The sequence below is a fragment of the Aeromonas sp. MaB10011B genome (assembly GCF_017939325.1).
Lineage (GTDB): Bacteria > Pseudomonadota > Gammaproteobacteria > Enterobacterales > Aeromonadaceae > Aeromonas > Aeromonas caviae.
This window is the reverse complement of sequence record NZ_JAGKRK010000078.1, coordinates 86,982-141,992: the sequence shown is the minus strand read 5'-3', so window position 1 is coordinate 141,992 and position 55,011 is coordinate 86,982. Positions and strand designations below refer to the sequence as shown.

58 protein-coding genes, 2 tRNA genes, 1 pseudogene and 1 riboswitch (1 of these 62 cut by a window edge) are annotated in these 55,011 nt (G+C 58.7%); of the genes and pseudogenes, 38 read left to right on the top strand and 23 right to left on the bottom strand.

Features of this window, described 5'->3' with window-relative positions; genetic code table 11:
* Both J9893_RS18290 and mepA read right to left on the bottom strand, forming a co-directional pair.
* A protein-coding gene (locus J9893_RS18290; protein WP_210600111.1) for a LemA family protein crosses the window boundary here: on the bottom strand, positions 1 to 16 show its 5' end (the start). 590 nt of this gene lie to the left of the window's left edge; the window shows 16 of its 606 coding nt (coding positions 1–16); it begins with the start codon at positions 14 to 16; the stop codon falls past the left edge of the window.
* 42 nt (positions 17 to 58) lie between these two features.
* Positions 59 to 802 (bottom strand): penicillin-insensitive murein endopeptidase, encoded by a 744-nt coding sequence (mepA, locus tag J9893_RS18285; RefSeq protein WP_039038706.1) that lies wholly within the window; start codon positions 800 to 802, stop codon positions 59 to 61.
* Between the two features lie 174 nt (positions 803 to 976).
* Between mepA and J9893_RS18280 the strand changes: the two genes are divergently transcribed.
* Together J9893_RS18280 and J9893_RS18275 are read left to right on the top strand one after the other, a co-directional pair.
* Positions 977 to 1,519 (top strand): hypothetical protein, encoded by a 543-nt coding sequence (locus tag J9893_RS18280; RefSeq protein WP_210600112.1) that lies wholly within the window; start codon positions 977 to 979, stop codon positions 1,517 to 1,519.
* A gap of 212 nt (positions 1,520 to 1,731) precedes the next feature.
* Positions 1,732 to 2,010: an RNA-binding protein gene (locus J9893_RS18275; protein ID WP_029314670.1), complete on the top strand. Its 279-nt coding sequence runs from the start codon at positions 1,732 to 1,734 to the stop codon at positions 2,008 to 2,010.
* 69 nt (positions 2,011 to 2,079) lie between these two features.
* Here the strand turns inward: J9893_RS18275 and J9893_RS18270 are convergent, their stop codons facing one another.
* Positions 2,080 to 2,979, bottom strand: coding sequence for an aldo/keto reductase family oxidoreductase (locus tag J9893_RS18270; RefSeq protein ID WP_210600113.1), 900 nt, complete (start codon positions 2,977 to 2,979; stop codon positions 2,080 to 2,082).
* A 166-nt stretch (positions 2,980 to 3,145) separates the two neighbouring features.
* On the opposite strand from J9893_RS18270, the gene J9893_RS18265 reads away from it, so the two are divergent.
* The 3 genes from J9893_RS18265 to ltaE all read left to right on the top strand — a co-directional run bounded on the left by J9893_RS18265 (position 3,146) and on the right by ltaE (position 5,439).
* On the top strand, positions 3,146 to 3,553 hold the full coding sequence (locus J9893_RS18265; RefSeq protein WP_039038703.1) for a transcriptional regulator: 408 nt from the start codon (positions 3,146 to 3,148) through the stop codon (positions 3,551 to 3,553).
* 75 nt (positions 3,554 to 3,628) lie between these two features.
* Positions 3,629 to 4,336 carry a short-chain dehydrogenase gene (locus tag J9893_RS18260; RefSeq protein WP_210600114.1) on the top strand — a complete coding sequence of 236 codons (708 nt, stop codon included), beginning with the start codon at positions 3,629 to 3,631 and terminating at the stop codon, positions 4,334 to 4,336.
* 86 nt (positions 4,337 to 4,422) lie between these two features.
* Positions 4,423 to 5,439 (top strand): low-specificity L-threonine aldolase, encoded by a 1,017-nt coding sequence (ltaE, locus tag J9893_RS18255; RefSeq protein WP_210600115.1) that lies wholly within the window; start codon positions 4,423 to 4,425, stop codon positions 5,437 to 5,439.
* A gap of 63 nt (positions 5,440 to 5,502) precedes the next feature.
* Here the strand turns inward: ltaE and J9893_RS18250 are convergent, their stop codons facing one another.
* The 4 genes from J9893_RS18250 to J9893_RS18235 form a co-directional block, all read right to left on the bottom strand.
* Positions 5,503 to 5,934, bottom strand: coding sequence for a PAS domain-containing protein (locus J9893_RS18250; RefSeq protein ID WP_039038700.1), 432 nt, complete (start codon positions 5,932 to 5,934; stop codon positions 5,503 to 5,505).
* Positions 5,935 to 5,966: 32 nt separating this feature from the next.
* Complete coding sequence (locus J9893_RS18245; protein WP_041211557.1) at positions 5,967 to 6,989, bottom strand: response regulator; 1,023 nt, start codon at positions 6,987 to 6,989, stop codon at positions 5,967 to 5,969.
* Between the two features lie 46 nt (positions 6,990 to 7,035).
* A complete protein-coding gene (locus J9893_RS18240; RefSeq protein WP_210600116.1) occupies positions 7,036 to 7,980 on the bottom strand; it encodes a LysR family transcriptional regulator in 945 nt (314 codons plus the stop codon).
* Between the two features lie 82 nt (positions 7,981 to 8,062).
* A complete protein-coding gene (locus J9893_RS18235; RefSeq protein WP_234888573.1) occupies positions 8,063 to 8,611 on the bottom strand; it encodes a DUF2982 domain-containing protein in 549 nt (182 codons plus the stop codon).
* Between the two features lie 322 nt (positions 8,612 to 8,933).
* Between J9893_RS18235 and J9893_RS18230 the strand changes: the two genes are divergently transcribed.
* The 5 genes from J9893_RS18230 (at position 8,934) to J9893_RS18210 (ending at position 14,850) form a co-directional block, all read left to right on the top strand.
* Positions 8,934 to 10,874 carry an EAL domain-containing protein gene (locus tag J9893_RS18230; RefSeq protein WP_210600126.1) on the top strand — a complete coding sequence of 647 codons (1,941 nt, stop codon included), beginning with the start codon at positions 8,934 to 8,936 and terminating at the stop codon, positions 10,872 to 10,874.
* A gap of 154 nt (positions 10,875 to 11,028) precedes the next feature.
* Positions 11,029 to 12,591 (top strand): AbgT family transporter, encoded by a 1,563-nt coding sequence (locus J9893_RS18225; RefSeq protein ID WP_210600117.1) that lies wholly within the window; start codon positions 11,029 to 11,031, stop codon positions 12,589 to 12,591.
* Between the two features lie 67 nt (positions 12,592 to 12,658).
* Entirely contained in the window at positions 12,659 to 13,384 is a 726-nt protein-coding gene (nfsA, locus tag J9893_RS18220; protein WP_210600118.1) for an oxygen-insensitive NADPH nitroreductase, read from the top strand.
* Positions 13,385 to 13,537: 153 nt separating this feature from the next.
* Positions 13,538 to 14,302: a hypothetical protein gene (locus tag J9893_RS18215; RefSeq protein ID WP_010675007.1), complete on the top strand. Its 765-nt coding sequence runs from the start codon at positions 13,538 to 13,540 to the stop codon at positions 14,300 to 14,302.
* Complete coding sequence (locus J9893_RS18210) at positions 14,296 to 14,850, top strand: VOC family protein (protein ID WP_039038695.1); 555 nt, start codon at positions 14,296 to 14,298, stop codon at positions 14,848 to 14,850. Before J9893_RS18215 ends, J9893_RS18210 begins: the two co-directional genes overlap by 7 nt.
* Here the strand turns inward: J9893_RS18210 and J9893_RS18205 are convergent.
* Positions 14,835 to 16,088, bottom strand: coding sequence for an MFS transporter (locus J9893_RS18205; protein WP_210600119.1), 1,254 nt, complete (start codon positions 16,086 to 16,088; stop codon positions 14,835 to 14,837). The genes J9893_RS18210 and J9893_RS18205 overlap by 16 nt on opposite strands.
* Before the next feature lie 93 nt (positions 16,089 to 16,181).
* On the opposite strand from J9893_RS18205, the gene J9893_RS18200 reads away from it, so the two are divergent.
* Positions 16,182 to 17,084 (top strand): LysR family transcriptional regulator, encoded by a 903-nt coding sequence (locus J9893_RS18200; protein WP_103260270.1) that lies wholly within the window; start codon positions 16,182 to 16,184, stop codon positions 17,082 to 17,084.
* 66 nt (positions 17,085 to 17,150) lie between these two features.
* Here the strand turns inward: J9893_RS18200 and ribA are convergent, their stop codons facing one another.
* Positions 17,151 to 17,744, bottom strand: coding sequence for a GTP cyclohydrolase II (ribA, locus tag J9893_RS18195; RefSeq protein WP_210600120.1), 594 nt, complete (start codon positions 17,742 to 17,744; stop codon positions 17,151 to 17,153).
* A gap of 263 nt (positions 17,745 to 18,007) precedes the next feature.
* On the opposite strand from ribA, the gene cmk reads away from it, so the two are divergent.
* The 6 genes from cmk (at position 18,008) to pyrF (ending at position 23,278) form a co-directional block, all read left to right on the top strand.
* Entirely contained in the window at positions 18,008 to 18,700 is a 693-nt protein-coding gene (gene cmk, locus J9893_RS18190; protein ID WP_041211550.1) for a (d)CMP kinase, read from the top strand.
* Between the two features lie 93 nt (positions 18,701 to 18,793).
* Positions 18,794 to 20,464, top strand: coding sequence for a 30S ribosomal protein S1 (gene rpsA, locus J9893_RS18185; protein ID WP_010675001.1), 1,671 nt, complete (start codon positions 18,794 to 18,796; stop codon positions 20,462 to 20,464).
* 92 nt (positions 20,465 to 20,556) lie between these two features.
* Entirely contained in the window at positions 20,557 to 20,841 is a 285-nt protein-coding gene (ihfB, locus tag J9893_RS18180; RefSeq protein WP_005299934.1) for an integration host factor subunit beta, read from the top strand.
* A 156-nt stretch (positions 20,842 to 20,997) separates the two neighbouring features.
* Entirely contained in the window at positions 20,998 to 21,282 is a 285-nt protein-coding gene (locus tag J9893_RS18175; RefSeq protein ID WP_042016623.1) for a lipopolysaccharide assembly protein LapA domain-containing protein, read from the top strand.
* A 9-nt stretch (positions 21,283 to 21,291) separates the two neighbouring features.
* Positions 21,292 to 22,458 carry a lipopolysaccharide assembly protein LapB gene (gene lapB, locus J9893_RS18170; protein ID WP_010674999.1) on the top strand — a complete coding sequence of 389 codons (1,167 nt, stop codon included), beginning with the start codon at positions 21,292 to 21,294 and terminating at the stop codon, positions 22,456 to 22,458.
* 121 nt (positions 22,459 to 22,579) lie between these two features.
* Positions 22,580 to 23,278: an orotidine-5'-phosphate decarboxylase gene (pyrF, locus tag J9893_RS18165; protein ID WP_111896599.1), complete on the top strand. Its 699-nt coding sequence runs from the start codon at positions 22,580 to 22,582 to the stop codon at positions 23,276 to 23,278.
* A gap of 86 nt (positions 23,279 to 23,364) precedes the next feature.
* Here pyrF and rrtA read toward each other — a convergent pair whose 3' ends face one another.
* A complete protein-coding gene (rrtA, locus tag J9893_RS18160; protein ID WP_223931729.1) occupies positions 23,365 to 23,943 on the bottom strand; it encodes a rhombosortase in 579 nt (192 codons plus the stop codon).
* On the opposite strand from rrtA, the gene J9893_RS18155 reads away from it, so the two are divergent.
* The 5 genes and pseudogenes from J9893_RS18155 to J9893_RS18135 all read left to right on the top strand — a co-directional run bounded on the left by J9893_RS18155 (position 23,909) and on the right by J9893_RS18135 (position 26,816).
* Complete coding sequence (locus tag J9893_RS18155; protein ID WP_174213882.1) at positions 23,909 to 24,562, top strand: tRNA-uridine aminocarboxypropyltransferase; 654 nt, start codon at positions 23,909 to 23,911, stop codon at positions 24,560 to 24,562. The genes rrtA and J9893_RS18155 overlap by 35 nt on opposite strands.
* 12 nt (positions 24,563 to 24,574) lie before the next feature.
* A pseudogene (gene queC / locus J9893_RS18150) lies at positions 24,575 to 25,291 on the top strand (7-cyano-7-deazaguanine synthase QueC); the annotation flags it as partial.
* Between the two features lie 61 nt (positions 25,292 to 25,352).
* A complete protein-coding gene (gene queE / locus J9893_RS18145) occupies positions 25,353 to 26,024 on the top strand; it encodes a 7-carboxy-7-deazaguanine synthase QueE (protein WP_010674994.1) in 672 nt (223 codons plus the stop codon).
* Position 26,025: 1 nt separating this feature from the next.
* Positions 26,026 to 26,256, top strand: a complete 231-nt coding sequence (locus J9893_RS18140) for a DUF3820 family protein (protein ID WP_039038687.1) — start codon at positions 26,026 to 26,028, stop codon at positions 26,254 to 26,256.
* A complete protein-coding gene (locus J9893_RS18135) occupies positions 26,253 to 26,816 on the top strand; it encodes a cob(I)yrinic acid a,c-diamide adenosyltransferase (RefSeq protein ID WP_010674992.1) in 564 nt (187 codons plus the stop codon). The genes J9893_RS18140 and J9893_RS18135 overlap by 4 nt, the downstream gene beginning before the upstream one ends.
* A 79-nt stretch (positions 26,817 to 26,895) precedes the next feature.
* On the opposite strand, the gene J9893_RS18130 is transcribed toward J9893_RS18135, so the two are convergent.
* A complete protein-coding gene (locus J9893_RS18130; RefSeq protein WP_010674991.1) occupies positions 26,896 to 27,294 on the bottom strand; it encodes an H-NS family nucleoid-associated regulatory protein in 399 nt (132 codons plus the stop codon).
* A 317-nt stretch (positions 27,295 to 27,611) separates the two neighbouring features.
* A riboswitch (Lysine riboswitch) is annotated at positions 27,612 to 27,783 on the top strand.
* Between the two features lie 87 nt (positions 27,784 to 27,870).
* On the opposite strand from J9893_RS18130, the gene J9893_RS18125 reads away from it, so the two are divergent.
* Positions 27,871 to 29,451 (top strand): Na+/H+ antiporter NhaC family protein, encoded by a 1,581-nt coding sequence (locus tag J9893_RS18125; protein ID WP_210600122.1) that lies wholly within the window; start codon positions 27,871 to 27,873, stop codon positions 29,449 to 29,451.
* An 85-nt stretch (positions 29,452 to 29,536) separates the two neighbouring features.
* Positions 29,537 to 30,118, top strand: coding sequence for a thymidine kinase (locus J9893_RS18120; RefSeq protein WP_010674989.1), 582 nt, complete (start codon positions 29,537 to 29,539; stop codon positions 30,116 to 30,118).
* 70 nt (positions 30,119 to 30,188) lie between these two features.
* Here the strand turns inward: J9893_RS18120 and J9893_RS18115 are convergent, their stop codons facing one another.
* Entirely contained in the window at positions 30,189 to 31,526 is a 1,338-nt protein-coding gene (locus tag J9893_RS18115) for a flavohemoglobin expression-modulating QEGLA motif protein (RefSeq protein WP_210600123.1), read from the bottom strand.
* Positions 31,527 to 31,681: 155 nt separating this feature from the next.
* Between J9893_RS18115 and J9893_RS18110 the strand changes: the two genes are divergently transcribed.
* Together J9893_RS18110 and J9893_RS18105 are read left to right on the top strand one after the other, a co-directional pair.
* A complete protein-coding gene (locus J9893_RS18110) occupies positions 31,682 to 32,137 on the top strand; it encodes a YbjN domain-containing protein (protein ID WP_160839247.1) in 456 nt (151 codons plus the stop codon).
* A gap of 247 nt (positions 32,138 to 32,384) precedes the next feature.
* Positions 32,385 to 32,472: transfer RNA gene (locus J9893_RS18105), tRNA-Ser, on the top strand.
* 217 nt (positions 32,473 to 32,689) lie between these two features.
* Here J9893_RS18105 and J9893_RS18100 read toward each other — a convergent pair.
* The 3 genes from J9893_RS18100 to J9893_RS18090 all read right to left on the bottom strand — a co-directional run bounded on the left by J9893_RS18100 (position 32,690) and on the right by J9893_RS18090 (position 34,327).
* Complete coding sequence (locus J9893_RS18100) at positions 32,690 to 33,205, bottom strand: phosphoribosyltransferase family protein (RefSeq protein WP_167826042.1); 516 nt, start codon at positions 33,203 to 33,205, stop codon at positions 32,690 to 32,692.
* A complete protein-coding gene (locus J9893_RS18095) occupies positions 33,202 to 33,528 on the bottom strand; it encodes a hypothetical protein (protein WP_201926040.1) in 327 nt (108 codons plus the stop codon). Before J9893_RS18095 ends, J9893_RS18100 begins: the two co-directional genes overlap by 4 nt.
* A gap of 217 nt (positions 33,529 to 33,745) precedes the next feature.
* The gene (locus J9893_RS18090; protein ID WP_210621933.1) at positions 33,746 to 34,327 is read right to left on the bottom strand and encodes a hypothetical protein; all 582 of its coding nucleotides are present in this window, start codon (positions 34,325 to 34,327) and stop codon (positions 33,746 to 33,748) included.
* A 230-nt stretch (positions 34,328 to 34,557) separates the two neighbouring features.
* Here J9893_RS18090 and J9893_RS18085 point away from each other — a divergent pair, with 230 nt between their 5' ends.
* On the top strand, positions 34,558 to 35,322 hold the full coding sequence (locus J9893_RS18085; protein WP_128343605.1) for a DeoR/GlpR family DNA-binding transcription regulator: 765 nt from the start codon (positions 34,558 to 34,560) through the stop codon (positions 35,320 to 35,322).
* A gap of 114 nt (positions 35,323 to 35,436) precedes the next feature.
* Here J9893_RS18085 and katG read toward each other — a convergent pair whose 3' ends face one another.
* The 4 genes from katG to J9893_RS18065 form a co-directional block, all read right to left on the bottom strand.
* Positions 35,437 to 37,611 (bottom strand): catalase/peroxidase HPI, encoded by a 2,175-nt coding sequence (gene katG, locus J9893_RS18080; protein WP_210600125.1) that lies wholly within the window; start codon positions 37,609 to 37,611, stop codon positions 35,437 to 35,439.
* 520 nt (positions 37,612 to 38,131) lie between these two features.
* A tRNA-His gene (locus J9893_RS18075) sits at positions 38,132 to 38,207 on the bottom strand.
* Between the two features lie 360 nt (positions 38,208 to 38,567).
* Positions 38,568 to 39,878 (bottom strand): type II toxin-antitoxin system HipA family toxin, encoded by a 1,311-nt coding sequence (locus J9893_RS18070; protein ID WP_005329232.1) that lies wholly within the window; start codon positions 39,876 to 39,878, stop codon positions 38,568 to 38,570.
* The gene (locus J9893_RS18065) at positions 39,878 to 40,132 is read right to left on the bottom strand and encodes a helix-turn-helix domain-containing protein (RefSeq protein WP_005329233.1); all 255 of its coding nucleotides are present in this window, start codon (positions 40,130 to 40,132) and stop codon (positions 39,878 to 39,880) included. Before J9893_RS18065 ends, J9893_RS18070 begins: the two co-directional genes overlap by 1 nt.
* 501 nt (positions 40,133 to 40,633) lie before the next feature.
* On the opposite strand from J9893_RS18065, the gene J9893_RS18060 reads away from it, so the two are divergent.
* Complete coding sequence (locus J9893_RS18060; RefSeq protein WP_010674978.1) at positions 40,634 to 40,882, top strand: hypothetical protein; 249 nt, start codon at positions 40,634 to 40,636, stop codon at positions 40,880 to 40,882.
* A gap of 420 nt (positions 40,883 to 41,302) precedes the next feature.
* On the opposite strand, the gene J9893_RS18055 is transcribed toward J9893_RS18060, so the two are convergent.
* On the bottom strand, positions 41,303 to 41,554 hold the full coding sequence (locus tag J9893_RS18055) for a plasmid stabilization protein (RefSeq protein WP_010674977.1): 252 nt from the start codon (positions 41,552 to 41,554) through the stop codon (positions 41,303 to 41,305).
* 78 nt (positions 41,555 to 41,632) lie between these two features.
* A complete protein-coding gene (locus tag J9893_RS18050) occupies positions 41,633 to 42,940 on the bottom strand; it encodes a Fic family protein (protein ID WP_021140687.1) in 1,308 nt (435 codons plus the stop codon).
* Between the two features lie 254 nt (positions 42,941 to 43,194).
* On the opposite strand from J9893_RS18050, the gene J9893_RS18045 reads away from it, so the two are divergent.
* The 7 genes from J9893_RS18045 to J9893_RS21805 all read left to right on the top strand — a co-directional run bounded on the left by J9893_RS18045 (position 43,195) and on the right by J9893_RS21805 (position 50,957).
* Positions 43,195 to 43,647 carry an antitoxin Xre/MbcA/ParS toxin-binding domain-containing protein gene (locus J9893_RS18045; RefSeq protein ID WP_021140686.1) on the top strand — a complete coding sequence of 151 codons (453 nt, stop codon included), beginning with the start codon at positions 43,195 to 43,197 and terminating at the stop codon, positions 43,645 to 43,647.
* 331 nt (positions 43,648 to 43,978) lie between these two features.
* Positions 43,979 to 44,557: a hypothetical protein gene (locus J9893_RS18040; protein WP_021140685.1), complete on the top strand. Its 579-nt coding sequence runs from the start codon at positions 43,979 to 43,981 to the stop codon at positions 44,555 to 44,557.
* Complete coding sequence (locus J9893_RS18035) at positions 44,550 to 45,395, top strand: hypothetical protein (RefSeq protein WP_246875642.1); 846 nt, start codon at positions 44,550 to 44,552, stop codon at positions 45,393 to 45,395. Before J9893_RS18040 ends, J9893_RS18035 begins: the two co-directional genes overlap by 8 nt.
* A gap of 18 nt (positions 45,396 to 45,413) precedes the next feature.
* Positions 45,414 to 46,582 (top strand): IS3-like element ISAeme20 family transposase gene (locus tag J9893_RS18030; RefSeq protein ID WP_085943968.1). Its coding sequence is split into 2 segments (ribosomal slippage): positions 45,414 to 45,669 and positions 45,669 to 46,582, totalling 1,170 coding nucleotides; the frame shifts between segments, so codons are not numbered across the junction.
* Positions 46,583 to 46,709: 127 nt separating this feature from the next.
* Positions 46,710 to 47,663 carry a hypothetical protein gene (locus J9893_RS18025; protein WP_246875640.1) on the top strand — a complete coding sequence of 318 codons (954 nt, stop codon included), beginning with the start codon at positions 46,710 to 46,712 and terminating at the stop codon, positions 47,661 to 47,663.
* Positions 47,648 to 49,300, top strand: coding sequence for a hypothetical protein (locus J9893_RS21810; RefSeq protein ID WP_246875639.1), 1,653 nt, complete (start codon positions 47,648 to 47,650; stop codon positions 49,298 to 49,300). Before J9893_RS18025 ends, J9893_RS21810 begins: the two co-directional genes overlap by 16 nt.
* 112 nt (positions 49,301 to 49,412) lie before the next feature.
* The gene (locus J9893_RS21805) at positions 49,413 to 50,957 is read left to right on the top strand and encodes a site-specific integrase (RefSeq protein WP_246875638.1); all 1,545 of its coding nucleotides are present in this window, start codon (positions 49,413 to 49,415) and stop codon (positions 50,955 to 50,957) included.
* Positions 50,958 to 51,473: 516 nt separating this feature from the next.
* Here the strand turns inward: J9893_RS21805 and J9893_RS18015 are convergent.
* Positions 51,474 to 51,701, bottom strand: coding sequence for a helix-turn-helix transcriptional regulator (locus tag J9893_RS18015; RefSeq protein ID WP_059169915.1), 228 nt, complete (start codon positions 51,699 to 51,701; stop codon positions 51,474 to 51,476).
* Positions 51,702 to 51,825: 124 nt separating this feature from the next.
* Between J9893_RS18015 and J9893_RS18010 the strand changes: the two genes are divergently transcribed.
* The 3 genes from J9893_RS18010 to J9893_RS18000 are packed head-to-tail and all read left to right on the top strand — an operon-like array spanning position 51,826 to position 54,169.
* The gene (locus J9893_RS18010; protein WP_021140683.1) at positions 51,826 to 52,035 is read left to right on the top strand and encodes a hypothetical protein; all 210 of its coding nucleotides are present in this window, start codon (positions 51,826 to 51,828) and stop codon (positions 52,033 to 52,035) included.
* A gap of 15 nt (positions 52,036 to 52,050) precedes the next feature.
* Complete coding sequence (locus J9893_RS18005) at positions 52,051 to 53,295, top strand: tyrosine-type recombinase/integrase (protein ID WP_010674969.1); 1,245 nt, start codon at positions 52,051 to 52,053, stop codon at positions 53,293 to 53,295.
* Positions 53,279 to 54,169: an HDOD domain-containing protein gene (locus J9893_RS18000; protein ID WP_223916935.1), complete on the top strand. Its 891-nt coding sequence runs from the start codon at positions 53,279 to 53,281 to the stop codon at positions 54,167 to 54,169. Before J9893_RS18005 ends, J9893_RS18000 begins: the two co-directional genes overlap by 17 nt.
* A gap of 559 nt (positions 54,170 to 54,728) precedes the next feature.
* Here J9893_RS18000 and J9893_RS17995 read toward each other — a convergent pair.
* Positions 54,729 to 55,011: IS30 family transposase (locus J9893_RS17995; protein WP_210600855.1), on the bottom strand; the 283-nt coding region annotated here is incomplete at its 5' end.

Genomic DNA, 55,011 nt, shown 5'->3' with positions numbered 1-55,011 from the left:
TCTTGTTGTTCTCCATTGATATTTCTCTCGGAAATAGGTTCACCATAACAGCTTGTGGTCAGCCCTCACAACGCCTGGGTAACAGGGGGGCGCGGTAGCTCATCGATACCTTGGGCAGCTGGGGTTTGTCCTTGAGCCAGGAGGTCAGCTCCTCCCCACAGCCATTGCCGGGGGGAATGGGAGCCTGGGGCTGGCAGTCCGGACTGTTTGCCGGGCAGCGCAGGCGCACGTGAAAGTGGCTGAAGTGGCCGACCCAGGGGCGCAGCTTGCCGACCCAGGCTTCACCGGGTGCCTGTTTGCACACCTCGGCCTTGATGACGGGGTTGACGAAGATGCGCGCCACCTCGGGGCGATCAGCCGCAAGGCGCAGCAGATTGAGTTGCCTGGGGCCGAATCGGCCGGGCAGCATCCGGTAGCTGGGTTCGTCGATCAGCGCCCACTCCCTGGGGGCATCCTGCTCCCAGCGGCTGATGGGTCTGTCAGCCATCCTGAACCAGATGTCGGCATCCAGGCCGGTCTGGTGGCTGCGATGACCTGAGGTAAAAGGCCCCCCGTGCATCATGGCGAGGTCGGCGATATAGAGATCCGGCATGCCGGCCAGTCTGGTCTGGTTGGCCAGATGCTGTAGGTAATGGATGAGGTCGGGGTGACCGTAATAGCGCAGCCGTTTGGTGCGGATCACCTGATAACCAGGGCCTTCGAGGGGCAGGGCCACGGCATTTTTCAGGCAGCCGGCGGAGTAGCCGCCGATGGCCTCGGCATAGAGTGTGCTCGCGGACAAGAGCAGGGCGGTGGCGAACATGGGACTCCCGGGATGGCGCCCAGTGCGGGCTCAGACAGCCCCAAGCATACCAAGAGTGGCGGCTGGCCGTCATCCGTGTCGCGGTGGCGGTTGCATCGCGGCGCGTCGCTCGCGCACAATGCGCGGCAACGCAGCGACGGCAGGGCCGTTCGCATCACAGAAGGAGAAGAGAAGATGAGAGTCAGTGAGCTGGCAGCGCAAGAGAACGTGAGCTGGCTGATGCCCCCGGCCCGGCGGTTTTACGGGGTCATGATCTGCCTGTTGCTGGCGAGTCTCGCCACTGTGGTGGCCGCCCTCTGGCTGGGATATCCCGACATGGGCCTGCTGCCCTGGGTCGGGGTGGTCTTTGGCGGTATCGTGCTGGTGATGATGGTGTTGCCGCGCAGCTGGCAGCGCTGGCGTCTGGCGGAGCTTGCCTGGGATGAACGCCATCTCTATCTGCTCAATGGCGGCGAAGACCGGGCGTTGGCGCTGCCCAGAGCCGTGCTGGTGGGCATGGAGCGGGATCGCAAGGTGGGACACGATGGTCAGTGGCTCGATTTCAGCCTGGATCTCGGGCTGGATGAGGTGACCCTGGCGACGGCCACCAGCCTGCTCGGGTTGTCCCGGGAAGGGACTCACGAAGTGGCCCCCGGGGTCTATCGATTCGGGTTCAAACGTGCCTGGCATGGGCGTCGTGCCCTCGGCACATTGCTGGCCGAGCTGCACCCGGCCTGACTATTTTCTCGACAATTCATCCCAATGCTCAGATACTGCCTCTGATTCGATTTGATCTTTCCTGCTCCGATAGCCCAAGAGATCAAGGACTTGGGATACGAAGCTGGAAGTGCCATGGCATGATGCCGTGGCTGGTCCGGCAGGGGGGTTGTGCCCTTACTCCCAGGTCGGTGGATGCATAGATAAGGCACCTTGAATCGAGAGTGGATGGCATGAAGATTTACGTAGGTAATCTGTCGTACCGGATGACGGCCGACGAACTGACAACCGTGTTCAGCCAATTTGGGCAGGTAGACAAGGTCGATATCATCATCGACCGCGATACCGGTCAGTCCAAGGGGTTTGGTTTCATTGAAATGCCGGTCAATGGTGAGGCCGAGAAGGCCATCGCCGAGTTGCACGGCACCGAGGTCGGCGGCCGCACCATCACGGTCAATCAGGCCAAACCGAAGACGGATGCACCCCGTGGTCGCCCCCAGCGCCATCGTTGAATCGTCTCGATAACGGAAAACGGCATGGAATCCTCCATGCCGTTTTTGTTTTCAGGGTCTGGTGCAGACTCAGGGAACGTCGTAACCCAGAGCGGCCTTGCGGATGCGGAACCACTGCTGGCGAGTGAGCTCAATGGACTCGGCTGCCACGGCGGCGGCGATCCGCTCCCGTTTGCCGGAGCCGATGAGGGGCAGCGGCTGACTCGGCAGCATCATCACCCAGGCGTAGACCACCTGCTCCAGACAGTCGGCGCCCACCTCCTGGCGGATCTGCTCGAGTTCCGCCCGCAGCGTGGCATAGTCGGGGGCATGGAACAGCCGCCCGCCGCCAAGGCAGGACCAGGCCATGGGCTTGATGCGCAGTTGCTGGCATTGATCCAGGGCACCATCCAGCGTCCCCTCCTGATGGAGCGGGGAGATCTCCAGCTGGTTGGTGACCAGGGGGAAGGGCAGGCGGGATTGCAGCAGGGCGAACTGGTGGGGCGTGAAGTTGGAGACCCCGGCGTGCTTGATCTTGCCTGCCTGCTTGAGGGTGATGAAGGCGTCGGCCACCTCGTCGGCGTTCATCAAGGGGTCGGGGCGATGGATCAGCAACAGATCCAGATGATCGGTGCCGAGCTTTTGCAAGGAGGCTTCGGCACTGGCGACGATGTGTCCCTTGCCGGTGTTGTAGTGATTCAGGGCGTGGGCCGGATTGGCGGTGAGGGCGATGCCGCACTTGCTGACGATCTCCATGCGATCGCGCAGGGAGGGCTCCAGGCGCAGGGCATGGCCGAAGGCCTCCTCGCACTGGTAGCCACCGTAGATGTCGGCGTGATCGATGGTGGTGACCCCGAGATCAAGGTGATATTTCATCAGGTCCAGCAGGGCGGCGGGGGAGAGCTGCCACTCCATCAGGCGCCAGTAGCCCATGATGAGGCGGGAAAAGGTGGGGCCTTGCTCGTGCAGGGCCAGACGGGATACGGACATGGTGACTCCTCTGGAGATAAAAATGCGAAAAGAAAGGGGCAAAATCATGTGCCAGCATCTTGGTCTCTTCCGGCGGACAAGGCAATAATGCCCCCTTCGCGAATTCGAACTATGGTTCTGACTCCGACGGGTCAAGATCCCGGTGTCAGTGAGAGGAGAAGGGGTGATGGAAGGATTTGCCGCCAGGCTGCAAAGTCTTATCGGGGAGGGGAGTGTGAGCGCCTTTGCCCGCAAGGTGGGGTTGAGTGAAGCCCTGATCCGCAAGTATCTGAAAGGGGCCGAGCCCGGCCTTGGCAAGGCGAACCAGATTGCCATGGGGGCCAACTGCTCGCTGGAGTGGCTCGCCACCGGTTGCGGGTATCTCTATCGTCAGGCCGAGGTGGTGGACAGGGACGCGCTGGCGGCGGCGGGGGCGCTGGTGCAGGAGACCCGTCCGGGAAAGCCCATGCCGGACGAGGAGCAACTGGTGACCTTGCTCGCCTATTACCAGTTCCTGCGCAGCCACAAGCAGGCGGACGGTTTTCTGGACCTGGCCCGGGCGCGGGAGTTTGGGCGCCATCTGGCCGAGGCCTGAGCCTGACGGGGGCTCCCGGCAGTCCGCCATTCTTCTGATACCCTCTAAGCAGTGATCAAATCCAAGGACACGCAGATGAGCTATCTGATCCTGGGCAGTGGCGGGTTGGGCAGTGCGCTGGCACGGGAGCTGGCCAGACGGGGCGAAGAGTGGTTGCTGGCGGGCAGGCAACTGCCCAGGGGGCTGGATCCCGCCTGCTACTTTCCGCTGCAGGAGGTGGACCCGCTCTCTTTTGAGGCCCTCTTCACCCTCTATGACAGCACCACCCTGCCGACGGTGGTGATCAACACCATAGGCCTGCTCCATGATCTTGCCCACATGCCGGAGCGGCGGGTAGAGGAGGTGACCCCCCAATGGCTCGAAGAGAGTCTGCTGGCCAATGCCTGGCCCCACCTGGCCCTTGGTGCCAATCTGAGCCGGCGCATGATGCCCCAGAGCACGCTCTGGCTCTGCACCCTCTCGGATCGGGCGGGAAGCCTGGAGGAGGGGGGTGAGGAGGCCATGTGCCACTACAGCTACCGCATGAGCAAGGCCGCCCTCAACATGGGATCCCGGATCCTGGCGGGTGAGTGGGCCGGACGTTTTCCAGGCGCCGGTGTCATCACCGTGCATCCCGGCCTCATGAATACCCCCATGCAGCAACCTTTTCTTCAGGAGATGGATCCCGCCCTGCTGCAGGATCCCGCCGAGGTCGCCGTCCGCCTGCTGGATCTGATGGCCACACTGACGCCCGCGCACTCGGGCCGTTTCGTGGATCTGCAGGGTCAGTCGCTGCCCTGGTGAGCCGCCGGGCTCACATTCCCGCTTGCCGTTTCTTGCCAGCCGGGTGTCGGCTGGTTAATGTCATCGTCCTGCATCAGGAGGATGACATGCGCTATATCGATTTACGAAGTGATACCGTGACCCAACCCACGGAAGCCATGCGCCAGAGCATGCTGCATGCCGAGGTGGGAGACGATGTCTATGGGGAAGATCCCAGCATCAATGCGCTGGAGCGCCGCGGCGCCGAAATGCTGGGCAAGGAGGCGGCCCTGTTCGTGCCCTCCGGCACCATGTCCAACCTGCTGGCCATGATGAGTCACTGCCAGCGTGGGGAAGGGGCCGTGCTGGGGGCGGCCTCCCACATTTATCGCTACGAGGCCCAGGGCTCTGCCGTGCTGGGCTCGGTGGCCCTGCAATCCGTCCCCATGCAGGCGGACGGCACCCTGGCCATCGAGGATGTGCGGGGGGCCATCGCTCCCGATGATCCCCATTTCGTCCAGACGCGCCTCGTCTGCCTGGAAAATACCCATAACGGCAAGGTGCTGCCATTGACCTACCTGCGCGCCATGCGCGAATTCGTCGACGAGAAGGGGCTGAAGCTGCATCTGGACGGGGCTCGCCTCTTCAATGCGGTGGTGGCGATCGGGGAGCCGGTAGCCGCCATCGCGGCGCCTTTTGACAGCATCTCTGTCTGCCTCTCCAAGGGACTGGGGGCGCCGGTGGGTTCCCTGCTGGTGGGATCGGCTGTGTTCATCGCCCGCGCCAGACGGCTGCGCAAGATGCTGGGGGGCGGCATGCGCCAGGGAGGGATCCTGGCCCAGGCCGCCCTGTTCGCGCTGGATCAGCACGTTGCCCGGCTGGCGGATGATCATCGCCGCGCCAGGCGTCTGGCAGAGGGGCTGGCCGCGTTGCCAGGCATCACACTCAACATGGGGGAGGTGCAGACCAACATGGTATTCCTGCGCCTGACCCAGGGGGATCCCGCCACCTTGCTGGGTTTCATGAAGGAGCGCGGTATTCTCTTCTCCGGCTACGGGGAGCTCAGGCTGGTGACCCACCTGCAGATCACCGACGATGACATCGACGAGGTGATAGACGCCTTCACCGAGTATCTGAGTGGTTGACGCCATTCCCCATCGCAACAACAAGGGCGCCATTAGGCGCCCTTGTTGTCATGGCAGGGTCGGTCATCCCTGGCGCTGGCCGGTGATCAGCATGGCCTCGTCGGTGGCGTCATAGATCATGATGGCCAGATGGGTGACCTCTCCGGCGAAGTCGGCCAGCGGCACCAGGGTCAGGTTCTGGTACATGTAGGGGGCAGATCCCGTGATGGGGCGGTAGTTGGAGAAGCGCAACAGGTAGGGGCGCTGCTCCCAGGTGCTGAAGGCACGGTTGTTGAGTTTGAACACCATGTTGGCCTTGCGCTCGAACCAGGCCTTGTCCACATCGGGGAAGAGCGAGAACAGCCCTTGATCGCGCACCTCGCCTGCCAGCCGGCCGCTGTGACTCTCCATGAAGCCGTTCCACACCTGGATCCGGTACTCCCTGTCGAGCACGACCAGCCCCACGTCCAGATTCTGGACGATGTTCATCAGCCAATGAAACTCCCGAATGTCCATGGTCACTCCTGGTGGTTGCTGCCGCGGGGCGGTCAGAGCATGTGCATGATCTTGTTGTTCATGGTGGCGATGGAATCTTCGGTAAACAGCAGCAAGAGATCGCACTGCACCGCATAGCCCTGCACCCGATAGTTGATCTCGATGGCCAGAGTGCGGCGCCAGCGGCTCTGGTTGGTCCGAATGAGATCCTGAATAGGCCTGTGCTGGCCCAGCACCACGGGGTGACCCTGGCTAAAAGGGGTGTCGAGCTGGTTGGCGTAGCCGCGCAGGAAGGCGCCAATCAGCACGTTGGCGGTGTCCATCAGCAGTTCCAGCTCGGCGCCGTGATCCAGCTCCCCCTGATGGTTCATCAGGCGGGCCAGGTCCTGGAAGCTGGCATCGTGGAACAGCAGCAGGGCCTCCCCGGCGATCCCGGCCCCGATGAAGCCCTGGCAGACCGCAGAGAGCGTCTCCGACTCGGCGGCGGCCGAGAGCGCCATGTGCAGCTCGGAGACCTCCAGCACGTTGACGTTGGGGATGGGGAGCAGCACGAAGGCGCCGAGCAGGCGGGCCAGCAGATCCGCCCCCTGGCCCATGGCGACGTTGGCCAGCTCCTGATAGACATCCCGCAGCTCGGGGGTGAACTGGATGCTGCTCTGGGCAGCCTGGTGGCTGGCGACGGGCTGGGGCTGGATGGCCGTCACCTGGGTGGCCGATTGCCACAGACCGTGGCGCTTGAGCAGGGCAAGGAGGGTGTCCGGGGAGGCCGGCTTCTTGATGAAATCAAGGGCGCCAAGGGCCATGACACGCTCATGGGCTTCCGGCTGGATGTCGCCGGAGACCACGATCACCTTGCTGCGCACCCCTTCTCGCTTGAGGGTCTCGAGCACGCCATATCCGTCCATCTCCGGCATGGTGAGATCGAGAAAGATCAGGTCCCCGTGCCCCATCAGGATCTGCTCGACCCCTTCCAGTCCGTCCGCGGCCTGGTGCAAGGTGACACCCCAATCGGCGGGCAGGGCGCGCACCAGCTGTTTGCGCGCGAACCCGGAGTCATCACATATCAATACATTCATAGTGTTAGCCGACCTGTGCAACGAGGATTGCGCTAAGTGTGGGTCATCAGCCGTCAGATGCAACGGGCAGCGGTTGCGCCGGTGAAAATTGATCGTTCTGCTGACGGGTGCGATAGCGTTCGGAATGTTTCTCGACGAAATCGGCGAACATCTTAACACGCAACGGGGTGAACCGGGGCTGGCAATGGAGCATGTAGAAGGGACGTTTTCCCGACTGCCAGTCAGGCAGGACGGGGACGAGCTGACCATCTTGCAGGAAGGGGTGCACATAGTGCTGCGGGGCGTTGACGATGCCGAGGTGGCGTTGGGCTGCCCGCACGGCGGCCTGGGTCTGGTCGATGCAAAGGCGGGGTGTGCGCTTGATGCAGACCGTCTGTTCGTCCCGCCCGCTCAGTTGCCAGTGCTGGTGGGGCCAGCAGTAGATGAGATCGTGCTCTTCCAGCTGGGTTGGGTGGGAGGGCACACCCATCTTCTCCAGATAGAGGGGGGAGGCGAACAGACCGTACTGGATGTGACCCAGACAGAGGGCGTTGGGCAGGGTCTGGGGAAGCTCGCCGTTGAAAAAGACCAGGTCCCTGTCCTGATCCGCCTGGAGGGCATGATCGTTGGACTGGCGGATGTCGAATTGTACCCCGGGATAGCGCAGGCCGAAGTCCACCAGCATGTCGACCAGGATGGTGTTGGAGAGGGCGATGGGGGCCGCGAGGCGGATGAGGCCGCTGATGTCCGCCTCCTCACCCCGAATTTCGCCGGTGGCCTGCTCTATCTCCGCCAGGGGGGTACAGAGGCGCTCGTAATAGCGCAGCCCTTCGTCGGTGAGGCGCAGCTTGCGGGTGGATCTGTGCAGCAGGCTGCATCCGAGCTGCTCTTCCAGTTGGGAGATACGTCGACTGATGGTGCCGGTCGGCATGCCCAGCGCAGCGGCGGCGTGGGAGAAACCGCCCTCTTGCACCACCTTGACGAACAGATAGAACTCTTCGATGTACTTCATAGCGGTTTTAGGGGGTGTTCTGGCTGTAACAAGCCAGTGACCTTATGAAGAGTCACCGGGCTTGGCAAGCGCAATCCGGCGTTTAATTGATCTGGATTAGATTCGACTCGCGCTGGTATTGCTGGAGCAGATGGACGAAATCTTCCGGGGATCTGTCCAGGCTGTTGTCGGGCACCAGCAGATCGTACCCCAGCAGATCTCGCAGCCGTGCCATCCGGTTGCCGAGCATGGCGATCACCCCCTCATAGCGCTGGCCGGCGGGTGAGCAGAAGCGGCTCTCCTCCAGCAGTCCCTCTCCCAGGAGCCCACTGCCGCACCCTCCGGTCGGGCAGTCGGAGCGCTCGCTTCGCATGGCCTGCATCAGCACGGCGCGCTGCTCGGTGAGCAGACGGACGGCGAGCCGGGGTGTGATCAGCGTCAAAAAAGCGTCGTAATCCTTTATTTTCAAACCGATGTAGGGCAGCTCCACCAGATCCCACCCCAAATGGATACGTGGTTGGTCAATTCGCTGAATATTTCTCCATTTCAGGATCCAGCCGCCGTACTTGTGATGGTATTGCAGGCAGTCCTGACACAAAGAGAGACTAAAATGAGGCTCACCCAGTTTCCAAGCCCCGACAAGAATTGTCATCAGGCCCGCCAGGAGGAGGGAAATGGCGGGGATTAGTAGTTGTTCACGAAGAAAAAAAAGTATAAAAATCATAGCAATGGTTATCACCATGCCCAACAATACCAGTGTGAGTCCATTTCTTCTTACCATGGGGATCACATGTAGCGTTTTCATATGATTTCGGCCTTTTTTCATCCGTTTGTTATCCGATTATGGGCCGGAACGGATTTTGTACCAGCGCGAATGCTCCTGTCAGGGGGCGCAAGCGACTGGTTCGACCATGAGCTTTCAGCATGAATCATCACTCAACATGAATACGCTAGACGAACGCCTGCTCACCGTGATGGATGTCCTCCACACGCCGGTCTGGGTCTATGACATCCAGCGTCATCATATTTACTGGGCCAACGATGCTGCCCTCGGGCTCTGGGAGGCGAGCTCCCTGGCCGAGCTGAAGTCCCGGGATTTCTCCGCCGACATGGCCGCCGCCATCGATCTGCTGCTGCAGCGCTATCTCGGCGATTTCCAGCAGGAGCGCAGTTACAACGAGTGGTGGACCCTCTCGCCCAAGGGGGTCAAGAAGCAGGTCTATCTGCGTCTTTCCGGGATCCAGCTTGCCGGACGGCAGATGATGATGGCGGAAGCGGTCATCGATGCCGACACCCTCTATCAGGAATCCTCCCTCGCCACCGGCGACACCCTGGCCTGTCTCTTTGACAACGAGGGGCGCCTCGAGAGCAGCAACCATCACTTCGACATGTGCTTTGGCACCGGCATTCTGACGCTGCCCCAGATCTTCTCCGGTGCGGACGAGGCCTTCTATCGTCGCCTCTCCCGTCTGGACGAAGTGGTGGCTGAAGGGGAGTGTCGCACCCAGAAGGGGATGCGCTGGTTCCAGTACCAGTTTCGCCATATCCAGCAGGGGGCACGGATCCTGCTGACCATGCGGGACATCACGGATCGCAAGCTCGAAGAGCTGGAGCATCGCCACCTGGCCTGGCACGACTCCCTCACCGGGTTGCTCAATCGCTACGGCCTGATGAAATCCCTGGAAGCCTATTGCGGCCTCGGGGGGCGCTTTGCCCTGGTGTTCATGGATCTGGACAACTTCAAGCTGGTCAATGACAACTACGGCCACAAGGCAGGGGATCGCCTGCTGGAGCGGGTCGCCGGACGGCTCAAGCAGATCTGCCCGCGGGACGTGGAGCTGGCGCGCCTTGGCGGGGACGAGTTCACCGCCCTGGTGCCCCTCAACCAGGCGAGCGATCGGGCCCAGGAGGTGGCGGATCTCATGCTCTCCCAGATGAGCAAACCACTGCAGCTGAGTGGTGTCCCCGAGGTCACCATCGGCGGCAGCATCGGCATCGCCATCTACCCGGACGACGCGGATGACGGCGACAACCTCATCACCCGTGCCGACATGGCCATGTACCAGGCCAAGCAGATGGGGCGGCTTCGCTGGCAGCGCTTCACCCCCAGCATGCAGCAAAGCCTGCATCGCAAGCTGACCCTCAAGCAGTTTCTGGCCAAGGCCGTCGGTCGGGGGGAGCTCAGCCTGCGCTATCAGCCCCAGGTGGATGTGGCGCAAGGTCGGGTCATCGGTTTCGAGGCCCTGGTACGCTGGTACAATCCCGTGCTCGGCCATGTGTCGCCGGCGGAGTTCATTCCGCTGGCCGAAGAGATGGGGCTCATCCGGGAAATTGGAAGCTGGGTGCTTTCCACCGCATTGGCCCAGATGGGGGAGTGGCAGCGACAGGACGGGGTGAGGGTGCCGGTGTCGGTCAATCTCTCGGGCTTCCAGCTCTCTGCCAGTTTGCCGGAGCTGGTGGCCCAACTGCTCGAGGCATTCTCGGTGGAGGCGGCGCTGCTGACCCTGGAGCTGACCGAGACGGTGCTGATGCTCGACATGAAGGGGTGCATCGAGATCCTCGACGCCCTGAGCGAGCAGGGGATCAAGATCGCCATCGACGACTTCGGGACGGGCTATTCCTCCCTGGCCTACCTCAACCGGTTGCCCATCGACACCATCAAGCTGGACCGCTCCTTCGTGGTGGGGCTCAACCTGCCGGTGATCCGGGCGACGGTGGCCATGGCCACCAGTCTGGGGCTAGGGATCCTGGCGGAAGGGGTGGAGGAGGAGCACGAGCTCGCGGCCCTGCAGACCCAGGGTTGCCACGTCTTCCAGGGGTTCCTGTTCAGCCGTCCCATGACACCGGAAGAGGTGGCGGCGGCGGGGTTCGCAGTACAGTGCCGGCTGGGTCGCTATCCCCTCGCAAACCATTGAGCAAGTTGTCGATAAATGTGCGGCATCTCCCATTAATGAAGTGCGAGATGCCAAATTAAACATAATTAATCGAATTTTTGTCTCATATCATGGGATCCATTAGACGTTATCGCTAGTATGCGCGCTCATTCCTTGGTAATGGAGTATCACCATAATGAGTCAAGCTGCAGTGAACGAGCGTCCGGCCCCTCCCAACGGCTGGTTGAACCGCTTTCTGAACGGGGTGGAGAAGGCGGGCAACAAGCTGCCGGATCCCGCCATGCTCTTCCTCTATGCCTTGCTGATCGTCTGGGTCGGCTCCTGGATAGGCTCCCAGTTCTCCTTCGATCTGGTCAATCCCCGCACCGGAGAGGCCGTGGTCATCAACAACCTGTTGACCGGGGCAGGGCTGGCGGACTTTCTCGCCAGCATGGTTACCACGTTCACCGGGTTTGCTCCCCTTGGCATCGTGCTGGTGGCCATGCTGGGGGTCGGGGTGGCTGAACAGTCCGGTTTCATCAACACCGGGCTCAAGAAGCTGCTCAAGGTGACGCCGGCGCGCTTTCTGACCCCCATGCTGATCCTGGTGGCCATCGTCAGCCATACCGCCGCCGATGCGGGCTATGTGCTGGTGATCCCCATTGGCGGCATCATCTTCCATGCAGCGGGTCGCCACCCGCTAGCGGGGATTGCCGCAGCCTTTGCCGGGGTTTCCGGCGGGTTTGCCGCCAACTTCCTGCCCTCCGGCGGGGATGCGCTGCTTCAGGGTTTCACCCAGTCTGCAGCCCAGTTGTTCGACCCTGACTACATGGTCAACACCCTGTGCAATATCATGTTCACCGGTGCTTCTTCCTTGCTGATCATCTGCGTGGGCTGGTTTGTCACCGAGAAGATTGTCGAGCCGCGCCTCAAGCAAGTGCCCCTCAACGAGGATCTGGAGAGCGCCGACGAGATGGGTCGTTACAGCGCCCAGGAGAGCCGGGCCTTCAACTGGGCCGGGTTCGCCATGCTGGCGGCCGTGGTGCTGCTGGGGCTGGCGCTGGCCCCCGGCGACTCGCCGATGCGGGCACCGGACGGTTCCCTCACCACCTTCGCCGCACCGGTGATGAAGTCCATCGTGCCCCTCATCTTCCTGCTCTTCATCCTGCCCGGGATCGTCTACGGCTTTGTCGCCGGCAGCTTCAAGAGCGGCAAGGATGTGATCGACGCCATGTCGGCCACCATGAACAAGATGGGCTCCTACATGGTGATGGCCTTCTTCTGCGCCCTCTTCATCAAGGCGTTTGGGGATTCCAACCTCGGTACCCTGCTGGCGCTCTCCGGTGCCGAGGTGCTTCACGCCTTGGCGCTGCCGGGAGAGGTGACCATCGTCGGCATCATACTGCTGACGGCCACCGTCAACCTGGTGGTGGGCTCGGCCTCCGCCAAGTGGGCCCTCATCAGCCCCATCCTGGTGCCCATGCTGATGGCGGTGGGGATCTCGCCCGAGCTGACTCAGGCCGCGTATCGGGTGGGGGATTCCGCCTCCAACATCATCACCCCGCTGATGGTCTTCTTCCCCCTGGTGGTGGTCTATTGCCAGCAGTATGTAAAGAGCACAGGCATCGGCACCCTGGTCTCCATGATGCTGCCTTACTCCCTGGCCTTCCTGGTGAGTTGGACGGGCTTCCTGCTGATCTACTGGGCGCTGGGGTTCCCGCTTGGGTTGCAGGCCCCCTATGTCTATCCTGCCCCTTGAGGGTGACGGGGGGCCTTGGGCCCCCCGATTTTTTTGGGTAGAGTGTGGCCTTCATCCCGGAGGTACCATGAACCCGACCATCGATCTCATTCTTTCCCATCGCTCCATTCGCCAGTTCACCCCAGAGCCCGTCAGCGCAGAGCAACTGGATCAGATCCTGAGCGCCGCCCAGAGCGCCGCGAGCTCCAGCTTCCTCCAGGCCAACAGCATCATCCGGGTCACCGACAAGGGGCTGCGGGTCACCCTGGCGGAGCTGGCCGGCCATCAGGCCTATGTGGTCGAGGCGGCGGAGTTTCTGGTGTTTTGTGCCGACTACCATCGTCACAGCCAGATAGTGCCGGAGGCCCGCACCGGCTTTGTGGAGCAGCTCATGATCGGGGCCATCGATGGCGCCCTGATGGCGCAAAATGCCTTGCTGGCGGCCCAGTCACTTGGGCTGGGCGGGGTCTATATCGGCGGCATTCGCAACAATCCGGCGGAGGTGAGCGAGGTGCTGGGTCTGCCCCATCAGGTGATCCCGCTGTTTGGCCTCTGCCTGGGTCATCCCGCCCAGCGGCCGGAGCAAAAACCGCGGCTGCCCCGGGCGCTGGTGGTGCACGAGAACCGCTATCCTGCCACCCTGGACCGCGCCCTGCTGGCCCGGTATGACGGGCAGATCCACGACTACTACCAGGCCCGCAGCAGCAACAACAAGGATCAGACCTGGAGCGGACAGATCAGGGGGATCCTGGGCAAGGAGGCGAGGCCCTTCATGCTGGGATTCCTGCAGTCGAAGGGTTTTTGTCTCAAGTAATGGGGGCGGCGGGCGATATGGAGCATGACGCACCGGATGCGGTCACCGCCTGCGAGCGTTCTTGTGAGGCAATACGGGATCTGGGCGCTACCCTATGAGGCTAAGCTGTTGTAGGATCTCGCAATTGGATTGGGACTGGAGTGTGAACACCCTATGATTTTAACCCTGATATTGCTGTCAATCGGCGCACTCCTGTTTCTGGTCATCGCCTATAACGTGGTGCAGCAATACAAGCAGAAGGCCGAATCGGACAAGCGCCAGGCCATTGCCCGTCACAAGGCGGTGGCAGACGAGACCGAAGAGGTGTTGCTGAACGTCAACCTGGTGCCCTTTTCCAAAAACATGGTGCTGCTGTTGCAACACCGGATCCTGGATGCCTACCGCGCCATCGCGCTGGTGATGCCCAATGCGCAGGTCAAGCAGCGCATCGCCGATGTCCAGCTTCAGATCAAGAATGTGCAGGAGAACTACAGCAGCCAGGACGAGGGGCATTTCAAGACGCCGGAGTCCGACCGCCAGGCGATCCAGATGCTGCAACTGGCCAAGAAGATGCGTGCCGTGCTGCGGGTCGAGCACAACAAGGGCAAGATAGATCCCCAGGGCTTTGCCCAGGAGGATCGCCGCCTCGAGCTGATGCAGCTCAAGATCAACATCGCCAACCTGCTCAAGCGGGCCATGGATGCCCAGATCCAGGGGCAGTACGGCACCTGCCGCCAGCTCTACACCAAGGGGCTGGGGGCGCTGGCCAATGTCACCGACAAGGATCCCTACCTGCTGGCGCGGGAAGAGGACATGCGTCAGGGGATGCGCCAGCTGGAAGAACACCTGCAGCAGCACAGCGAGAAGGAGCTGCAAAACATCAAGGACAAAGAGACGGACGAACTGGACGTCCTGTTCCAACCCAAGAAGAAATGGTGATCATGTCACATCCCCTGGATTCCACACTGGGGCCCATGGCCCCATTTGTTTGCCAACTGCTCACGGAAATGCGTGCCGTCATGGGAGTCAATGGCTCCCCCGTGGTGGATCACCTCTGCTACCGCGCTGCCACCCTGCCGGAATATCTGGAGTTGAAAGCGGTGCTGGCCGCCCACGGAGTCTTGCTGGTGGAGGGGATGATAGGCGGGCGTCCCATCGCCACCTATCGCCTGCACCAGCCCGTCTGCTGGGAGCAGGTGACTGTCCCCTGTATCGAACTGGCCGCCCCCAAGGCGGGCCGAAGCCATCAGGCCGGGCTCGAACATATCGAGCTGGTGGTGCCCTCGCTCACGGCCTTGGTGGCGACGCATCCCGATGTCCCCTTCAAGACCGGCAACATCGATGACGGACGCAACCCGGATATAGGATTGATGCTGCCTTCTGGGCAGATCAAGTTTCATCTGCGCTCGCTTGACGAGGTGATAGACGAAGAGCTGTGCACCGGCGCCGTAGTGCCGGTACCGGCGGACTATTATGACGGTCTGTGAGGGGAGGGCCCGTTGACGGGAGCCTGACCCTGTGGCGTCAACGCACAAGCGGGCGCCACACGTCCTTTCAAGTGACCGAGCCAGAGGCTCAACCCCGCGGTGATCATCAACACCAGCTCGATGCCGAGTACCAGACCCCAGAGCCCCCCCTGCTCCCAGAAGAGATGCAGATAAAGCCCGCCCAGACTGGCTCCCAGGTAGTACCCCACCAGATAGAGCGACGAGGCGAGCGCCCGGTTGTGCTCCACGTGCTGGCCGACCCAGGCGCTGGCACAGGCGTGGGCGAGGAAGAAGCCAAAGCTCGAGACAAGCAATCCCCCGATGATGGCGACAAGGCTCCCCTGCAACAGGGCCAGGCTGCCGAGTGCCATCAAGGTTATTCCCGCTAGCAGCAGGCGTTGTGCTCCCCAGCGATGGGCCCCGCGGCCGCTCAGTGAAGAGGCGACGGTACCGGTGAGGTAGGTCAGAAACAGCATGCCGAGCCACTGGGTCGGCAGGGAGAAGGGGGCCTTGGCCAGCAGAAAGGTGAGATAGCTGTACTGGTTCAGGAAGACCATGAAGTTGAGGCCGCCGATGAGATAGGCCCCCACCAGCAAGGGGTTGCCAAGGTGGCTCTGGATGGCGCGGCGCAGTTGCCCAGGCGCTGCCTCCACGGCCACGAAGCAGCGCTGGGCGGGCAGCAGCCAGATAACCAGTGGCAGCAGGGCGAGGCTGATGATCCCGATACCGAGGAAGGTGTGCTGCCAGTCACCAAACCAGCCAGCCAGCAGACCGCCGACCACCCGGCCCGCGATGCCCCCCAGGGAGTTGGCCGCGATATAGACGCCGACGGCTACGATGAGGGCACGTTTGCTGAACTCTTCCCCCATGTAGGCAATGGCGGTGGCGGGCAGCCCTGCCAGCAGGACGCCTTGCAGGATGCGCAGGCTCACCAGCACATCAAAGTGGGTGACCCAGGGGATGCACAGGGAGAGCAGGATGGCGGCCGCCAGGGTCCACAGCATGATCCGCCGCCGTCCGAACCGATCAGCCAGACGGGCACAGACGAGCAGGGAGCCTGCAAGCCCTGCGGTGCAGCCTGCAAGCGTCCAGCTGGCGGACAGGGCGCTGACCGAGAAAACCTCTGCCAGGAGTGGCAGCAGGGGATGGGTCTGGTAGAGATTGAGGAATACCAGGAAGGAGCCCAGGCTGAGGGCCAGGGTGGCGCGTATCCATTCGCGACTGCCTACTTCGATCATATGGAGTTGTCCCGACGACTTTTGTGCAGGGTAGTGCGACGAGACGTATAAATATAATATATTTAAGTTATTACCCTGATAAATGAAATTGATATGGATCTGAAACAGCTCGGATACCTGCTGGCGGTGCGCGATGCCGGCTCCTTCACTAGGGCGGCCCAGGGGCTGAACGTGGCCCAGCCTGCCGTCAGCATGGCCATCGCCAAGCTGGAGCAGCAGCTCGATCTGCGGCTGTTTGACCGGCAGGACCGCAGCGTGCGCCTCACCCCGGAGGGAGAGGTCCTCTGTCGCCACGCCGAACGGCTGCTGCGCCAGATGCACCAGGCCGAGGCCGAGATGGCCGAGCTCAAGGGGCTGGAGCGGGGGGAGGTGCGCATCGGTATCCCCTACATGATGGGATCCTATTACTTCCCGCCAATCCTGATGGCGTTCAAGCATCGCTATCCCGGCTTGAAGATCCGGGTGGAGGAGGCGGGCACCCGGGAGCTGCTCAGCCGCATGGTGGATGGCAGTCTGGATCTCGCCATCCTCATCACCAGCGATCTGCCACCGGCCCTCGAGGGGGCGCAACTGCTGCGGGAAGAGATGCTGATGGTGGTGGGGGAGGAGCACCCCCTGCGCGGCGCTGAGGCGGTCTCGCTGCCACAGTTCTTCAGCCAGGAGCTCGCCATGTTCCGACGAGGCTTCTACCACAGGGAACACATGGAGGTGTTGGCGCAGGGGCTGGGGGTAGAGCCTGACATCGCGTTCGAAAGCAATCTCATCCCGCTGCTCAAGGCTGTGGTGCGTCAGGGATTCGCCGTGACCACCTTCCTGCGCATGGCGCTGGAAGAGGAGCCAGCCCTCACCGGCATCCCTTTTTCACCCCCCATCTTCCTGGATCTCTGCGTCGCCTGGCGACGGGGGGATCCGCTCTCCATGGCGAACCGAGCGTTGCGGGATTTTTTGCTGGCGCAAGGGGATGTGTCTCATCATTACGCTACAGATACTGAATGATTCAGTGGTATCACCAATAAAAACGCCTCCAATCTGGAGGCGTATGCTGACAAGGTGGATGCAACCTTATTTCTTGAACAGGTGATCCAGCTTGTTTGCCTTGGTGGAGAGATAAAACTCGTTGTGGGGATTGCGACCTTCCTGAAGGGGCACGCGCTCCGCCACCGGGATGCCAAAGGATTCCATTGCCTTCAACTTGCGCGGGTTGTTGGTCATCAGGCGCAGGGACTTGACTTCGAGCGCCTTGAGCATGTCGGCGCAGATGGTGTAGTCGCGCATGTCGGCGGCAAAGCCAAGCGCCACGTTGGCCTCCACGGTATCGGCCCCCTGATCCTGCAGATGATAGGCCCGGATCTTGTTGAGCAAGCCGATGCCTCGCCCTTCTTGACGGACATACAGCAGGACGCCGCGACCCGCCTTGGCGATGTTTTCCAGCGCGGCCTGCAATTGGAAGCCGCAGTCACAACGCAGACTGAACAGGGCATCCCCGGTCAGACACTCGGAATGAATGCGTCCCAGCACGGGTTCGCCGTCTGCGATATCGCCCATCACCAGCGCGGCATGATCCTTGCCCGGGCCGGTTTCCTGAAAACCAACCAGCGTGAAAGTGCCCCAGGGGGTCGGCAACTTGGATTTGGCCACGAGGGTAACGCTGCTCATATGGTTGCTCCTGACTACAGCTGCTTAAAAAAGGGCGGCCAGTTTAGCGCGCATTGTCCGGAACAACCATAAGAACAAAACCTTGCGTGAGAAGTGGGTTAACCCGATTGGTCAGAATAGGTGCAATCACGACGACTTTTGCGCAATTGTGTGCCCTGACAACTGCCAGCGACGGCGCATTCGGGTATAATCGGCGCCCATTACCCCATCCCGACAGGGATGTGTGCAACCAGTCAAGATGCCGAGTGCGCAGGAGAAACGTTATGGCTCAGATGGCCCCCGTGATGACTATTGATGGCCCAAGTGGAGCAGGAAAAGGCACCTTGTGCCAGTTGCTGGCTGAAAAACTGGGCTGGCACCTGCTCGATTCCGGTGCCATCTACCGGGTGCTCTCCCTGGCAGCCCTGCATCACGATGTGGAGCTCGATTCCGAAGCAGCATTGGTTCCCCTGGCCGCCAATCTGGATGTGCAATTCCAGGTAGAAGGGGAGCTGGTCAAGGTGATCCTCGAAGGGGAGGATGTTTCCCGCACCATTCGTACTGAAGAAGTGGGCAACGCGGCCAGCAAAATCGCGGCGTTTCCCCGGGTACGTGAAGCCCTGCTGCGCCGTCAGCGTGCATTCCGCCAAGCCCCCGGTCTCATCGCCGACGGTCGCGACATGGGTACAGTGGTTTTCCCCGAGGCGGATGTGAAGATTTTCCTCGACGCCAGCGCCGAGGAGCGGGCCCAGCGCCGCTATAAGCAGTTGCAAGATAAGGGCTTTGATGTTAACTTTGAGCGTCTTTTAACCGAGATTCGGGAACGTGACGATCGCGACAGAAATCGCGCCGTCGCTCCCCTGAAACCCGCGGAAGATGCTCTTGTTGTAGACTCAACGTCCATGACCATAGATGCAGTGCTGGCAACGGTGCTTGCCTATGCAGAGCAACAACTTGGTGATGTCAGCGCAAACTGATGTCAGTCGTCTGCACCAAGGATGGCGCAGATAATTTAAAACAACCCCGCTTGTGCCGGATTGCAAGTGGATGTTTCATTTGTGACATAAACAATGATCGAATCTTTTGCTCAACTCTTTGAAGAGTCCCTGAACGCCGTTGAAACCCGTCAAGGTTCCATCGTCAAGGGCACTGTCGTTGCTATCGAGAACGGTTTCGTACTGGTTGATGCCGGTCTGAAATCCGAGTCTGCTATCCCGGCTGAAGAATTCAAGAACGCCATGGGCGAGCTGGAAATCAACGTAGGTGACTCCGTTGACGTGGCTCTGGACTCTATCGAAGATGGTTTCGGCGAAACCAAGCTGTCCCGCGAAAAAGCCAAGCGCCACGAAGCCTGGCTGCAGCTTGAAAAAGCTTACGAAGAGCAAGCTACCGTTATCGGTATCATCAACGGCAAGGTCAAGGGTGGTTTCACCGTTGAGCTGAACGGCATCCGTGCCTTCCTGCCGGGTTCTCTGGTTGACGTGCGTCCGATCCGTGACACCGCTCACCTGGAAAACAAAGAACTCGAGTTCAAAGTCATCAAGCTGGACCAGAAGCGCAACAACGTTGTTGTTTCCCGTCGTGCCGTGATCGAGACCGAGAACACCTCCGAGCGTGAAAGCCTGCTGGCCAACCTGCAAGAAGGTCAAGAAGTTAAGGGTATCGTCAAGAACCTGACCGACTACGGTGCATTCGTAGATCTGGGCGGTGTTGACGGCCTGCTGCACATCACCGACATGGCGTGGAAGCGCGTTAAGCATCCTTCCGAAATCGTCAACGTTGGCGACGAGATCGCTGTCAAGGTTCTGAAGTTCGACCGCGAGCGTACCCGTGTATCCTTGGGCCTGAAGCAGCTGGGCGAAGATCCCTGGGTTGCTATCGCCAAGCGTTACCCGGAGACCACCCGTCTGTCTGGCCGCGTGACCAACCTGACCGACTACGGCTGCTTCGTTGAAATCGAAGAAGGCGTGGAAGGCCTGGTACACGTATCCGAGATGGATTGGACCAACAAGAACATCCACCCGTCCAAGGTTGTCAACGTTGGCGACGTGGTTGACGTGATGGTTCTGGACATCGACGAAGAGCGTCGTCGTATCTCCCTGGGTCTGAAGCAGTGCAAATCCAACCCGTGGCAGCTGTTTGCCGAAACTCACGCCAAGGGCGACCGTGTTTCCGGCAAGATCAAGTCCATCACTGACTTCGGTATCTTCATCGGTCTGGATGGCGGCATCGACGGCCTGGTTCACCTGTCTGACATCTCCTGGAACAACCAGGGCGAAGAAGCCGTGCGTGAATTCAAGAAGGGCGACGAAATCGAAGCCGTTGTTCTGCAAGTGGACCCGGAGCGTGAGCGCATCTCCCTGGGCGTCAAGCAGATCGAAGAAGACCCGTTCAATAAGTACCTGTCTGACAACAAGAAAGGTGCTATTGTGAAGGGCAAGGTTACCGAGGTTGATGCCAAGGGTGCCGTGATCGAACTGGCTGACGGCGTAGAAGGCTACCTGCGTGCCTCCGACGCTGCTCGTGACCGCGTAGAAGACGCCACTCTGGTGCTGTCTGTTGGTGACGAAGTTGAAGCCAAATTCATGGGCGTTGATCGCAAGAACCGTACCGTAAGCCTGTCTGTCCGTGCCAAGGACGAGGCTGACGAGCGTGTTGCCATCGACAGCCTGAACCAACAAGAAGAAGTTGTGTTCAGCAATGCCATGATGGAAGCGTTCAAAGCCGCCAAGGGTGAGTAATCCTTGATGCAAGAAAAGGGCGGCATTGCGCCGCCCTTTTTTATCTTGGCAAAATGATTATTGCATGTGATCGGGGAAGGAGATTTAACCTTATGACCAAATCAGATCTCATCGAACAACTGGCAGCCAGCCGCATGCATATGCCGGCCAAGGATGTCGAAGCCGCTATCAAGGAGATCCTTGAGCAGATGGCATCGACCTTGCAAAACGGCGACCGGATTGAAATCCGAGGATTTGGCAGTTTCTCGCTGCACTATCGTGCGCCCCGCGTGGGTCGCAACCCCAAGACCGGGGACAAGGTTGAACTGACCGGGAAATATGTCCCGCACTTCAAACCTGGCAAAGAGTTGCGCGAACGCGTCAACATCATCGAATAATGCAGAAAACGGCATACCTGAGTATGCCTTTTTCATTTTTATGGCCTGGAGTCTGCCCGTTGTCGGGTTTCTCACACTCTTTTCCCATTCGCGCTAGAGTCTGCCTGTGATTTTAAGGATAATCAGTCACTCATTCGCTACAGACAGGGAGCTCCCATGAAGCGTATCTTGGCCCTCATTCCACTGGTGCTGGTGTTTGTCCTGACCCTTGCCATCGGTTCTCAAAATGGTCAGCTGGTGCAGTTCAACTACCTGATTGCCCAGGGGGAGTTCTCGCTCTCCATGTTGCTGGGGTTCTTCTTCGCCGGCGGTTTTCTGCTGGGCTGGCTGGTATTTGGTCTGCTGTTCCTGCGTCTCAAACTGCAAAATCGCACCCTGAACCGAACCATGCGTCGTCAATCTCGCGAGTTGGAGCTTGCCCGGTCGACAGCCAAGGAATAATGTCCCTCGATGCTTGAACTGCTTTTCCTGCTGTTGCCCATCGCCGCCGGTTATGGCTGGTACATGGGCCGCAGGAGTGTTCGCCAGGACACCCAGCAACAGAGTAACCAGTTTTCCCGCCAGTACGTGGCGGGCCTCAACTATTTGCTCTCTGACGAGTCGGACAAGGCGGTGGATCTCTTTATCCAGCTGCTGGAAGTCGATAGCGAAACCATCGAAACCCACCTCTCCCTCGGCAACCTGTTCCGTCAACGGGGCGAGGTCGATCGCGCCATCAAGATCCACCAGAACCTGGTCGCCCGTCAGCTGACCCGTGAGCAGCGTCAGCTTGCCTTGCAGGAGCTGGCCCGTGACTTTCTGGCTGCCGGATTGCTCGATCGGGCCGAAGCACTCTGGAAAGAGCTGTGTGATGACAGCGATTTCGAAGAGACGGCTCTGGCACAGCTCCTGATCATTCATCAGCAGTTGCGTGACTGGGACAATGCCATCGCCGTGGCGGTGCGTCTGCAGAAATTCCAGGGCAAGAAGCTGGCCGAGCCCATATCCCACTTCTATTGCGAACAGGCGGAGAGTGCCTTGCGCGATGGCGACAAGCCTGCGGGCATCGCCAAGCTCAAGCGTGCGCTCGGTGCGCACCCGGCCTGTGCCCGCGCCAGCTTGCGGCTGGCCGATCTGGCGATGGAGGAGGGCAGGTTCGAGGATGCGGCCAAGGAGCTCCTGCGGGTGTTCGAGCAGGATATCGACTTTGCCTCCGAAGCCATGCCAAAACTGCTCGAATGCTATCGCCAGCTTGGTCGCAGCCAGGAGCTGATCCCGCTGCTTGAAAAAGCGGTAGAGGATCATGCGGGGGTCAGCGTGACCCTGGCGCTGGCCAATCTGGTGGAGGCCCGCGATGGGTTGAGCCAGGCCCGGGCCCTGGTGCTGCGCCAACTGCGTCGCCACCCCTCCATGAAGGGCTTCTATCAGCTGGTCGGTTTCCAGTTGGCCAGTGCCGAGGAGGGGCCTGCCAAGGAGAGCCTGGAGCTGCTGCAACAGCTGGTCGGTGAGCAGATCAAGATCAAGTCGACCCACAAGTGCCGTCAGTGCGGCTTTGCCACCCATTCGCTGTTCTGGCAATGCCCTTCCTGCCGGCAGTGGGGCACCATCAAGCCGATCCGAGGGCTGGATGGAGAGTAAACGCCAGCGAGGCCAACACGCCCGGGCGAGCACGGATACCCAAGAATTTCAGATGCCAGCGTGCAACCGGGCCCCGGCTCTGCTGCGCCTGGCTGTGGCATAACAATCCATAGGAAGTGACATGCAAGACCCCAAAGTACTGGTCGCGCTGGATTATCAGCACGAAGCCGACGCCTTTGCCTTCATTGAGCAGATCTCACCGGCCCAGTGCCGCCTCAAGGTAGGTAAGGAGATGTTTACCCTGTTTGGTCCCCAGTTCGTTCGCCAACTGGTGGCCAAGGGGTTCGACGTCTTCCTGGATCTGAAATTTCACGACATTCCAAACACCGTCGCCAAGGCGGTGGCGGCCAGTGCGGAGCTGGGCGTCTGGATGGTGAATGTCCATGCCAGCGGTGGTGAACGCATGATGCGTGCCGCCAGAGAGGCGTTGCTGCCATACGGCGACAAGGCGCCCCTGCTCATCGGGGTAACCGTGCTGACCAGCATGGAGCAGTCCGACATGGCGCCCCTGGGTCTGGATGTGACGCCGGCAGAACAGGTGATCCGCCTGGCCACCCTTGCCAAGACGGCCGGGCTGGATGGTGTGGTCTGCTCTGCGGAAGAGGCGAGTGTGCTGAAGGGGCTGCTGGGAACCGAATTCAAGCTGGTGACGCCGGGCATTCGTCCGAGCGGATCGGCTGCCGGTGATCAGCGCCGCGTCATGACGCCGCTGGCAGCGGTGGAGGCGGGGGCGGATTATCTGGTGATCGGTCGTCCCATCACCCAGTCCTCGGATCCCGCCGCCATGCTTGGGGCGATCAATGCCGAGCTTTGCCGGTAACGGCGTCATGGGCGAATGAGCGCAGGCCGGATCCCAGATCCGGCCTGCTGCATTTTGGCCGTGGGCTTGCCTTGCCTATGGGGAGCTCAGGAGTGGACGGCCTGGGCGTCCAGACGAATGGGGAAGAAACCGAGCAGCAGGCCGGCGAGTGCACCGATGAAGTGTGACTCGATGTGTACCCTGGCACCGATCAAGGCGGAGACAGGGCTCTCGCCGGCACTGTAAAAGTCCACACCGAGCTTGATGGCGACGCCCGCCAGCATCAGCCAGCCGGAGTGACGGCGAAAGCGGATGTCCTGCATGGCACCCCATACGAACAAGCCGTGCAGCAGGCCGGAGAGTCCCATGTACCACTGGGTTTGCGGGCAGCCCCACCAGATGCCGAGTCCGACCGCCGTCCCCAGCAGCAGCAACAGCACGGGCAGGCGCCATCCCGTCAGGTACTCCTGAAACAGGCTGTAGAGCACGGCCAGACCGCTCAGGTTGAGCAGCAGATGCCATCCATTGGTGTGTGCCAGATTGCCTGTTATGATGCGCCACCCTTCGCCCTGGGCGATCAGGTCGCGATCGAAGGCGAGCTGATGATTTGGCACGGTGAAAAAGAGCAAGGCAGTGACGAGCGAAAGCGCGATGACCCAGAGCAGACCCGATTTTCCTGACAACATGAAGCAGCCCAACGACAAAGAGAGCCGATACTGTACACGCTGTACCCGGGCCCTCAAAGCGTGCCTGTGCGATTATATTCAGCGGGTGCCGAACCTGGCTGCGCTCCATATTCTGCAACACCCTGCCGAAGTAGGTCACCCCAAGGGGACGGCTGCGTTGCTGGCGGCGTCCCTGACCGATGTGCGCATCCATGTGGGAGAGGACTTTTCCGACGATGAAGGGCTCAATACCCTGCTTGCTGACCCCGCTGTCCAGTGCTACGTGCTGTGGCCCGATGAGGAGGCCCTGACCCTGATAGAGGCAAGGGAGCATCTCCTGAGGCGTGGACGCACCGTGCGAGCCCACTTCATCCTCCTCGATGGTACCTGGCGCAAAGCCTATCGCATGTTGCACAGCTCGCCTGCACTGCTCGGGTTGCCGCGGATCACCCTCGGCGCCATTGCCGGGCAATATTCCATTCGCAAGAAGCCCTTTGAGGAGGCACTGTCCACCCTGGAGGCGGGCTACCATCTGTTGTCCCGGTGGGAAGGAGAGCCTGAGCGCTTCGCCCCGCTGATGACCCTGTTTACCCATTTGAACCGGCAGTGGCATGACTTTGCACAAGGCCGCCGCCGTTGAGTTGCCCAGAGGAGTGAAAACATGAAAAAAGCCGTCGTGGTCTTCAGTGGCGGGCAGGACAGCACCACCTGTCTGGTGCAGGCACAGGCCCGCTATGACGAAGTGCATGCCATCACCTTCGATTACGGCCAGCGCCACCGGGCGGAGATTGACACCGCCCGCCATCTGGCGACGGCGCTCGGGATCGCCGCCCACAAGGTAATGGATGTGACCATGCTCGGGGAGCTGGCCATCTCTGCGTTGACCCGGGACGACATAACGGTGAGCTTCGAGCTTCAGGAGAACGGCCTGCCCAACACCTTCGTGCCGGGACGCAACATCCTGTTCCTGACCCTGGCGGCCATCTATGCCTATCAGGTGGGTGCCGAAGCGGTGATCACCGGGGTGTGCGAGACCGACTTTTCCGGCTATCCCGATTGCCGCGACGACTTCGTCAAGGCGCTCAATCAGGCGGTCTCCCTGGGGCTGGATCGCCCCATCCGCTTCGAAACCCCCCTGATGTGGCTCGACAAGGCCGAAACCTGGGCGCTGGCGGATCATTACGGTCACCTCGATACCGTACGTCACCAGACGCTCACTTGCTACAACGGTGTCCAGGGAGATGGTTGCGGGGCCTGTCCGGCCTGCGAGCTGCGTCGCCGTGGCCTGGATCACTATCTGGCTGACAAGACCGGCATCCGTGCCAGACTTTACGAGAAGAGCGGACTGGGCGAGAAAAGCGGATCCTGAGCCTGTGCCTAGCCCGGGTTTGGGGTATAATCCGCCCCTTTTGCAGCAAGTCGTGACCAAGATGCACTACCCAATCAACGAGATCTTCCAGACCATCCAAGGGGAGGGGGTATTTACCGGCCTGCCCGCCATCTTCGTTCGCCTTCAGGGCTGCCCGGTGGGCTGCCCCTGGTGCGATACCCGCCACACCTGGGTGGTGGACCCCGAGCGTGAGGTGGCCCCTGGCGAGGTGCTCGATCGTTCCAATGAGTCCGACGGCTGGAGCAAGATGAGCACGGAAGATATCCTGGCCAGCTTTACCCGGCTCGGTTACCGGGCCCGTCACGTGGTGTTGACCGGTGGTGAGCCCTGCCTCTACGACTTGCGCGAGCTCTCTTCGGCCCTGGTGGCATCGGGTTATCAGGTGCAGATCGAAACCAGCGGGACCAGCGAGGTGCTGACCCATGAGCAGACCTGGGTGACCGTTTCCCCCAAGATCGGCATGAAGGGTGGGTTGCCGGTGCTGGTCTCTGCACTGGAGCGGGCCAACGAGATCAAGCACCCGGTGGCCACCGAGCACCATATCGAAGAGCTGGATGCCCTGCTGGCCACCGCCCGGCTGCGCCCCGATGTGATGATTGCGCTGCAACCCATCAGCCAGAAAGCCAGGGCCACGGAGCTGGCCATGGCGACCTGCATCGCCCGTAACTGGCGACTCTCCATCCAGACCCATAAATACCTGAATATCGATTGATATGGATGGACTCAGCGATGAGCGCATCTTGCTGACGCTGGCCAGCAAGATGCCTTACGGGAAATACAAGGGGCGGCGCATCATCGATATTCCCGAGCCCTATCTGGTATGGATGGCGCGAAGCGGTTTTCCGGCCGGTACCCTGGGCCAGTCTCTGGCACTGGCCTACGAGATAAAGCTCAATGGACTCGAGTCCATGATTATTCCCATTATTAACAGGATGTCGGAATGAGAATATATACAAGGCAAGGGGACAAAGGGCTCACGCGACTTGCCGATGGCACTTCCCTGGCCAAAGACGATAAACGTGTCGAGACCTATGGCGCCATCGACGAGCTGAATTCCCAAATAGGCTTGTTGATGGCTGAAATACCCGTCGGGGAGAGCACACTCCTGGCCGATCTCATATTGTTGCAGCAGGAGCTGTTTGATCTGGGCGGGGAGCTGGCATTTTCCAGTGAATCGCAAACGGATGCGCTGTGGCAGGTGAACGAGGCTTGGACGAACAGGCTCGAGCAACAGATCGATGCCTACAGTGCCGGGTTGCCGGTGCTGCGCAATTTTATTTTGCCGAGCGGTTCGCGGGCGGCGGCCCAGGCACATGTGGTGCGTACCCTGACCCGTCGCTGCGAGCGCCTGCTGCTTGGATTGAGCCGCGTAGAGCGGGTAAATCCGGCCGTTTTGCCCTATCTCAACCGGCTGAGCGACTGGTTTTTCACCATCGCCCGATACTTGTTGGTATCGTCAGGCACCCCGGAGATCCTCTGGGTCAAGGCGGCTGACAGAGGCTGACAACCGCTCGAAGCAGCAATAAAAAAACCTCGCCTTGCGAGGTTTTTTTATTGCTGTGGAAAGGGGCCTGATATTGCTGTCAGATGGCAAAGGCTTCCACGGATTTGCCTTCGGCAACGGCCTTGGCAATGACCGAGGGCATGCGGCCCTGACCGGTCCAGGTTTTTTCCACGCCATTGTCCAGATAACGATATTTGGCGGGGCGGGGCGCACGTTTGCTGACCTTGGTATTCTCGGGAACCACGGTGTTGACCAATTCGGCGGGATCTATCCCTGCGGCCCTCAGCATTTCGGCATATTCGGCAATTTTCTTTTGATGCTCTTCACGGGCCTGGCGTTCGGCGGATTCATCTTGTCGACGTTCATCGACGATGGCGGAGAGCTTTTCCAAGCCTTCTTCCAGTTGTTCCAGCGTCAAATCGCGGCAAACTGCACGCAGGCTACGGATATTCAACAGCACTTTCAGAAATTCGTTCATATTGGCTACCACGCGAGCAAAATATTAAGGGAAGAACTGGTTTTTCGATAATTTATAGGGGTGTTTGGCACCAAGTCAAGCCTGCCCAAATAATTAATTAGGCTGATAAATTAAGTCTTGAAATAGGTATGAAGGATATTTTTATCCGTTTGATGGGCCAACATCTTCGAATGGGTTTATGTCAGATGAAAATATCGCCAGCGGAGTATTTGATGAACCATTTGACTATCTTTGAAGATGTGGGCGCCTCAGAAACCTTGAAATTTAATCAAAAAACTTGCTATCACCCGGCGGCTCGATAAAATGTGCCGCGAATACCTTTAAGTAGAGGCGCGCTGCCTATGAGTAACCGAGCGGAGGGTGATGCCTGCGATGCTCGATGAAAGGAGTCGGCGCCGAAGTGACCAGGCCATCATACCGGGTTGCTGGTTCTGCATCTAATAGGTGCAGGACTGCCATAGTCATCCACTATGGAGCGCTACCTGAAGGGGCTGAGGAGTATACCCTCCCCATGGGTTTTGTTTCTTTGATCCTCTCGGTAGATCTCCACCTGTTGTCTTTAGGTGCAAAGAGATCATGGACATCGTTCATTACGCCGACTCCGGTTGGTCCGTCGTTCCTCCCCTGCTGGCCGTTGCGCTGGCGATCATCACTCGCCGCGTCCTGGTGTCGCTGGGGGTGGGCATAGTCGCAGGCAGCTTGCTGCTCAACCAGTTTTCTCCCCTTGCGTCCCTGCATTACATGCTCGATACCGTGCTCAGGATCTTCTGGGTCGACGGTGCGCTCAATCGTGACAACGTCAACATGATCCTCTTCATGTTGCTGCTGGGCGGCCTCATCAGCCTGATGAGCGTCTCCGGTGCGACCCGGGCGTTTGCCGAGTGGGCGGAGCGCCGCGCCAAGACCCGCAAGGGTGCCAAGTCCCTGACCGGTCTGATGGTGTTTGCCTTCTTCATCGACGACTTCTTCCACAGCCTGTCGGTGGGGGCCATCTGCCGTCCGGTGACTGATCGCTTCCAGATCTCCCGCGCCAAGCTGGCCTATCTGCTGGACTCCACTGCCGCGCCGGTCTGCGTGCTGATGCCGATCTCCTCCTGGGGGGCCTACATCATCGCCCTCGTCGGCGGCATCATGGCGGCTCATGGTCTGACCGACCAGAGCCCCATCTCCGCCTTCGTCGAAATGATCCCCATGAACCTCTATGCGGTGTTCACCCTGATCATGGTGCTGGTGGTGATCGCCTTCCAGCTCGACATAGGCCCCATGCGCCAGCATGAGCAGTGGGCACTGGAAAGCAAGCTGTGGGACGAGTCCAAGGGGCGCCCCATCGGGCTCGACATGGAGAGCCCGGAGGAGAGCAATGGCGGCATGATTGACATGGTGCTGCCCATCCTGACCCTCACCCTGGCCACCGTCTATTTCATGATTGACTCCGGGGCTGCTGTGCTGGCCGACAAGGGGCTGCCGTTCAGCGTGCTCGGCTCCTTCGAAAACACCAATGTCGGCTCCTCCCTGGTCTATGGTGCTCTGTGCAGCCTGGTGGTCTCCATCGGTCTGGCCATGCGCCTCAAGCTCGGGGCAAGCAACTGGATGAAGGCGGCTCCGCAGGGGATCATGGCCATGCTGCCCGCCATCAACATCTTGCTGTTCGCCTGGACCATCGGCGCCGTGGTGCGCGATGTGGAAACCGGTAAATACCTGGCCTCCCTGGCCAATGGCAATCTGCCGGTGGAAGTGCTGCCCGCCGTGGTCTTCGTGCTCTCCTGCGCCATGGCGTTTGCCACCGGCACCAGCTGGGGTACTTTCGGCATCATGCTGCCGCTCGCCGGCGACATGGCGGCCGCCAGCGACATCAGTCTGATGCTGCCCATGCTGGCCGCCGTACTGGCAGGGTCCGTGTTCGGGGATCACAGCTCCCCCATCTCCAGCACCAGCATCCTGTCTGCCACTGGGGCCGGTTGCCATCACATCGATCACGTGATGACCCAGCTGCCCTATGCCCTGGCCATCGCCTTTGGCGCGGCGCTCGGCTACCTGGTGATGGGGCTGATGCACTCCGCGCTGGCCGGTTTCACCGTGAGCGGGCTCTGGTTCCTGATCTTCTCCGGTTACCATTTGCGCAAAGCCCGGGCGTATAGCGCCGTGGCAGTCGCATAAGAGAACAAGGGGCCTGCGGGCCCCTTGGTTTTGGCAGGGGCTTTGGTTAGCATGCGCCCCATCACTCCCGTTTCGGAACCCCATCATGGCTTCACTGCACTACAAATTTGCCACCATGAACTCAGGCAAATCGACCCAGCTCATCCAGGCCCACTTCAACTATCTGGAGCGTGGCATGTATCCGCTGGCCATGACGCCCGCCATCGACGATCGCTTCGGTGCCGGCGTCATCAGTGCCAGGGTCGGTCTTGAGCTGAAAGTGGAGGTGTTCAGCGACAGCTGCGATCTCTTCGAGATGGTCAAGGCGCGCCACGCAAAGCGGCACATCGATGTCTTCATCGTTGACGAGGCTCAGTTCCTGACCCGTGAGCAGGTTTACCAGCTCGCCCGCATCGTCGACGAGCAGGATATTCCGGTGATTGCCTATGGTCTCAAGACCGATTTTCGCGGCGAACTGTTTCCCGGCTCCTACCACCTGCTCTGTCTGGCGGACAAGTTCGAAGAGCTCAAAAGCATCTGCTGGTGCGGCAACAAGGCCCACATGAACTCGCGGGTCAACGAGGCGGGGCAGGTGATGCGCGACGGTGAGCAGGTGGAGATCGGCGGCAACGATCGCTATGTGTCGCTCTGCCGCAAGCACTATCTGGAAGGACGGGCCTTCAAGTAACCCATGGCTGGCTCGTGCAGCCTGGACACCAAAGAGGGCGCCCATCTGGCGCCCTCTTTGTCTATGGGGGTCAGTCGATCTCGATGTCGACGGGGGCGATGATGGGGTCTGCCGCCGGCAGGCGGTGGAAGAGCTGGCGAAAATGCTGCTGTACCCGGCCTATGTCCACCAGGGACATGCCGGAGGCGAAGCCGAACCAGACGTAGAGCCCGGTGAGGTCGCGAAACATGGGAGGGAGGTAGCGGGGGGCGTCGATGAGCCCCTCCAGATAGTGTTGATAGAGCACGGGGATGTCGTCCAGGGTCACCTTGCCGACGAACAGCATGGGCAGGATCTCCGGCACCCCCTCCAGCACGGCGCTGCGAATGAAGTTCACCGTCTCCACATAGCCCTTCACATAGGAGAGATCCTTGGTAAAGCAGGCGCCCCCCTCGACCATGCCTCCGCGAAACACCCGCTGGGTGATCTTGTAGGCGTCGTGCTCGCTGGCCCCCTTGGCTACGAAGTGGCGGAACACCTCGATGAAATCGGCGCCACGCTCCGCCATGTCGATGGCCATGACCCGATCCGAGATGCGCTTGGCCCTGTCCGGGAAGGAGCTGAACGTGAGGGTCTCGATGAGTACTGCCAACCCCTCCTGACAGGCGGTGATGCGGGGCGAGCCGGCGCCGAGCCAGGTGGCGTAAGATTGCTGGCGGCCGTTGAGGGTGGTGCCGACGTGAACCCAGCCTTCGTGTACCTCCAGCACCTGCAGATCGAGCTCCGAGAAACGGGCGTGGGAGTTGAGCTTGATGTAATCCCCCCCGGCGGCGGCATCGGAGACGATGCCATCGCTGAGCTTGACCTGGACTGTGCCGTCGCTGAAGTAGCTCGACAGCTTGCCTTGCAACCTCGCCACCGCGGCTTCCCCCTCGAACTCCTTGGGGTAGGGGCGCACCAGATGGCGGGCGCCGGGCAGGGAGAAGATGTCGCACAATCTGGCCCCCAGCTCCTTCAGGGTCTTGCGATCCCCGCGCAGGTGATCGCTTGCCGAGCCGTAGAACCGCTGACTGTAGCGCTGGAAGTCAGGCTGCCCGCGCTGGCGCAGCATCTCGATGACCACCATGTACTGATCCACCGTCTCTTGCAGGATCCGGCCGAGATCGTCCTGGGGGCCGAGGCGCCGGCGGATCCTGTCCCTCAACTCCTTGAGCTCAAGGTACTTGTTGCGGGGATCGAACCCCAGGGGGAGGGATTCATAGAAGTGCCTGTCGATGGCGGGCAGTGCCTTGCCGCCACTTGCCAGAAAGTCGCTTTGCAGGTGACGGGGCCATTTGATGGCATCCAGGATGCGGATGGGTTTTTGCAGGGCGAGCAGTTCATCCGAGAGGGATTTGAGGTGCAGGCGATACTTTTCTTGGATGGTCATCGGGCTCTTTGGAGGCGAGTGCGCTACGAGAATGGCTGAGTATAGGCACAGGGCCTGTCAAAAAGAAGCGAGACGACGGGGATCCGGCCTGTGTGCTTTTGGTTGTCTGAAAATTGGTTTAGACTGCGCCCCTTGATCTCTACCGTGTCGTGAAAATGATGAATATCCCCAGCTCTGAAATGATAATGCGTTGGTTGCAACAGGCCCGGATCGAGCACTATGTGTGCGATCAGTGTCATGGCATCCACATGGTCTCCCTGCAGTCCGTCGAGGGCATCCAGGAGAGCCGGATCTTCGTGGAAGAGGAAGGGCTGCTGTTCTCATCCGAGCTGGAAGTGCGCCCCTCATCGCTGCTGCCCCTGGTGGCCGAACTGGGTCGTCTCAACATGCAATATCCGTCCCTCAAGGTGTTCCTCGACATCATCGATGACAACCTGCCACGCCTCGTTGTGGGTCACACCGTCTTTACCAAGGCGGGTCTCACCGTCGAGCAATTCCTGCTGTTCGTTGAAAGCACTACGGCAGCCACCCATGAAGTGGTTTCCGAATGTGAACGCCTTGGCTTCCTCAATCTGCCGGAAATCCAGGTCGCACCGGAATCCGTTCACTGACCTCAGCACCTGAACTGTGCGTTTAATGTGCGAACGGTTCGCTGCGGCTAAAAAGCCGTTGACGGCGGCGGGGCTTTCCCCTAAATTACGCCCCGTTCCAGCGCAACGGCGCAGCGAATACCGTGTTGGCTGAACACGTTAAACCACAGACAAAATTTGGTGCGGTATCCGAGAGGCTGCCCACCGACGAAGTCGGCAAGATGCACGCGCAGCGCGCTCCGAAAGCCACTTCAAGCAGTAAAAATTTGGTGAGGTGTCCGAGTGGCTGAAGGAGCACGCCTGGAAAGTGTGTATACGGCAACGTATCGAGGGTTCGAATCCCTCCCTCACCGCCAAATAAAACAAAAGGCCCCGTCGCAAGACGGGGCCTTTTGTTTTTCCGGTAACCGGCAATCTGGTCTCTACCCGGAATCGACAGGCGGGTGGACTAGCCCTGTTGGAGTGGCATAGGCCGTACACCGGGCGACACCGGGACGTGGTCTGGTCAATTCTTCTCTTGCTGTCAGGTTTTATCCTGATCGGTTTATCGTTCCCTAACCTTGTCCCGTCCCGTTATCTCTTCAACCTGGAGACATAGGGGATATTCCGGTACTTGTGCTCCCAGGGCAGGCCGTAGCCCACCAGCAGATCATCGTTCGTCATTTCATAGGCATAAAACTGCTCGGCGGGGATAGCCACGCGCCCTGGTTTGACAAACAGGGTCGCGATGGACAGGGAACGTGGCGCGAACGCCTGCAGGTGCGCGACCAGCCGCCTCATGGTACCCCCCGATTCGATGGCGTCGTCCATCAGGATGACGTCTCTGCCCTGGATGCCGACATTGTTGTGAAAGACGATGGGAGAGGCATTGTGGCGCTCCCCCGGAGTGTGGGGGCAGGAGATGTAGTCCATGGCGATATCAAAGCGCAGCGCCCTGACGACATCGGCGGTAAACAGCATGCCGCCCGGCACCACGGTGATCACCACCGCCTCCGTGAATCGCTCGTTGAGCCGTTTGGCGATGACCTCGACGCCGAGCGCAATGTCCTCGGTATTTAATACCACGTCGCCGAAAACAGGGTTTCTCATGGCAGCTCCTGACAGGTTGTAGAAAGAGGGGGGGGCCGGGGGGCCAGCCCCACGCCTCTGCTGAGGAGCAGGGCCAGCACCATCAGCAAAACGACGCCGTGGAGGGCAGCCGGCAGACCGAATGCGTCGGCGACAAAGCCGACCAGGGAGGGGCTGGAGAGCACGCCGACATAGTCCTGGGTGGCGTCGCTTATCTGCGCGTTCAGTTTGACGAAGGGGATGATGGAGGCCCAGGCCGCGGTGGCAAAGCCCGAGCAGAAGAAGGTGGCTCGGGTGGCGAGCCGCTCACCCCGGGGCCGCCGGCTGGAGAGTGTGGACAACATGGGGTCTCCTTGGATGACAGTCGAAGGAGGGGCTGTGCCTGGGATCCTCCGAGCGAGGAGGTCATGCTATGATCATTTCGAGTTCATATGAACAAAAATGTTCTTGTATTTGTTTGTATGTGTTCATTGTGGCGATATGATGACCGCGATCAGAATGCATACATCCGAGGTAACAGCATGATCAAACCCATCATCACGGACATGGACGGCACCTTCCTCATATAGCAGGGGGGATAACAACCGAGCCCTGTTCGCCGAGGTGGTTGCCGCCATGGCGCAGCAGGGGATAGATTTTGCGCCCTGCACGGGAAAACAGGTCGACCGGGTCGAGGTGCGGCTGGGGGCGCAGAGCGCGAATTTCTGGATCCTGGAAGACAGCGCCACCCGCATCAAGCACTAGGGGCGCTACGTCTATCAGTCGCTGCTGGGTAACGCCCTGGGCCTGGCCATCATCCGTCGGTTGGCGCGTCTGCCGGGCGAGCATATCGTCATCGCCTGCACGGCGGCCTGCGCGGCGATCCGGGAGGAGGTGCCGGATCATCTGAAAGCCTTGGTGCGTCGCTCCTACACCCAGGTGCAGACGGTCGCCGATTTTGGCGACATCACCACGGACGTTGTGAAGATCACCGTCTAAGACAAGCAGGGCCGCTGCCTGGATCTGCGGGGCCAGCTTGGCGAGTGTGATGACGAGGCCTACATAGTGGCGTCCGACAAGCAGTGGATAGACATCGCCAATGCCGGCGTGCACTAGGGGACAACGGTGGCCAGGTTGCAGCAGCTGGGCGGCGCCGGTCGCCATGAGACCCTGGTCTTTGGCGACGGGCTCAACGACTCGGGCTGATGGCGTGCGCCGACTTCAGTTTCGCCATGCGCAATGGCCACGACGGACCAAGGATGCCGCCCATTTCATCACCCGCTCGAACGATGAAGACGCCGTCATGCACACCATCTTGCAACTGCTCGCACTGCAGAGGCTGGGGGCGTGAGGCGGGCCGGGCGATGAACGCCCGGCCATTACAAGGGAACACCATGGACAAGTATTCACCGGAGGAGCGACGGCTCCTCATTCTGGATCTGCTGGCCGCGCACCACAAAGTGATGGCGGCGGAGCTGGCGGAGCCGCTGGGCACCACGGAGGCGACCATCAGGCGGGATCTGCGCTATCTGGCCGATGAGGGACGCTGCAAGCGCATTCACGGTGGCGCCATCTCCCTGTCGCCCCAGACGGGGACCCTGACCGAACGCAGTACCCAGCATGTGGCGCAGAAGCAGGCCCTGGCCGTGGCCGCCCTGAGCCTGGTCAAACCGAACCAGCTGATCTTCCTGGATGCCAGCAGCACCCACCTGCTACTGGCCTCCCTCATGCCGGAACACCAGGGTCTGACGGTGGTGACCAACAGCCCGGCCATCGCCTGCCGGCTGCTGGAGAGACCCGGCATCAGGACCATCCTCATCGGTGGCGAGCAGGATCCGCTGGTCGGCGGGGCCGTCGACATCACGGCGGCCGAGGGCATCAAAAAGTTCCGCTTCGACCTCGGTTTCCTGGGGGTCTGTGCCTGGTCCTCGGATCTCGGCTTCAGCGCCGTGCATTACCAGGACAGCGAGTTCAAGCGCCGGGTCGCGGAGCGTTGCGGCTCGCTGGCGGTGCTGTGCAATGACGACAAGCTGGAGTCCCTGGCCTCCTACCCCTTCCTGCACGCTGCGGATCTCGACTACCTGATCTGCACCCGGCAGGATCCGGTCCTGGTCAAGACGTTCGAAGGGGAGGGCTGCACCGTCATCACCGCCGGCTGACGCCGGGCAGGCTGCGCCGTCGCGAGAAGAGCGGGGAGAGGCCGGGGGTTGGAAGCGGCCCATAAAAAACGCCCCGTTTCCGGGGCGTTGGGAACGGGGCGCCTGCCAGCGTCCTCAGGCGAGGTCGAAGCGATCCAGGTTCATCACCTTGGTCCAGGCCGCCACAAAGTCCTTCACGAACTTCTCCTTGGCATCTGCACTGGCGTAGACCTCTGCCAGGGCGCGCAGCTGGGAGTTGGAACCGAACACCAGATCGACCCGGGTTCCGGTCCACTTCACCTTGCCGCTCTGGCGATCACGGCCTTCATAGACTCCCTGGCTGCCAGCCGCCAGCTTCCACTCCGTGCCCATGTCGAGCAGGTTGACGAAGAAGTCGTTGGAGAGGGTACCCGGGGCGGCGGTAAAGACCCCGTGGCAGTTGCCCGCGTTGGTGCCGAGCACCCGCATACCGCCCACCAGTACCGTCATCTCGGGGGCACTCAGGGTGAGCAGCTGCGCCTTGTCGATCAGCATGGTCTCCGCGAAGCCCGCGCACTCGCCCGCGTAGTTGCGAAATCCATCTGCGAGGGGCTCGAGTACCGCGAAGGAGTCCACATCGGTCTGGGCCTGGGAGGCATCCATCCGGCCCGGAGTGAAGGGCACGGTCACGGCGACACCGGCTCTCTTCGCGGCCTGCTCGACCCCCACGCCGCCCGCCAGCACGATGAGATCGGCGAGGGAGACCCGCTTGCCGCCGGTGGCGGAAGCGTTGAAGGTCTGCTGTATCCCGTCGAGGGCTTGAAGCACTTTCGCAAGCTGGGCAGGCTGGTTCACGGCCCAATCCTTTTGCGGGGCGAGCCGGATGCGGGCACCGTTGGCGCCACCGCGTTTGTCAGAGCCACGGAAGGTGGACGCGGAGGCCCAGGCGGTCGACACCAGCTCGGCCACGGACAGGGAGGCCGCCAGGATCTGCTCCTTGAGCAGGGCCACGTCCTTGTCATCGATCAGGGGATGATTGACGGCGGGGATGGGGTCTTGCCAGATCAGCTCCTCTTTGGGCACTTCCGGCCCCAGGTAGCGGGCGATGGGGCCCATGTCGCGGTGGGTCAGCTTGAACCAGGCGCGAGCAAAGGCATCGGCGAAGGCCTGCGGATCCTCGTAGAAGTGGCGGGAGATCTTGCCAAACTCGGGGTCAAAGCGCAGGGTCAGGTCGGTGGTGAGCATGGTCGGCTTGTGGAACTTGCCCGGGATGTGCGCATCGGGAATGATCTCGGGCGCATCCTTGGCCACCCACTGCTTGGCGCCGGCTGGCGACTTGGTCAGCTCCCACTCGTAGTTGAACAGGTTTTCAAAGAAGTTGTTGCTCCACAGGGCCGGTGTCTTGGTCCAGGTTACTTCGAGCCCGCTCGAGACGGTGTCCTTGCCATGGCCGCTGCCGAAGTCGCTCATCCAGCCGAGGCCCTGGGCCTCCAGAGGCGCGGCTTCCGGCTCTGGTCCCTTGTGGGATTCGGGCGCGGCGCCGTGGGCCTTGCCGAAGGTGTGGCCGCCCGCGATAAGGGCCACCGTCTCTTCATCGTTCATGGCCATGCGACCGAAGGTGGAGCGGATGTCCTTGGCCGCCTCCATGTAATCGCCGCTGGCGTTGGGCCCTTCCGGGTTGACGTAGATGAGGCCCATGTGGGTGGCGCCGAAGGGGGCCGTGAGCTCGCGATCGCCCTTGACCCGATCGGGATCGACCCCGAGCCAGGCAATTTCATCCCCCCAGTTGACGTCCTGATCCGGCTCCCACACGTCGGGCCGCCCACCGCCAAAGCCGAAGGTGCGAAAACCCATGGTCTCCAGGGCGACGTTGCCGGCGAGGATCAGCAGATCGGCCCAGGAGATCTTGTTGCCGTATTTCTGCTTGATGGGCCAGAGCAGGCGACGGGACTTGTCGATGTTGACGTTGTCAGGCCAGCTGTTGAGGGGGGCGAAGCGCTGTTGACCACGGCCGCCGCCACCGCGACCGTCGGTGGTGCGATAGGTGCCCGCAGCATGCCAGGTCATGCGGATGAACTGGGGGCCGTAGTGACCGAAGTCCGCCGGCCACCACTCCTGGGAATCCGTCATCAGCTTGACCAGATCTTTCTTGAGTGCCTTGTAATCCAGGCTGGCGAAGGCCTTGGCGTAGTCAAAGTCCTTGTCCATGGGATCGGCGCCGGGGGAATGCTGATGCAGCAGATCCAGCCGCAACTGGTTCGGCCACCAATCTCGATTGGTTCTGCCGACGCCGGCGGTGTGGTTGAAGGGGCATTTGCTTTCTTCACTCATCTCTGTCTCTCCTTGGCAGTCATGTGCAATGCAGACAACTCAGTATGGGAACTTTTCCTGCAACCGGCGGGGCATGTGACAGGCTGGGCCTTGGACCGGCATCGGGGGGTTATCAATAACTCCTTATATTTCAGCTAATTGATTAAGGATGGGATGACCGTATTACGAAAAGATGAATCGGTGCCATCGAATTTGGCTGCTCCTGTACAAGGGATAAGAGAAGGAAGGAGCGCCCTGGCAGCCGTGTTATCAATCTTTTTATCCATAACACGAGGGATCAGACCTGGACTTGCGCTGGGTCATGGCATGGGGAGGGCGTGTCTTGAGCGGGGCAGAAAACCCCATTTTTGTGACGGCGGTCCGGATTGCATTCTGAGCAGGGCACCGAGCGCCAGAGGATGGGGTGGGGGCATTGCGCCAAAAAGCGGGCGGCGCAGAAACAAAAAGACCGGCCAGTGGCCGGTCCAAACAGACAGCGTGCTGCTGTCTCATCAGGCTGATCCCAGCCTGGAGGGGAGAATGGGGTGGCTGATGGGGCTCGAACCCACGACAACCGGAATCACAATCCGGGACTCTACCAACTGAGCTACAGCCACCACTGAAATCTGCCTTCGATACAGTAATCAAACTCATCTGTATCGATGGCGCGCCCTGCAGGATTCGAACCTGCGACCCACGGCTTAGAAGGCCGTACCTGTTAATAGAGTTAAAATGTCATCAGAATACGTCAAACATCAAATAAATATAATACTTTAAAATCAATGTCTTATTGCCGTTAAGTCTGTCTAGGTTAGCTGAGGAAATTTTATGTTGCCAAAATTAGCACTTCAGGCTTCTGCATTTTTAGTTGTTTTTTTGATCTAAAATGGATCATTCACTCGCTCGTACGCAAAAAAAATGAGCCTCGATAGAGGCTCATTTGGGGCGATGCAAGAGGCATTTGTCACATTGGTCAATTATCGTTTTAAGCGTTGCGCTTTCGAACTGAGTCCACCCAAAATTGAATCTGCAATCTCAGTGGGAAATGTATCAGGCAATTGCTGACGAACGATTGATATTACCTCATCCAGATTATCCGTCAGTTCGCTGATGATTTTTTCCATCTGCACTTGTTCAAAACCAATCGCCTTGGCCGTTTGATAAAAATGGCGAGGAAATATCTGCTCTATCGCGTATTTTTTGCCCTTGGTTGCAGTAAGCCCCATGGCCAACTTGGCATCACGGGGATGTAATCCTTTACCACCAAATGCAGGATACATGGAAAGGATGTCGTAAAACGGTGTAAGCCGGAAACGCCCTTCAGGTTCGATAAACACCGAGAAATTCTTGGCATGGCCATCAGTGGCAGCCAGCAGCCAGAACAACACCTGAGACTTCATAAACAGGTACCGATCCTGCTCCGGCGTGGCCGATCCCAGCAGGGTCGTCATGATGTCAGCAATGCCCGGTCCACCATGGCTCTCGTACTTGCGTGCTGACGGTACATTCAACACCTGGCAGAAGTCCTCTTGGGGCAGGCGCATGATCCAACTGCGATCCGTGGCGTAGCGCCGATCGAAGCGTTCCACCGCCAGAGCCTTGACCTTGCCGACCTGCATGATGAAGCAATGGGGAACCGGAAGACCCAATGCTTTGGCGATCAGGGTGCAGAGATATTCGTTTTCTACGCTCTGGGAGAGGTCTATCGAGTAGGAGTGGCTTTCGATCTTGCCAATGGGCAGCTTGATAATGTGGGTGGTTGGGGTCGCTGCATGCGGTAAGCACCAACGGTTGTCGAGGTAGAGTAACGCGGTCTTTTCCTGAGCCCCGGCGATGGATATCCGAAAATCGTCCTCTTCCCTCACCATACCAAGCGGGATCCCTTGCTGGTAGCTGGTCATGATCTGCTCCAGTTCGGCGTCAGAGAGCGGCTTGCACTCAATGCGCTTAACGTCTGGCACAGGTCTGCCCTGAGCCACCAGTTGCAATGCCCCCACGCTGTCCTGGCCAATACAACTGAGCAGATCAAAGGGTTGGGTGGAATCGGCTTGATAGCGCGCCACCACCCGGTTTCTTACTTCCGGGTTATCTGGCAGCAGATTATCGAAGAAGTTATAGGCCTCATCGCCCTGGTAGCGCTGCTGGCGTAATGGCATGGAGAGCGAGATGGGGCGGCTGCCTGGCAACTTCACCCACGATTCATCGTACTGAAATTGGTGAGCACCATTGGTCGCCTTGGTAAAGGTACCTACCCGGTATCCGTTCATGTAGACCGTCAGGCTGGCCATTACCACTCCTCCTTCCAGCCAGGCGTGGCGTTTTCCGCAGGATCGGTGCGGGGCCTGATATCGAGGGAGAGTTCCAGTGCGGCGAGGATCTTGAACAAGGTCTCCAGCTTGGTTGACTCGGGATTGAGCTCGAAGCTGGACACCGTGTCCTGCCTGATCCCCACCTTGCCGGCCACTTTGCCTTGGGAGAGCTTTTGCGAAAGCCTGGCATCCTTGAGACAGGCACTAAGTTGCTTGGCGCTGGTTACTTTCATGATTTGACTTACCTGGTAGCGTAATTTCTTTTAATTTACACGCTGTGGCAGGTATATCAATATTTACCTGCTTTAGGCGGTAAATGTTTTTCACACGCTAAAGGCGGTATTTAACCTTGATCCTCAGGTATGGGTGTCGCACTTTCGATTCAAGGGGCCATTAAAACAAGGTGTAACGAGTTTCAGCAGGAGTGCACTGGGGTTGGCGCAACAAAAGCCAAGGCGGCGATGGTGCGTCGGTTGATCGTCTCTGTCAGTGAGTCCATGATTGTTGCGATCGCTTCACGGGAGCTCACAAGTTCGCACCCGCGTTCGCTTCTTTAAATACCTTCTTGAATTGATGAGCACGAAATTTTGCCAATCTAGCCGAGGTTTCTCGGGAAAATTTGCAAATGCAGTGATGGTGTCATACCAAGCAGCCACCTCCATTGAAGATCTAAACTGGACAGGTCCCCAGTGTTATCGAAAACGGGGGGGCGCAACCAACAAGGTAACTCTGACATGTTGAAACCCATTCTGGTACAGCTCCGAGAGGCCTTGGCCGAGCTGCCCTACTTCACCCATATCGACAACCAGCATGACTACGAAAGTGCGCTGGCACTGATAGATGAGCTGGTGGATGACTACGATAACAACGTCCAGCTGTTAGACCTGCTGGCGGCCAGCATTGAGCGTTGGGAAGATAATGCTGAAGAGTTTGCCGAGTTTAACCGGCGGGTGGCGGCCATCCCTGCGTCATCATCGACATGAACCACTAGGCTAACGTCTTGCCGCCGGGCGCAGCCTACCGCATGAAGTCCGAGCACGACAACAAGCTGCTGATGGATCTTCGATCCAAAAATCGGATGGTTGCACACACTCCAGGGTGGTCAAAATTGGACGCTGAAAACCCCGGATGGATGAGTCAGACAGGAATGCCGCCTGACGGCCTTTGCTTTTCAGTGGTTCGTCTCCATCGGAAGCGCCCAAGTGAATTCCCCTTTATTACTACACCGGGGCCCAGATCAGCAGGCGCTGCCAGTTCGCTCACACAATGAGGGGAGGAGGGCCATGACACGACTAATGCTGCGATGACAATAAGGGGCATCGTAGCGTTGATCTCCAGCCCGCGCTTGATCAACGTTGATTTGCAAGAGCTGAGGGTAGTGATGGCAAGGATGGGATTCTAAATCATAGGTCCTCCAGGTTGACGCTGACGAACTCCGACCGTTTGACTCGCTCATCGACAATACGGTTCAGCTCGGCATCTTCGGCCAGTTCCAGATAGTAGGCGTAGAGCTCAGGCGGCACACAATAGAATGCTGGCTCGTTACGATAGAGGATGGCGACGGCATCGCCTTTTCCCTCTTTGATGGTCCCCATTGGATTGCGTCTGAGCTCTGTGATATTGGCAGTGGTGGCTGCCAGGCTTTGGTAACTCATGATGATGTCCTCGGCATAGAGCACCGCACTATGGAATACCTTAATAGATACTCAACTCGACGATTGTCACAGTATCAATCAGCGCCCATGTTGCGCTTTCCACGCGATAAACTCCGAGGGCCGTAAACCATAGCGTGCCAGAACACCTTCATGCAGCCTTCGCAACTCTTCAACAATCAGTGCCTGTACGGCCGATCGCTCTTGCTGCGGGACGTTCTCTGACACCGCTTGTTCAATGGTGCTGAGTGGATCAAGTTGGATCGACGTGACGACCCCACGGACAGTCTGTTTGATAAGATCCCGCCATGCTAGGCGAAGTGGGTCAGGTTCGGCGAGATCCCGCTTGATGGCAAGATATTCTTGGGTTGAACGTTCATAAGCCCACACGTACAGGTCGCGTAGCAGTTCGATGCGGGCCATTTCGTACACACCGAGGGTGGCGCGGCTGTAGGCCTGTTCTGGTACATCGAGGAAGGTGAGCGGGCAGAGGTTGCCACGAAACAGGGGGAGATTCGCGGCTAGGCGGGAAGTGCGTTTATTGATGTCGGCAAAAGGTTGTAGGTAGGGCAAGTGCACCATCATGAAAAACGATTGTTCAAACGGATCGTGGATCTGATTGGCTTTGCTCAGCACCTCGTCCAGCACCTCTTCGATTTGTTGTGCCGTGGATAACGGGCGATAGATACTTTTACTGATGTCGACAGCATGTTGGCGAATGCGCCCCTCATCGGCAGGGTTGGGTAGCAAGTTTTCCGCCAGGGCGCTGTGCAAGTTCATCAGGGTGTAGCGGTTAAATTCGGCACTGTCGATGTTTTCGACCAGTAACTCGATCGCGGTTTTATGGTTCAGGATCATCTGCGTTTCGATGGCTCCCTTACCCCGCGCGGCCTTGCCGTGCTCGATAAGTTCACGGGTGTCTAGCCTGCTATAGGTATTACCTTCCAGGTGGCTCGATGCCCATGATAAGTCGATCAACAAACGGTTCAGGATCGCTCGACTGTATGTGCCGGCAGGCTCATCGATGTCTGTGGTCTTGCCCATGTTGTGCAACTGACGGCGCAGTGATTCGGACAGGTAACAGGTTTCGTTGGGATGATATGCCTGCAAGAAATCATGCTGATAGCCCACGGGCTTGCGGGCTGGGAGGGGCTGGTCGATATAGGCAAGGATATCCAGGCTGTCGGCAGAGAGTGGGATGAACGCGGGGAAACTGTCCACCTTGGCTATCCGGGGCTCGGTATGGCTCTCGGAGTCAGCATGATAGCGGCGAGCCCGTCCTTCGCCTTGGGCTGTGATGTGGCCGCTTTCAATCAGCTTGGCTATCAGGCGCTGTGCGGTGCGTCTGGCTATGCTCGGGTGGCGGCCCAGCAGTTCAGCCAGCGTCAATCCGCTTTCGGATCCCCTGATAGTCTCTAGTAGGTCTGTGGTCGCTGACATCGTGTTTGTTGGCGCGTTTTTCATATATATGGCGCCATTTTGGCGCAGTTAACTAAACTGCGCCAGTTTTAGTGGCAAGTTTGGCGCAGTTTTGCGGTGGCTTCATAGGTTAACGTTTGGGGTTTGAAAGAGTCCTGCATCGTTGATGGTATGGTTTAGATGGGCTAGTTTAAAGGCGCAATGATACAGGGAGCCGCCTCGCCATGTCCTACGCTGCTTATCGTTCTGTTCGCCAGATCCGCCAACCGAAGGGGCTGATGGCCTCGCTGGCCTTGCCCCAGGAGCTTGTGGGGGCGCATCATCTCATTGTGGCTGGAATGGCTCCCTCCATCGTCAATGAACTGGCTGCGTTGCTGGGCTGCGACGTCAAGATAGTCTGTCAGCTGGTTGGCATTGACCGCTCGACGGTGACACGCAAGCGCACTGCGGCGGCCCTGCTGTCCCGCGCTCAGAGTGCCCGTATCTATTCATTCGTTAGTGTGATGGAGGCTGCGGAGTCGCTGTTCGAGGGGGACAGGGGGAAGGCGCTTGAGTGGTTGAACAAACCTGCCCGGGCGCTGGGAGGAAACCCTCCTGCTACTTTCCTGACGACCGCTGTCGGAGCTCAGGCAGTTATCGATCTCATCGGCCAGATTGAGCATGGCGTCGTCGTTTGATGGCGACCTATCTCGCTGAAGGCGTTACCGCTCGACAGCGGTGTCCAGCATGTGCAGGAGAAAGCCAAGTATTGTTCAATTGACGTCACCCGAGTCAGTCACATTCCCCCTTGCATATCGGCTAAATGATCCCGCTCCCTCGACGATTACCCACTTGGTGAATTGCATCTCCATTCCTGACTTCATTCACAGTACCTGCCTGCGGTAGGCCTGCCATGCGCAGGTTCAGAGGTTCGGTGTGTGGCTGAATCGGTTTATCGCTAAGGAACTGTTTGAAAACAAAATACATTTTTATGTAATGTGTTAGTAACGGGTGATACACGGGGTTTACATGAGGACGAAGGAGTCAGGGAACTATCAGATCCATCCGGCGTTAGTCGCGTTTCGTGAGGCGTGGTTGGAGTTGGGCTTCAAGACTGGGCTGCCGATTGCCGATCAATTCCATACGCTCTGGGAGTCAGCCATTATTCTCTATCGTCCCTTGTCGTCAGGCGATGATGTGGGCAGTGCGCTTATGATCGTAGGGCCATTGTTGCCAGTATTGTCTTGGCCGTCGCCAATCAAACCGCCGCCTGGGCAACGATTGATCCCCTGCGGGCTGAATGATGGTGAGGTCGAGCAGCATCTGGCCGGGGAGTGGCTGAGGTTGATGACGCTGTTAGGGGAGCCCCGTCTCATCGAATGCAGCCGACGAATTTTCAATCGCGTTCTGACAGACGAGCAGCGTCTTAACTGGTTTCAGAAGAAGCGGTTGTCTCAAGACTATTGGGCCAAGGTGTGCGGGTTGTCCCGGGAACAGCTGGCGCATGCTCAGGAGGCGCTGAGCAAGTCCCGGCAAAAAGACAAAAAGAACGGGATGGTATCGGTGCCCGAACCTAACTTCTTCTTGCAGAGGTTAGCCGATGAGTGATGACCTTTCGCAGGAGCAGGCAGTGGAGGGTCTTGACGCTGAACCCGCCCGTTCCCTTACCCGACAGCTGGTGTTTCCGGAGGCGTTGGCCGAGTGGCACCGGCAAATCCTTGAATCGTTGCAAGCCTGCTGTCAGGGGATCCTGGGATTGGATCCAACACTGACCGCGTTGTTGGCCGCCGAGCTGCAGTGGATCGATTCTGTCTCATCCAAAGAGATGCTGCCCCCATCGCCACTCTCTGCCATGCAAATGCGTGAGCGGTTGAGTAAAGATCGGAGACTCAGCCAATTCTATCTCGTTGACGCCATCTTGGCGGAATTGCGTAGTGGCCATAGCCTCAACGGTGAGCTATTTGCTCAGCTCAAGTCCGTGACGATCCTGGCCGTCTTGGCGTTATCACATATCAATTTTTCTCAGGGTATTGCCGAGCGGGACCAAACGGTCGAAGAGGCGCTGCGCAACGTCAGGCTGATGGCGAACAATCAACGTGAGGTGATGATTAAGGCCCTGTCTGAGGTCGATTTTACGCAGCCGATACTGACGCTATTGCAAGCCATCAAGATCCAGAGAGAGCAATATGCCAATAACAAGCAGGTGAGCGTCAATACAGGGGCCTTGGAGGCCCTACTGAGCCGACTCTATAAGGCGCGAGCCAAAGAGATCAAAACGGGTACCCGGTCAACCGGCGAACGCCAGCGGTTCCAACTGGAGGCGCGTTATCAAGAGCAGCTCGACGAGCAGACCCAAATCCTGTTGCTACGGGAGGTTCTGCTGCAGCGCGGCAAAGTCAAACTGAGGTATCCTGATTTTCACAGACAGTCCCGATTGTTACGATGAGACAATCGGGGGTATTGAATGAAATCGAGAGAACACTATTCACCAGAGTTTCGGGCAGAGGCGGTTCGACTGGTGTTGGAGCAAGGCCTTGGCCAAGCTGAAGCCGCCAGAAGGTTGGGTATTGCCAAAGGCACACTGAGCAACTGGGTGGTCGCAGCCAAAGGAGGAAAGGATACATCGGCCATTCCCGGAGCGCGTTCTGTCGCCGAGCTGGAGGCTGAAGTGGCCCGGCTACGCAAAGCTCTCGCACAAGCCAACATGGAGCGCGACATCATAAAAAAGGCCGCCGCGTACTTTGCTCAGGAGTCACTGCCAAGTACGCGTGGATAGCCAACCAACAGGACATCTATCCCATTTCCGTTATCTGTCGTGTGCTGGAGGTCTCTCGTGCGGGCTTCTACCACTGGCGCCAGCGTCCACCGTCACAGCGCCAACAAGAAGATGAACGACTCAAGGTCGCCATTCGGGCTGCTCACAGCAAGACGCGCCAGACCTATGGCGCATCGCGTTTACAAGCTGAGTTGGCCGCCGAAGGATTTTACGCTGGGCGGGACCGGATTGGGCGATTGCGCCGTGAAATGGGGTTGTCTTGCAAACAAAAGCGCAAATTCAAGGCGACAACCCATTCTGCTCATTCCCTGCCCGTGGCGGAGAATCTCCTTGGTCAGGTCTTTGCGCCGACGAAGCCCAACGAAGTCTGGACCGGTGATATCACCTATATTGCCACCGACGAAGGCTGGCTTTATCTGGCTGGTCTCAAGGATGTGTTTACCTGTGAGATAGTGGGTTATGCGATGGGAGAGCGAATGACCACCGGGTTGGTCAGTCAGGCGCTGTTTCGGGCTGTGCAGCAGAAGAGGCCACCCGTTGGGCTTATTCATCACACAGACCGGGGCAGTCAGTACTGTGCCAAGGCTTACCGGGCTCTCCAGGTACAATTTGGCATGCAGACCTCCATGTCACGCAAGGGGAACTGCTTCGACAATGCCCCGATAGAAAGCTTCTGGGGGTCTCTTAAAAATGAACTGGTTCACCACCATAGATTCGAGACGAGAGCGGAGGCCAAGGCAGCGATTCAGGAATACATAGAGATTTTTTACAACCGCCAGCGTCGGCATTCACGACTTGGCAATGTCAGCCCGGCGGAGTTTAACAAGAGGTATTGGAGAACTGCTCAGGCTGCTTGATCCGGGACTGTCCGATCTTGTCAGGACACCTCATTTATTGGTTGGACACGGTTGGAGGACATTGAGTAGTAGCGCGCAGGTGGATTGTTTAGCGCGAGCAAATGAGCGAGCTGGCACGGCCTTGACCATGCGACAGCTGCAAAACTACCAGCGTGCTTGGTTGCAAAGAGAGGGGATTGATAGCGCCATTGCCGGTATCCTGCGTGGCAAGGCGGCTCAGCAATGTTCCCCTATGGCCTACAGTCATGTGCCACGTAAAGACGTGTTGCAGATCTGGTGCCGTTATTTGGCCTCCATGGGGATGACCGCGGTGGTGCTGGCACCGGAATTAGAACAAGGAGCTGTCGGATCACGCCTCTATCCTAGCGTTGGCGAGCTTGCTCGACTCCTAGGAAATTATCAGCAGTACCTCTGTGCACGACTCAGTGGGTCACGGCAGCAGCGTCCAACGCTGACGCAATATCATAACCTCCTCGTGCGCCACAGTTTGTTGATCCTCCATCTTTCTACTGCCGCCAGGCCCGTGACGGAGATGTACGGCAGGCGTGGCGATTACTGCCTCATCAGTCGCTTTATCCGGCTGACAGACAAAGAGGGACGATCTGTGAGCTCGGCCAGGTTGGTGCCATTGTCAGCGTTGGCAGTGCAGCAACTGCAAGCCTGGGAGCGCTATTTGACATATTTGGCATGTCAGCGTGAGCCGCTGCTGGCGCCGTTAGTGTCGGCGGCGGAGCAAGCATTGAGTGGAGCTGGAGCGCTCCTGTTCTGGGCGGTCGAGGCCAAAGATGGCAGCCTGGAAGGCACAGAAATCGTCACCCCAAATTCGATGATGAGGCAGTTCGAAAATCTGTTGCCCCTGGCGCCAAACTGGCATCGCCATTCGGTGCGCAGCCACCTGCTGGAGCAAGGCGTGGCCACCGAGTTTATCGATGCGCTGCTTGGTCATGAGGAGATGGGGACAGAGTTCACAAACCAGTACAGTAGTGCGGCGTTGAGCGATCTATTTACCCTGACGGACGTGCTGGACAAATGGCATCAAACCCTCGGGTTGAAGGTGATGGGCGAATGGACAATCCACTGATCGATTGGCGTGAACAGCTTCGAAAGGAAGATGAGCGTGCAGCGAACGTTCTTCGGTCTGGTCGGGCTATGCGTCGGGATCGTCTCAAACGTGCTCAGGTGCAAATAGAGCGTCGAGCACTGGATGCGCTGTTGCAACATTTGCCCGGCCTATTCAAGGAGCCAGCCGATGTCCGAGGGTTTGAGTATCTGTGGCCATTGGCGATGAGCACGTTGACGGGCAAGTATAGGCGACAGTCTGAATTCAAGGCTGGGCTGCGAGCCATCCTGCTTTGCCTGCAGCAGGGCAATACCAGCGGGTATTGGCAGTTGCCGTTGCCGACAATCCCCCTGACGGTGCTTCGGCGCCCGCTACCTTACACTGAAAAGTGGTTTGACAAAGCGCAGCGCTGTAGTCAAGCGCTGCTGAACTGGCATAGACAGATCGAGGCCCGCGACACTAGCCTGATCGAAGCTGAAGTTTTACTGGCCGACATTCTTCATAGCGCGGTGTTTTACTGCGGTGTACACCAGACGGCGATTTTGCACGCACTGATGCTGGCCATCGCTGAGCGGCGAAGATTATGCACGAATGGCTCAGTTGTTTGGTTGCCTTTGACGTTAGAGAGCAAGGCGTTGGCCACCAATGCGCACGATAGAGCAGGGAAGGGGGTTACCGAGCTCCAGATTTTCCTAAGCCTGCCGACTCTGGGGTTGGTACAGCGCTGGTATCGTCGGCGCGGCAAAACGTTTGAGCTTGCCGTTGAGCTCGACACATTCAGCTTATGGGCCCAGAGACATCTGACTGCACCCCTGCGCGGGATCAAAGAGTTTTGCCAAGGGGCGAGTCTGGTAACCGGTGGGCAAGCCGGGGTCCGCTGGCCACAGATCCTGACTCATGTGGCATCTGGGGCGTTACACAGTGTACCACTGCCTCATGAACACTGGCTTTCACTGCATCATCCGACGGTTGCGGATGGTCACCAAGTGGTGTGTTTGGCGCAGGAGGCGAGTACCGGATTAGTCGATAACCTGACGGCAGGCAGTTCCAAGCGTCGGCGCTACCATGGCGAAGACCACCCTTATTCATCCTTACTGGCTCGGTTGCGAACGGTGTTGGCGGAAAAGGAGAGCGCGACTCGCAAGCAGACGAAGGCAAGCTGCCTCGCAGGACTGAATCGGTTGCGCAATGAGCAGACCCTCAGCAAGTCAGAGCAGATCCTGGTCGGGTGGCTACATCAATGCATCGCAAAGAACAAAAACAAGCCTTCGACGCTGCGCAGTTACCTTAGTCGCGGTGGTCAGCAATGGCTTGTTCGGTGCTTTGATCATGATCTCGGCTTATGGGATGGCGATCGTTTTCTGAGCTGTTATCGAGCATTGCTGGAAGAGTATGGGGGGACTTCAAATCTGGTCGTCGACCCGGCGCTCTCTGGTGCGGTTGAACGGACGGACCTGGAAAGATCCTCCTCCGCAGAGCCGGAAAGTTCCTCTTCCGAGGCGCCCGTTAGCCAAAAGAATGCTGTCAGCTACATGGCTGCACGCTTGACCAGCCTGCACAGCTATGCGGTGGCCGAGTTACCACTTGGCCCCATTGCCGGAGGAGCTGGTCCCGCGCGAGCGCCAGCGGCCCCATGTGCGTGCCACCTATCTCAGTGAACCTCTCTTTCGACAGTTGCTGCGTGGAATGGAGCGGATGACGCACACCTCATCGAGTTACCGAGAGTGTCTGAGCGCGTTATACATCGTGGCTTATCGTGCTGGACTGCGCTTGAGCGAGATCCAAAAGCTCAGGTTGAAAGATATCGAACGCAGTCCAGAGTGCTGGCTATATATTCGCGATACCCGGCTTGATGATGGCAAGAGTGACAGTGCCACCCGCAAGATCCCCCTGGGGGTCTTGCTGACCCCGGAAGAGCGTACTCGATTGGATGCGTACTTGTCTGGGTTATGGCCGCGAAAGGCGAAAAACGCGAACGCGCTGGCGTTTCCCTCACAGAGCGGTTGGTTGATACCGATGTCGGATGAAGAGATCAGGGGGCCGTTAACCAGTATCCTTCGGCAGGTTGGTGGGAAATACTATACCTTCCATCATCTGCGGCATACGGCATTGAGCCGCCTGCAACTGCTGCTACATCACGAAGCTCTGGCACTGCACAGTTTGCCAGGGTGGGCACATTTCCTGCCTTGGTCGGCCGCACAGTGTACCGCTATCTACCAGACCATCACACACTCATCCACTCAGGGGGATTATTGGGCGCTGGCCCAGTTTGCTGGCCATCAGAGCCCGGAGACGACGTTGCACTCATATTTGCATTTTACCCACTGGGTCAATGCAGCGTGTCTGTTGCAGGCCAAGTACGACTGGTCTTTGTCACTGCGACACCACTTCACCGGGCTGTCTCGTGCAAAGCTCACACAGAACGACTGGTTGGAGGGGCCCTTGACATGGCAGCGCTGCCGGGAGGCCCTGCTCCAGTCGCTTTCGCCTTATCTTCAACAGGTCTCCTGGGTCCTGATGGAGTGTGCACCTTACCCTCCCTTGGTTAAACACAAGCTGGATTTTGATGCCGCTCTGGAGCTGATCGCACGGTTCGCACGACATGAAGATATCACCGATCAACTCAATCGTTATCAACTCACACCCGCTATGGTCGATGAGTTAGTTGAAAAAATTCATTTACTTAAAGCATTTAAGACTCAGCGGGGAGCACAGCGATTGCTCTACTCAACGTCACATCATCTGAATTTGCTTCCTGGAGCCTTGCGCAGTCATAAGGAGCAAGTCGAACTCCGTAAAGTGGTTAAACTGGCTCGCCAGGTCTATCGCGAGCAACGAGCGGCTTTCATCGAATGGATTGGCTATCTGCTAGTCCGAAGCAATACTCGCAACACTGGGATCCCCTTCACGGATCCACAGATGTTGCAAGCCTTCCTGAGTGTGACGGTGTTACTGCTGCCAGCGACACGGATTGCGATCGAGGTACGATGTGGCGCCAAACGGAGTGAAAAATCCCCATGGCGGGAGGTCATCTCACGCTATCGCGTGAAGAGTGAATTCATTGAAAAAAGTGGGGCTAACCGGGCACTACTGCGAATAATTCATCCTGACGAGGCGGGTATCTGTCAGCGTTTTACTGAGCGGCAGCAAAATGCTGACACGGTAAAACCAATGGCGCGCTACAGCACTCCGTTGCTGCGGACAGTCGCCTATGTCGTGGCGCTGAAAGTAATGAGCATCCAAGAGCTGGTATCGCTAGGTAACAAGAAGAAAGCCGACTTTGCACGTCAAACCGCGCGTGAGCTTACAGATTGAACGTGCAACATGCTGAAATAGAATAAAAATCTATTTGCTTCGCCATTTTGCCAGCTGCCTGACCACTGCGCGCTGCGCATCTGATGTGGATAGGCCTTGAAGGGGCAGGAATTGCTCTGCTTGCCGGCGCTGCTGTCGAGGGCTGAACCAGCTTTTCCCATCCTTATCCATGTTCCAAGGGCTCGAAACGGCGCGTTGGAGTATTGGCAAAAAGTCATCCGTCGTTGCGTCGCGTGATAGCTGGCCACGCAACTGAGCGCGCCAGCGTTTGTGCCAAATCCGCTTGTCTTCAGCTTCAGACGTCGCTGTTGTGTAGCCAAACATGGGGGTCTTTCGTCGACTTCGGCTCATTTTTTTACCTCATCTCAGGGGGGATGAAAATTTATCCGGAGTATCGATGGGAAAGTGCATATTGATGAGGTGAGGAAGGCTGGGATGGTCAGATTGACTACCACGTCACCGTTCCCCTGACCTCGTTAAACCAGACCTTTTGGGTTCTCTCGTAAGAGTCTTTTGTTACATTCCACCGAGATTCTCGGGAGGGTGACCCACCACTTCAAACAAATCACCAATCTCAATTCTTAAATGGTGGCATAACTGTTCTATTACTTCTAACTCCACTCGCGTTGCCGTCTCATTGTAGAGACGATGCAAAGTGTTTCGATTGATACCCGTATCTCTGGCAACTTCGGCAACTTTGAGTTTCCGTTCACCCAAAATTCGGGATAGATGGCACTTAATCATCACTCCTCCATAGAAAAAAGACCTGCAGGATGGCAAAAATCGTTGCACTAACGATTTGTGGTGCTAAAATCCCTCCTGTGGTGCATTTGTTTTTTTTTGAAGAGAAAAAAGAGAGGATATGATTATGGCATACACCTACCTGACAACAGAAGAGCTCTCTGCTCGCATCAAGTTCGATCCACGTACTATCCGCAATCAGCTGAAAGACTCTGTCCTGCTCGAAGGGCTGCACTATATTCGCCCGTTTGGCGGTCGTAAGTTGTTGTTTCTCTGGGAGCCTATCGAAGAGGAAATGCTCAAGCACAGCGCAATGTTCGAGTCGTTTCAGGGCTAGGGGAGGTGGATTCTTATGGCAACAGTATATAGCCTTAACCAATTGCTTTACCTCGATTTTTGCTTCAAGGGGAAGCGCTGTCGTGAGCGCACTGGGTTACCCGATACAAGCCAAAATCGCCACAAACTGAAGCAGTATTGTGAACGGTTGGAGGCACAAATCACCCTCGGGCAGTTTGATTTTTGCAAAACCTTCCCAAACAGCCCGCGTTGTGGCTACTTCACCAAACTGGCCGAGCGGGAAGCCGTGTTGCGGGCTGGGTGCCCTCTGTTGTCTGATTTTGCTGAGCAGTGGTACCAGGAAAAATCGGCCGAGTGGCGAACCTCCCAGCAGGAGACCATCCGCGACATTCTTGATTGCCATCTGCTGCCGCACTTTGGCAATCAGCCGCTGAGCGTGATCGATAAGTCTGCGATCTTGGCATTCAGGACAATGATCGCTCGTTTGCCCGGGAGAGGTGGCAAGCCGATCTCAGCCTCACGGGTCAACCACATCATGACGCCGCTTCGCATGATGTTGGCAGATGCGGCAGATCGGTTCGGTTTTGACTCGCCCTGGCGCAATATCCGAGCACTCAAGATCCCCCGTAGCAACATCATGCCCTTCAGTCTTGAAGAGATTGGTCGACTGCTGGCAGTGGTGAGGGCTGACTTTCGCCCTTATTACACCATCCGGTTTTTTACCGGGCTACGTTCGAGCGAGATCCACGGTTTAACCTGGCGCCACATCGATTTCGAGCGCCGGCAGATCCTGGTGTATCAGGCATGGGTCCGCAATGAACTGATCCCGACGAAAACCGATGGCTCCTATCGCGCGGTGCAGATGAGTGAGCAGGTTTATCAGGCATTTCTCACTCAACGCGACCGCTACGATGGCAAGGTCTCACCAGATGGGTTTGTTTTCTGCACGAAGCACGGCAGCCCGTTCGAGGATCGCAATGTGGCCAATCGGGTGTGGTACCCATTGCTGTCGTTGTTAAAGCTGGAGAAGCGCAAGCCCTATCAGACAAGGCATACCGCCGCCACGCTCTGGCTCGCGGCAGGTGAGAGCCCTGAGTGGATAGCAAAGCAACTGGGCCATAACAGCACTCAGATGTTATTCCGGGTCTATTCCCGTTACGTGCCTGATCTGTCGGGTCGGGATGGGCATGCCTTTGAGCAGATGTTGGCGGGATTCGAGCAGCAGCGGCTTGCCTCGAAGGCGCTGGCGGAAAGGTGGGATTCACACGATGGGGAGGCGGGTCATGGTACACGTCACTGAATATGCGGATTGCGGCGAACTGATGTGGGCAACCAGACTGGCGGATAGCGAGGGCGAGTATGAGTGTTGGGAATTGTTATCGCCAAAGGCCGTCCATCGAGTCTCGGTCTCAGATAAATGCATGGCAACTATTGCGCCGTCGGGGCAGCTGGTACTGGCAATGCTGGGGATGGAGCAGCAGTCTGTCACATTGCGCAGTTGTCGCGCTCTGGAAGGCATCACAGGGGACGAGGGGCGTCAACTGTGGGAGTTTCACCTTGGTTTGGCCCTCAATGAGTCGCATGGCCAGATGATCCAGGCACTGTGGCGCTTCTATGCCATGTTACCGCCCGGCGGGTTACGGCGCTTTTCCCTCGGGATCCTACGTGACCGGCGTTTTATCACCGGGTTTTATCGAGGCAGGGCGAGCCATCACCATCATCATGACCATGTGGGTGGCTTGCTGGAGCACAGTGTAGAAGTGGCGATGACAGCCAGGATGTTGTGTCGTCAATACCGGCTTGATGGACGCACCGCCGACGTCGCCTTCCTAGGGGGATTGCTGCACGATGTGGGCAAACTCTACCTCTACTACAACGTGGAAGCCGGAGAGGGGATCTGCTCCCAGCATGAAGCCCTGAACTTCATGAAGTTGGAGCCACACCTGCAAAGTCTGATGAGCCAGGATCCCCGGGCATTTGAAGCCCTGTCGGCCTGCTTGTCCGCATCGATTGGCAAGCCGCTTATCCAGTATATGCCGGAGACTATCGTCAAGATGGCGGATCGATTATCGGCCGAAGTATTCAACTGGCGCAGGGTGTTTGCAGGATTGCCCGATTTTTACTGGTTTCGGAAATCGACCAGCGATACGCGGATTTACAAGCGGCTGGATTGATGGCGTGGTCGTGGGCTTAAACCGGTTTTAAAGAAGAGCTGGCAAGATGGTGGCATCACCCACAACGTCCGATGGGGCTCTTGCCGGGGGTAAACAGGTTGCGTGTTGAGATAATGCGGGAGGCAATATGTTGGTAAAAGCGATAGTTCCGACGGAGCAGGTCGTAGATGTTATCTGTGATGTGTGTGGTGACTTTCTGGAATTGGATTTTGCTTTTGGCCATGATCTCGCACCTCGATAACTGTACGTAAGATCAGTATAGTTCGTGGTAACTGACTGCTAATCATGGGTAATCAGGAAGGGTTTAATCAGATAGCAAAACACCGAGATGTTGGTAGTCACACAAGGGAAGGTGCGAATAAGTGGGTAGCACCTTCCTCTTTGATTGCTAGGTCGATTTTTGACTCGGCCCTTTTCTAAAATTGCCCCATTTTCTTCAAAAATCAGGCTTTATAACCATTTTCACCCCCTTTCTGGGGGTATTCCCCGATTTTAGGTAGATCTTTCCTGTGCCCTTATCAATTGATCCGCGAATTCAACTTCGAAGTGCGACACTCGCCTATGCCGCCTGACGGTACTCTTCGAATACCTTGACAGGCTGCCTGAATCCGAGACATTTCCGAGGTCGTAGGTTGAGCCACTGCTCCGCTCTCCTGACATCCTCGTCCGTGACCTCTCTCAGGTCTGTTCCCTTTGGGATAAACTGCCTCAACAGCCCATTGCTGTTCTCGTTCAGACCGCGCTCCCACGAAGAGTAAGGGTGCGCAAAGTAAGTCTCGGCACCCAGCGCTTCCTCTATCGCCTTGTGTTCGGCAAACTCGCCGCCGTTGTCAAAGGTGATA

Coding starts and splice junctions, on each gene's coding strand:
- J9893_RS18085 (WP_128343605.1), top strand. CDS start 34,558: ATGGACAAGTATTCACCGGAGGAGCGACGGCTCCTCATTCTGGATCTG.
- J9893_RS18035 (WP_246875642.1), top strand. CDS start 44,550: ATGAGTGATGACCTTTCGCAGGAGCAGGCAGTGGAGGGTCTTGACGCT.
- cmk (WP_041211550.1), top strand. CDS start 18,008: ATGGCTCAGATGGCCCCCGTGATGACTATTGATGGCCCAAGTGGAGCA.
- J9893_RS18140 (WP_039038687.1), top strand. CDS start 26,026: ATGGATGGACTCAGCGATGAGCGCATCTTGCTGACGCTGGCCAGCAAG.
- J9893_RS18225 (WP_210600117.1), top strand. CDS start 11,029: ATGAGTCAAGCTGCAGTGAACGAGCGTCCGGCCCCTCCCAACGGCTGG.
- J9893_RS18100 (WP_167826042.1), bottom strand. CDS start 33,205: ATGAGAAACCCTGTTTTCGGCGACGTGGTATTAAATACCGAGGACATT.
- J9893_RS18175 (WP_042016623.1), top strand. CDS start 20,998: ATGAAGCGTATCTTGGCCCTCATTCCACTGGTGCTGGTGTTTGTCCTG.
- J9893_RS18155 (WP_174213882.1), top strand. CDS start 23,909: ATGACCCAGAGCAGACCCGATTTTCCTGACAACATGAAGCAGCCCAAC.
- J9893_RS18210 (WP_039038695.1), top strand. CDS start 14,296: ATGGTGATCATGTCACATCCCCTGGATTCCACACTGGGGCCCATGGCC.
- J9893_RS18205 (WP_210600119.1), bottom strand. CDS start 16,088: ATGATCGAAGTAGGCAGTCGCGAATGGATACGCGCCACCCTGGCCCTC.
- J9893_RS18230 (WP_210600126.1), top strand. CDS start 8,934: ATGGATGTCCTCCACACGCCGGTCTGGGTCTATGACATCCAGCGTCAT.
- J9893_RS18130 (WP_010674991.1), bottom strand. CDS start 27,294: ATGAACGAATTTCTGAAAGTGCTGTTGAATATCCGTAGCCTGCGTGCA.
- katG (WP_210600125.1), bottom strand. CDS start 37,611: ATGAGTGAAGAAAGCAAATGCCCCTTCAACCACACCGCCGGCGTCGGC.
- nfsA (WP_210600118.1), top strand. CDS start 12,659: ATGAACCCGACCATCGATCTCATTCTTTCCCATCGCTCCATTCGCCAG.
- J9893_RS18260 (WP_210600114.1), top strand. CDS start 3,629: ATGAGCTATCTGATCCTGGGCAGTGGCGGGTTGGGCAGTGCGCTGGCA.
- J9893_RS18245 (WP_041211557.1), bottom strand. CDS start 6,989: ATGAATGTATTGATATGTGATGACTCCGGGTTCGCGCGCAAACAGCTG.
- J9893_RS18235 (WP_234888573.1), bottom strand. CDS start 8,611: ATGACAATTCTTGTCGGGGCTTGGAAACTGGGTGAGCCTCATTTTAGT.
- queE (WP_010674994.1), top strand. CDS start 25,353: ATGCACTACCCAATCAACGAGATCTTCCAGACCATCCAAGGGGAGGGG.
- pyrF (WP_111896599.1), top strand. CDS start 22,580: ATGCAAGACCCCAAAGTACTGGTCGCGCTGGATTATCAGCACGAAGCC.
- J9893_RS18090 (WP_210621933.1), bottom strand. CDS start 34,327: ATGGCGACCGGCGCCGCCCAGCTGCTGCAACCTGGCCACCGTTGTCCC.
- J9893_RS18275 (WP_029314670.1), top strand. CDS start 1,732: ATGAAGATTTACGTAGGTAATCTGTCGTACCGGATGACGGCCGACGAA.
- ihfB (WP_005299934.1), top strand. CDS start 20,557: ATGACCAAATCAGATCTCATCGAACAACTGGCAGCCAGCCGCATGCAT.
- J9893_RS18110 (WP_160839247.1), top strand. CDS start 31,682: ATGATGAATATCCCCAGCTCTGAAATGATAATGCGTTGGTTGCAACAG.
- J9893_RS18000 (WP_223916935.1), top strand. CDS start 53,279: ATGGTACACGTCACTGAATATGCGGATTGCGGCGAACTGATGTGGGCA.
- J9893_RS18045 (WP_021140686.1), top strand. CDS start 43,195: ATGTCCTACGCTGCTTATCGTTCTGTTCGCCAGATCCGCCAACCGAAG.
- J9893_RS18015 (WP_059169915.1), bottom strand. CDS start 51,701: ATGATTAAGTGCCATCTATCCCGAATTTTGGGTGAACGGAAACTCAAA.
- J9893_RS18125 (WP_210600122.1), top strand. CDS start 27,871: ATGGACATCGTTCATTACGCCGACTCCGGTTGGTCCGTCGTTCCTCCC.
- J9893_RS18070 (WP_005329232.1), bottom strand. CDS start 39,878: ATGGCCAGCCTGACGGTCTACATGAACGGATACCGGGTAGGTACCTTT.
- J9893_RS18250 (WP_039038700.1), bottom strand. CDS start 5,934: ATGGACATTCGGGAGTTTCATTGGCTGATGAACATCGTCCAGAATCTG.
- J9893_RS18135 (WP_010674992.1), top strand. CDS start 26,253: ATGAGAATATATACAAGGCAAGGGGACAAAGGGCTCACGCGACTTGCC.
- J9893_RS18060 (WP_010674978.1), top strand. CDS start 40,634: ATGTTGAAACCCATTCTGGTACAGCTCCGAGAGGCCTTGGCCGAGCTG.
- rrtA (WP_223931729.1), bottom strand. CDS start 23,943: ATGTTGTCAGGAAAATCGGGTCTGCTCTGGGTCATCGCGCTTTCGCTC.
- J9893_RS18025 (WP_246875640.1), top strand. CDS start 46,710: ATGCGACAGCTGCAAAACTACCAGCGTGCTTGGTTGCAAAGAGAGGGG.
- J9893_RS18215 (WP_010675007.1), top strand. CDS start 13,538: ATGATTTTAACCCTGATATTGCTGTCAATCGGCGCACTCCTGTTTCTG.
- J9893_RS18010 (WP_021140683.1), top strand. CDS start 51,826: ATGGCATACACCTACCTGACAACAGAAGAGCTCTCTGCTCGCATCAAG.
- J9893_RS18280 (WP_210600112.1), top strand. CDS start 977: ATGAGAGTCAGTGAGCTGGCAGCGCAAGAGAACGTGAGCTGGCTGATG.
- J9893_RS18120 (WP_010674989.1), top strand. CDS start 29,537: ATGGCTTCACTGCACTACAAATTTGCCACCATGAACTCAGGCAAATCG.
- J9893_RS18115 (WP_210600123.1), bottom strand. CDS start 31,526: ATGACCATCCAAGAAAAGTATCGCCTGCACCTCAAATCCCTCTCGGAT.
- J9893_RS18270 (WP_210600113.1), bottom strand. CDS start 2,979: ATGTCCGTATCCCGTCTGGCCCTGCACGAGCAAGGCCCCACCTTTTCC.
- mepA (WP_039038706.1), bottom strand. CDS start 802: ATGTTCGCCACCGCCCTGCTCTTGTCCGCGAGCACACTCTATGCCGAG.
- J9893_RS18265 (WP_039038703.1), top strand. CDS start 3,146: ATGGAAGGATTTGCCGCCAGGCTGCAAAGTCTTATCGGGGAGGGGAGT.
- J9893_RS18095 (WP_201926040.1), bottom strand. CDS start 33,528: ATGTTGTCCACACTCTCCAGCCGGCGGCCCCGGGGTGAGCGGCTCGCC.
- J9893_RS18040 (WP_021140685.1), top strand. CDS start 43,979: ATGAGGACGAAGGAGTCAGGGAACTATCAGATCCATCCGGCGTTAGTC.
- lapB (WP_010674999.1), top strand. CDS start 21,292: ATGCTTGAACTGCTTTTCCTGCTGTTGCCCATCGCCGCCGGTTATGGC.
- J9893_RS18055 (WP_010674977.1), bottom strand. CDS start 41,554: ATGAGTTACCAAAGCCTGGCAGCCACCACTGCCAATATCACAGAGCTC.
- J9893_RS18005 (WP_010674969.1), top strand. CDS start 52,051: ATGGCAACAGTATATAGCCTTAACCAATTGCTTTACCTCGATTTTTGC.
- J9893_RS21810 (WP_246875639.1), top strand. CDS start 47,648: ATGGACAATCCACTGATCGATTGGCGTGAACAGCTTCGAAAGGAAGAT.
- J9893_RS18065 (WP_005329233.1), bottom strand. CDS start 40,132: ATGAAAGTAACCAGCGCCAAGCAACTTAGTGCCTGTCTCAAGGATGCC.
- ribA (WP_210600120.1), bottom strand. CDS start 17,744: ATGAGCAGCGTTACCCTCGTGGCCAAATCCAAGTTGCCGACCCCCTGG.
- J9893_RS18240 (WP_210600116.1), bottom strand. CDS start 7,980: ATGAAGTACATCGAAGAGTTCTATCTGTTCGTCAAGGTGGTGCAAGAG.
- ltaE (WP_210600115.1), top strand. CDS start 4,423: ATGCGCTATATCGATTTACGAAGTGATACCGTGACCCAACCCACGGAA.
- rpsA (WP_010675001.1), top strand. CDS start 18,794: ATGATCGAATCTTTTGCTCAACTCTTTGAAGAGTCCCTGAACGCCGTT.
- J9893_RS18200 (WP_103260270.1), top strand. CDS start 16,182: ATGGATCTGAAACAGCTCGGATACCTGCTGGCGGTGCGCGATGCCGGC.